General features: G+C 49.0%; 49 protein-coding genes, 1 tRNA gene and 1 pseudogene (1 of these 51 running past the window's edge). 27 read left to right on the plus strand and 24 right to left on the minus strand.

Annotation, left to right across the window (positions count from 1 at the left end):
* Positions 1 to 194: 194 nt before the first annotated feature.
* The 3 genes from ACKFKH_RS25100 to ACKFKH_RS25110 are packed head-to-tail and all read right to left on the minus strand — an operon-like array spanning position 195 to position 3717.
* On the minus strand, positions 195 to 2273 hold the full coding sequence (locus tag ACKFKH_RS25100; protein WP_446861077.1) for a hybrid sensor histidine kinase/response regulator: 2079 nt from the start codon (positions 2271 to 2273) through the stop codon (positions 195 to 197).
* 20 nt (positions 2274 to 2293) lie between these two features.
* The gene (locus ACKFKH_RS25105) at positions 2294 to 2869 is read right to left on the minus strand and encodes a chemotaxis protein CheB (RefSeq protein ID WP_446861078.1); all 576 of its coding nucleotides are present in this window, start codon (positions 2867 to 2869) and stop codon (positions 2294 to 2296) included.
* Positions 2869 to 3717 carry a CheR family methyltransferase gene (locus ACKFKH_RS25110; protein ID WP_446861079.1) on the minus strand — a complete coding sequence of 283 codons (849 nt, stop codon included), beginning with the start codon at positions 3715 to 3717 and terminating at the stop codon, positions 2869 to 2871. The genes ACKFKH_RS25105 and ACKFKH_RS25110 overlap by 1 nt, the downstream gene beginning before the upstream one ends.
* Before the next feature lie 392 nt (positions 3718 to 4109).
* Here ACKFKH_RS25110 and ACKFKH_RS25115 point away from each other — a divergent pair, with 392 nt between their 5' ends.
* Positions 4110 to 4490 (plus strand): hypothetical protein, encoded by a 381-nt coding sequence (locus ACKFKH_RS25115; RefSeq protein WP_446861080.1) that lies wholly within the window; start codon positions 4110 to 4112, stop codon positions 4488 to 4490.
* A gap of 146 nt (positions 4491 to 4636) precedes the next feature.
* Here the strand turns inward: ACKFKH_RS25115 and ACKFKH_RS25120 are convergent, their stop codons facing one another.
* The 3 genes from ACKFKH_RS25120 to ACKFKH_RS25130 form a co-directional block, all read right to left on the minus strand.
* Positions 4637 to 8263, minus strand: a complete 3627-nt coding sequence (locus ACKFKH_RS25120) for a response regulator (protein WP_446861081.1) — start codon at positions 8261 to 8263, stop codon at positions 4637 to 4639.
* A gap of 353 nt (positions 8264 to 8616) precedes the next feature.
* Complete coding sequence (locus tag ACKFKH_RS25125) at positions 8617 to 11448, minus strand: GAF domain-containing protein (protein ID WP_446861082.1); 2832 nt, start codon at positions 11446 to 11448, stop codon at positions 8617 to 8619.
* Between the two features lie 514 nt (positions 11449 to 11962).
* Positions 11963 to 12036 (minus strand) — tRNA-Arg (locus tag ACKFKH_RS25130).
* A 41-nt stretch (positions 12037 to 12077) separates the two neighbouring features.
* Between ACKFKH_RS25130 and moaC the strand changes: the two genes are divergently transcribed.
* From moaC to ACKFKH_RS25145, 3 genes are all read left to right on the plus strand, one after another.
* Entirely contained in the window at positions 12078 to 12596 is a 519-nt protein-coding gene (gene moaC / locus ACKFKH_RS25135) for a cyclic pyranopterin monophosphate synthase MoaC (protein ID WP_446861083.1), read from the plus strand.
* Complete coding sequence (locus tag ACKFKH_RS25140; protein WP_446861084.1) at positions 12589 to 13506, plus strand: branched-chain amino acid ABC transporter permease; 918 nt, start codon at positions 12589 to 12591, stop codon at positions 13504 to 13506. The genes moaC and ACKFKH_RS25140 overlap by 8 nt, the downstream gene beginning before the upstream one ends.
* Before the next feature lie 77 nt (positions 13507 to 13583).
* Entirely contained in the window at positions 13584 to 14882 is a 1299-nt protein-coding gene (locus ACKFKH_RS25145; protein ID WP_446861085.1) for a hypothetical protein, read from the plus strand.
* 295 nt (positions 14883 to 15177) lie between these two features.
* On the opposite strand, the gene ACKFKH_RS25150 is transcribed toward ACKFKH_RS25145, so the two are convergent.
* From ACKFKH_RS25150 to ACKFKH_RS25160, 3 genes and pseudogenes are all read right to left on the minus strand, one after another.
* Positions 15178 to 15681 carry a hypothetical protein gene (locus ACKFKH_RS25150; RefSeq protein WP_446861086.1) on the minus strand — a complete coding sequence of 168 codons (504 nt, stop codon included), beginning with the start codon at positions 15679 to 15681 and terminating at the stop codon, positions 15178 to 15180.
* A gap of 460 nt (positions 15682 to 16141) precedes the next feature.
* A complete protein-coding gene (locus ACKFKH_RS25155; protein WP_446861126.1) occupies positions 16142 to 16513 on the minus strand; it encodes a sensor histidine kinase in 372 nt (123 codons plus the stop codon).
* An 18-nt stretch (positions 16514 to 16531) separates the two neighbouring features.
* Positions 16532 to 16669, minus strand: a pseudogene (locus ACKFKH_RS25160) (hypothetical protein); the annotation flags it as partial.
* Between the two features lie 346 nt (positions 16670 to 17015).
* Between ACKFKH_RS25160 and ACKFKH_RS25165 the strand changes: the two are divergent.
* The 7 genes from ACKFKH_RS25165 to ACKFKH_RS25195 all read left to right on the plus strand — a co-directional run bounded on the left by ACKFKH_RS25165 (position 17016) and on the right by ACKFKH_RS25195 (position 25539).
* The gene (locus ACKFKH_RS25165) at positions 17016 to 18155 is read left to right on the plus strand and encodes an anhydro-N-acetylmuramic acid kinase (protein ID WP_446861087.1); all 1140 of its coding nucleotides are present in this window, start codon (positions 17016 to 17018) and stop codon (positions 18153 to 18155) included.
* A gap of 172 nt (positions 18156 to 18327) precedes the next feature.
* A complete protein-coding gene (locus ACKFKH_RS25170) occupies positions 18328 to 18774 on the plus strand; it encodes a hypothetical protein (protein WP_446861088.1) in 447 nt (148 codons plus the stop codon).
* Between the two features lie 350 nt (positions 18775 to 19124).
* Positions 19125 to 20651 carry a serine/threonine protein kinase gene (locus ACKFKH_RS25175; RefSeq protein WP_446861089.1) on the plus strand — a complete coding sequence of 509 codons (1527 nt, stop codon included), beginning with the start codon at positions 19125 to 19127 and terminating at the stop codon, positions 20649 to 20651.
* 4 nt (positions 20652 to 20655) lie between these two features.
* Positions 20656 to 21270: a 2OG-Fe(II) oxygenase gene (locus tag ACKFKH_RS25180; RefSeq protein WP_446861090.1), complete on the plus strand. Its 615-nt coding sequence runs from the start codon at positions 20656 to 20658 to the stop codon at positions 21268 to 21270.
* Positions 21271 to 21302: 32 nt separating this feature from the next.
* A complete protein-coding gene (gene grxC, locus ACKFKH_RS25185) occupies positions 21303 to 21563 on the plus strand; it encodes a glutaredoxin 3 (RefSeq protein ID WP_446861091.1) in 261 nt (86 codons plus the stop codon).
* Between the two features lie 383 nt (positions 21564 to 21946).
* Positions 21947 to 22921 carry a glutathione synthase gene (gene gshB / locus ACKFKH_RS25190; protein WP_446861092.1) on the plus strand — a complete coding sequence of 325 codons (975 nt, stop codon included), beginning with the start codon at positions 21947 to 21949 and terminating at the stop codon, positions 22919 to 22921.
* 434 nt (positions 22922 to 23355) lie between these two features.
* Positions 23356 to 25539, plus strand: a complete 2184-nt coding sequence (locus tag ACKFKH_RS25195) for a CHASE2 domain-containing protein (RefSeq protein WP_446861093.1) — start codon at positions 23356 to 23358, stop codon at positions 25537 to 25539.
* A gap of 312 nt (positions 25540 to 25851) precedes the next feature.
* On the opposite strand, the gene ACKFKH_RS25200 is transcribed toward ACKFKH_RS25195, so the two are convergent.
* A complete protein-coding gene (locus ACKFKH_RS25200) occupies positions 25852 to 26697 on the minus strand; it encodes a universal stress protein (protein WP_446861094.1) in 846 nt (281 codons plus the stop codon).
* Between the two features lie 129 nt (positions 26698 to 26826).
* Here ACKFKH_RS25200 and ACKFKH_RS25205 point away from each other — a divergent pair, with 129 nt between their 5' ends.
* Complete coding sequence (locus ACKFKH_RS25205; protein ID WP_446861095.1) at positions 26827 to 27306, plus strand: acyl-CoA thioesterase; 480 nt, start codon at positions 26827 to 26829, stop codon at positions 27304 to 27306.
* A gap of 38 nt (positions 27307 to 27344) precedes the next feature.
* On the opposite strand, the gene ACKFKH_RS25210 is transcribed toward ACKFKH_RS25205, so the two are convergent.
* Both ACKFKH_RS25210 and ACKFKH_RS25215 read right to left on the minus strand, forming a co-directional pair.
* A complete protein-coding gene (locus tag ACKFKH_RS25210) occupies positions 27345 to 27560 on the minus strand; it encodes a hypothetical protein (protein ID WP_446861096.1) in 216 nt (71 codons plus the stop codon).
* Between the two features lie 6 nt (positions 27561 to 27566).
* Positions 27567 to 28427, minus strand: a complete 861-nt coding sequence (locus tag ACKFKH_RS25215) for a pentapeptide repeat-containing protein (RefSeq protein ID WP_446861097.1) — start codon at positions 28425 to 28427, stop codon at positions 27567 to 27569.
* Between ACKFKH_RS25215 and ACKFKH_RS25220 the strand changes: the two genes are divergently transcribed.
* Positions 28399 to 29367, plus strand: coding sequence for a phosphodiester glycosidase family protein (locus ACKFKH_RS25220; RefSeq protein ID WP_446861098.1), 969 nt, complete (start codon positions 28399 to 28401; stop codon positions 29365 to 29367). The two genes, ACKFKH_RS25215 and ACKFKH_RS25220, sit on opposite strands and share 29 nt — an antisense overlap.
* 382 nt (positions 29368 to 29749) lie before the next feature.
* Here ACKFKH_RS25220 and ACKFKH_RS25225 read toward each other — a convergent pair whose 3' ends face one another.
* From ACKFKH_RS25225 to ACKFKH_RS25235, 3 genes are all read right to left on the minus strand, one after another.
* Positions 29750 to 30532 carry an Rpn family recombination-promoting nuclease/putative transposase gene (locus tag ACKFKH_RS25225; RefSeq protein WP_446861099.1) on the minus strand — a complete coding sequence of 261 codons (783 nt, stop codon included), beginning with the start codon at positions 30530 to 30532 and terminating at the stop codon, positions 29750 to 29752.
* A gap of 84 nt (positions 30533 to 30616) precedes the next feature.
* A complete protein-coding gene (locus ACKFKH_RS25230; RefSeq protein ID WP_446861100.1) occupies positions 30617 to 31285 on the minus strand; it encodes a TPR end-of-group domain-containing protein in 669 nt (222 codons plus the stop codon).
* Between the two features lie 17 nt (positions 31286 to 31302).
* Complete coding sequence (locus tag ACKFKH_RS25235) at positions 31303 to 31515, minus strand: hypothetical protein (protein WP_446861101.1); 213 nt, start codon at positions 31513 to 31515, stop codon at positions 31303 to 31305.
* Between the two features lie 292 nt (positions 31516 to 31807).
* Here ACKFKH_RS25235 and ACKFKH_RS25240 point away from each other — a divergent pair, with 292 nt between their 5' ends.
* The 6 genes from ACKFKH_RS25240 (at position 31808) to ACKFKH_RS25265 (ending at position 36961) form a co-directional block, all read left to right on the plus strand.
* Positions 31808 to 31978 (plus strand): hypothetical protein, encoded by a 171-nt coding sequence (locus tag ACKFKH_RS25240; protein ID WP_446861102.1) that lies wholly within the window; start codon positions 31808 to 31810, stop codon positions 31976 to 31978.
* 23 nt (positions 31979 to 32001) lie between these two features.
* On the plus strand, positions 32002 to 32241 hold the full coding sequence (locus ACKFKH_RS25245; protein WP_446861103.1) for a DUF4351 domain-containing protein: 240 nt from the start codon (positions 32002 to 32004) through the stop codon (positions 32239 to 32241).
* A gap of 271 nt (positions 32242 to 32512) precedes the next feature.
* Positions 32513 to 34153 carry an aldehyde dehydrogenase family protein gene (locus tag ACKFKH_RS25250; RefSeq protein WP_446861104.1) on the plus strand — a complete coding sequence of 547 codons (1641 nt, stop codon included), beginning with the start codon at positions 32513 to 32515 and terminating at the stop codon, positions 34151 to 34153.
* An 80-nt stretch (positions 34154 to 34233) separates the two neighbouring features.
* Positions 34234 to 35466, plus strand: coding sequence for an alpha/beta hydrolase fold domain-containing protein (locus ACKFKH_RS25255; RefSeq protein ID WP_446861105.1), 1233 nt, complete (start codon positions 34234 to 34236; stop codon positions 35464 to 35466).
* Between the two features lie 221 nt (positions 35467 to 35687).
* Positions 35688 to 36116, plus strand: coding sequence for a BlaI/MecI/CopY family transcriptional regulator (locus ACKFKH_RS25260; protein WP_446861106.1), 429 nt, complete (start codon positions 35688 to 35690; stop codon positions 36114 to 36116).
* Complete coding sequence (locus tag ACKFKH_RS25265; protein ID WP_446861107.1) at positions 36107 to 36961, plus strand: M56 family metallopeptidase; 855 nt, start codon at positions 36107 to 36109, stop codon at positions 36959 to 36961. The genes ACKFKH_RS25260 and ACKFKH_RS25265 overlap by 10 nt, the downstream gene beginning before the upstream one ends.
* A gap of 264 nt (positions 36962 to 37225) precedes the next feature.
* Here the strand turns inward: ACKFKH_RS25265 and ACKFKH_RS25270 are convergent, their stop codons facing one another.
* The 4 genes from ACKFKH_RS25270 to ACKFKH_RS25285 form a co-directional block, all read right to left on the minus strand.
* Positions 37226 to 37852, minus strand: coding sequence for a DUF4142 domain-containing protein (locus tag ACKFKH_RS25270; RefSeq protein ID WP_446861108.1), 627 nt, complete (start codon positions 37850 to 37852; stop codon positions 37226 to 37228).
* 340 nt (positions 37853 to 38192) lie between these two features.
* Positions 38193 to 39302 (minus strand): HhoA/HhoB/HtrA family serine endopeptidase, encoded by a 1110-nt coding sequence (locus tag ACKFKH_RS25275; RefSeq protein ID WP_446861109.1) that lies wholly within the window; start codon positions 39300 to 39302, stop codon positions 38193 to 38195.
* 564 nt (positions 39303 to 39866) lie between these two features.
* Entirely contained in the window at positions 39867 to 41168 is a 1302-nt protein-coding gene (locus tag ACKFKH_RS25280; protein WP_446861110.1) for a sensor histidine kinase, read from the minus strand.
* Positions 41169 to 41327: 159 nt separating this feature from the next.
* Positions 41328 to 41999: a response regulator transcription factor gene (locus ACKFKH_RS25285; protein ID WP_446861111.1), complete on the minus strand. Its 672-nt coding sequence runs from the start codon at positions 41997 to 41999 to the stop codon at positions 41328 to 41330.
* A gap of 71 nt (positions 42000 to 42070) precedes the next feature.
* Between ACKFKH_RS25285 and ACKFKH_RS25290 the strand changes: the two genes are divergently transcribed.
* Positions 42071 to 42457, plus strand: coding sequence for a hypothetical protein (locus tag ACKFKH_RS25290; protein ID WP_446861112.1), 387 nt, complete (start codon positions 42071 to 42073; stop codon positions 42455 to 42457).
* A gap of 522 nt (positions 42458 to 42979) precedes the next feature.
* Positions 42980 to 44365, plus strand: a complete 1386-nt coding sequence (locus tag ACKFKH_RS25295) for a LuxR C-terminal-related transcriptional regulator (RefSeq protein WP_446861113.1) — start codon at positions 42980 to 42982, stop codon at positions 44363 to 44365.
* Positions 44366 to 44562: 197 nt separating this feature from the next.
* Here the strand turns inward: ACKFKH_RS25295 and ACKFKH_RS25300 are convergent, their stop codons facing one another.
* On the minus strand, positions 44563 to 45306 hold the full coding sequence (locus tag ACKFKH_RS25300; protein WP_446861114.1) for a DUF561 domain-containing protein: 744 nt from the start codon (positions 45304 to 45306) through the stop codon (positions 44563 to 44565).
* Between the two features lie 352 nt (positions 45307 to 45658).
* Between ACKFKH_RS25300 and ACKFKH_RS25305 the strand changes: the two genes are divergently transcribed.
* From ACKFKH_RS25305 to ACKFKH_RS25315, 3 genes are all read left to right on the plus strand, one after another.
* On the plus strand, positions 45659 to 46741 hold the full coding sequence (locus ACKFKH_RS25305; RefSeq protein WP_446861115.1) for a class I SAM-dependent methyltransferase: 1083 nt from the start codon (positions 45659 to 45661) through the stop codon (positions 46739 to 46741).
* Between the two features lie 384 nt (positions 46742 to 47125).
* Positions 47126 to 47812 carry a DUF924 family protein gene (locus ACKFKH_RS25310; protein WP_446861116.1) on the plus strand — a complete coding sequence of 229 codons (687 nt, stop codon included), beginning with the start codon at positions 47126 to 47128 and terminating at the stop codon, positions 47810 to 47812.
* A gap of 163 nt (positions 47813 to 47975) precedes the next feature.
* Entirely contained in the window at positions 47976 to 49790 is a 1815-nt protein-coding gene (locus ACKFKH_RS25315; RefSeq protein WP_446861117.1) for a protein kinase domain-containing protein, read from the plus strand.
* Between the two features lie 317 nt (positions 49791 to 50107).
* On the opposite strand, the gene ACKFKH_RS25320 is transcribed toward ACKFKH_RS25315, so the two are convergent.
* Positions 50108 to 50275, minus strand: a complete 168-nt coding sequence (locus ACKFKH_RS25320) for a hypothetical protein (RefSeq protein ID WP_446861118.1) — start codon at positions 50273 to 50275, stop codon at positions 50108 to 50110.
* A 15-nt stretch (positions 50276 to 50290) separates the two neighbouring features.
* Positions 50291 to 50689 carry a hypothetical protein gene (locus ACKFKH_RS25325; protein ID WP_446861119.1) on the minus strand — a complete coding sequence of 133 codons (399 nt, stop codon included), beginning with the start codon at positions 50687 to 50689 and terminating at the stop codon, positions 50291 to 50293.
* A 146-nt stretch (positions 50690 to 50835) separates the two neighbouring features.
* Here ACKFKH_RS25325 and hpnA point away from each other — a divergent pair, with 146 nt between their 5' ends.
* The 3 genes from hpnA (at position 50836) to ACKFKH_RS25340 (ending at position 54809) form a co-directional block, all read left to right on the plus strand.
* On the plus strand, positions 50836 to 51825 hold the full coding sequence (hpnA, locus tag ACKFKH_RS25330; RefSeq protein ID WP_446861120.1) for a hopanoid-associated sugar epimerase: 990 nt from the start codon (positions 50836 to 50838) through the stop codon (positions 51823 to 51825).
* A gap of 120 nt (positions 51826 to 51945) precedes the next feature.
* The gene (hpnH, locus tag ACKFKH_RS25335) at positions 51946 to 52962 is read left to right on the plus strand and encodes an adenosyl-hopene transferase HpnH (RefSeq protein WP_446861121.1); all 1017 of its coding nucleotides are present in this window, start codon (positions 51946 to 51948) and stop codon (positions 52960 to 52962) included.
* A 221-nt stretch (positions 52963 to 53183) separates the two neighbouring features.
* Positions 53184 to 54809, plus strand: a complete 1626-nt coding sequence (locus tag ACKFKH_RS25340; RefSeq protein WP_446861122.1) for a glycosyltransferase family 39 protein — start codon at positions 53184 to 53186, stop codon at positions 54807 to 54809.
* A gap of 60 nt (positions 54810 to 54869) precedes the next feature.
* Here the strand turns inward: ACKFKH_RS25340 and ACKFKH_RS25345 are convergent, their stop codons facing one another.
* Positions 54870 to 56099, minus strand: coding sequence for a hybrid sensor histidine kinase/response regulator (locus tag ACKFKH_RS25345; protein WP_446861123.1), 1230 nt, complete (start codon positions 56097 to 56099; stop codon positions 54870 to 54872).
* Between the two features lie 268 nt (positions 56100 to 56367).
* A protein-coding gene (locus tag ACKFKH_RS25350; RefSeq protein ID WP_446861124.1) for an AAA family ATPase crosses the window boundary here: on the minus strand, positions 56368 to 57671 show its 3' portion. Its footprint extends 961 nt past the window's final position; 1304 of the gene's 2265 nt are visible here — the last part of the coding sequence; its start codon lies beyond the right edge, outside the window; its stop codon occupies positions 56368 to 56370.

The raw sequence follows: 57671 nt of genomic DNA on the forward strand, positions 1-57671 counted from the left end.
TTTAGGGGGCTGCCTGGAGTGATCGCCACAGCGAGGGATTTCATCGAATTCACGTAATTTTAGAATTTCACGAAAAAAAACAAAATGCTGGCTGCATCAAAATTTCACCAACTCCATCCTCAAATTTTCCCGCAACTTTTAAGGGCACACGCACTCACCCGGAAAAGCAGACCCGCAAGCCAGCGCGTCATCCCTCATCCCTCATCCCTCATCCCTACAGAAACGATCGCTTCTACCCATCGGACAATTCCAGCGACTAGCGTTTCCAGTTCAACGGGTTTGGCAAGATGTTGCTGAAAACCTGCCGCCAGAATTTTATGTTGATTTGATTCGCCCGCGTAGGCGGTCAGCGCGATCGCCGGAATCGATCCGCCTTGTTCGGGGGGCAAGCTTCTGACGTGATGAATGAGGGCATAGCCGTCCATGTCTGGCATTCCAATATCACTGAGCAGCAAATCTGGCTTTTCTTGAGACAAAACCTCGATCGCCTGCTGGGCCGTGGGAACCGAAGTCACGATCGCGCCCTGCTGTTGGAGCATAAACCCAACCAATTCTCGATTGTCTGCCTCGTCATCCACTAATAGAATGCGTAAGCCTTTGAGCCGCGCCGGGACAGATAGACAGGAAATAGAGTCGTGATTTTGCAGGTCGTTCTGCCCATCTTTTGAATCATCGACATCTCTCTGAATCGTCTGTCTCGCACCCTCTTGATGAATGGGAAGCCTGACCGTAAATGTCGCACCCAGCCCCTCACCCGGACTGTCTACTTGAATGGTGCCACCGTGCAACTCGACCAGATGACGCACGATCGCCAGTCCCAATCCCAAGCCACTATGCGATCGCGTCGTTGTACTGTCTGCCTGCCTGAAGCGATCGAACACTCTGGGTAAAAAGTCGGGATGAATTCCAATCCCTGTATCGGTTACTTTAATTTGGGCAAAAGGAGTGTGAGATGAGTTCTGCTCAGTCGCTAACTCAACCGTGACTCGGCCAGCCTGGGGCGTAAACTTAATGGCATTGGTTAGAAGGTTACAAATAATTTGTTGGAGACGAGTCGGATCACCCCAAACTTGAACGATCGCACCCTCCAAACCCGGTGACACGATCTGAATCGATTTGGCTTCGGCTTGTGGCCGCACAGAGTCTAAAGCAGCGTCAACAATCGCAGTTAAGTTGATGGCATAGCAGTTGAGCTTTAACTTGCCGCGAATGATTTGAGAAACATCGAGAATATCTTCGATCAGTTGTGATTGCGATTCGGCATTGCGTTCGATCGTCTCCAGAGCGCGAGCCGTTGTTTTTTCGTCAAACTTTTTAGACCGCAGCAGACGCGCCCACCCCAACATCGAATTCAACGGCGTGCGGAGTTCGTGAGAGAGGACGGCTAGAAACTCATCTTTCATTCGATTAGCGGTTTCGGCTTCTTGACGGGCCACCTGTTCGCGAAAGACTTGCTCCTGGATGGCTTCGGCTTGTTTGCGCTCGGTGATGTCCTCGATCGTGCCCACATAGCCCAACAATTCTCCGTGAGCCGAAAGCATCGGTGACGATCGTATCTGTGTCCAGCGAGTGCCTTCCAAGGTTTGAAAGCGCAACTCCTGAGAATATTCTCGACCCTGACGAGTGTAGATTGACCAGCTAGAAAGTGCTTTCTCGCGATCGTCGGGATGAATAGACGCGAACCAACCCTTAGCCAAACTTTCTTCGGCTGACAAGCCACAAATCGCCTGAAATCGAGGATTGGCGTAGCTACATTGACCAGAGGGATCGATCACAAAAATGCCCGACGGAGAACAGGCGCTCAAAGACTGAAACCGTTCTTCACTTTGGCGGAGTTCTGCATTCATCGCCACCAGTTGCGCCGTCTGCCGCTTGACCGCTTCGGTCTTTTTGAACAGATCCACAAACACCGTCACCTTGGAGGTGAGTACAGAAGCCTCGATCGGCTTAAACAAATAATCGACCGCTCCCAGCGAATAGCCCTTAAACATCAGGTGATCGCTGGTGCTAAAGGCGGTGAGAAAGATAATCGGCGTTTGGCGCGATCGCGGTCGATTGCGAATCAAGGTAGCCGTCTCAAAGCCATCCATTCCCGGCATCTGCACATCCAGCAAAATCATCGCAAAGTCTTGATGCAGCAGACACCTCAAGGCTTCTTCTCCTGATGAGGCTCTGACCAGATTTTCACCCAGGCCTTCTAGAATCGCTTCTAGGGCAAGGAGATTTTCGGGTTGGTCGTCCACCATCAGGATGTTGACTGGCTCGGCTGACATAGGCTTTTTCTCAAACAGCATCACAAACAAAGGTTCACCAAAAAAGCAGCGATTTGAGAAAGCGGTAACACCTGATCGATCGAGGTGGCCGCGATCGCCGATTCTGGCATGGTCGGACTTTCAGCAGTTTTGGGGTCTTGTACGATCGTAACCCCTCCCTGCGCTTTGATGGTAGCTAATCCCTTTGCGCCGTCGTGATTTGCCCCGGTTAACAACATTCCAATCACTTGATGTCGATAGACCTCGGCGGCTGACTCAAACAAGACATCGATCGAGGGTCGCGCAAACGAAACGGGATCATCAACAGACAGGGCAAAGTTTCCCGGCTCGATCAGCAAGTGATAGTCAGGTGGGGCAATGTAGATGTGCCCCGGTAAAATCTCTTCTTTATCTTCAACGTCGCAAATCGGCAAAGCACTATACCGCTGTAGCAGTTGACTCAGGGAACGGTCAGAGTCTGGGTGTCGATGTTGAACGATCGCGATCGGCACTGTAAAACTCTCTGGTATCTCTGGTATCACTTTTTTGAGAGCGGACAATCCCCCCAGAGACGTACCGATCACCACCAGAGCAAAGGGAGATTCAATAGAAGCCATTAGCAGAGACGACGATAGAGTTTTTCGGTGCGCGAAAGTTCTTCGTATTGGGGTGCGTGCGACGTAAAGCGAATTGTTTCCTGCTTGCCCAAGCCGAGAATACCAAAGGTACAAAGGCTATTGTAAAAAAGTTCGTGAACGTGCTGTTGAAGGGTGCGATCGAAGTAAATTAATACATTTCGACAGCAGATGAGATTGAATTCATTAAAAGAGCTATCGGTCGCCAGATTATGTTGTGAGAAGAGAATGTTGTCTCGCAAAGATGACCGAAAAATGGCGTGGTCGTAGGCGGCGGTATAGTACTCAGAAAACGATCGCCGTCCGCCTGCCTTGAGATAAAGCTGGGTGTAGCTCTGCATCAATGACAATGGAAAGATGCCACTTTTTGCTTTTTGTAACACCTGCTCGTTGGTGTCGGTGGCATAGATGCGGCAGCGGTGATATAGCCCTTCTTCTTGGAGCAAAATCGCCATTGAGTAAACTTCTTCGCCCGTCGAGCAGCCTGCGTGCCAGATCCGGATAAAGGGATAGGTTCGCAGCAATGGGATCACCTGATTTCTAAAGGCAAGAAAGAAACTGGGATCACGAAACATGGCCGTCACATTCACGGTCAGACTGCTGAGAAAGCGATCGAGACAGGAGCGATCGTGCAAAATTTGAGCCTGAAGTGCAGAAACTGTAGGAATCTGCTCAGTGGCTAAAAATTTACGAATCCGACGCTTGAGAGACGAGGGGGCATAGTTGCGAAAGTCATAGCCGTAGAAGCGATACATTCCCTCTAACAGCAAATGGATTTCGATGTCCTCCAGCGTGCAGAGGGCTTGGAATGGCGGTGACGAGAGAGACATAACTCATCAGTTCACAGTTGAGAACACTATCAAGGATTTATAAAAGAATTTGTAGAAGAGTTTATAGATTGAGGATTGATAGAATTCAGCGCTTTGCGATCGAGTTTAAATAGACTTGCACAATTGAAATAACTTTTTCTATAACCCAACAGTTTCTAAAGAGTACGCAAATTGAGCGAGATGGGCTACCCTCTGGCGATCGAACATTTTGTATAAAGACTATTCCCCCTTGCAGAGAGTGTGCCTGTCTGGAGTCGAGGAGTCTGATTGCCACTCCGAACAGGGAAAGTCAGGGATTGAAGACAATTCGGTAGCGTTTGTTACAGAAATATTTTAGAATATTAGAGTCAAAGAAAATTCAGTTTAATCATTGAAACTGTCGTTTGTGAATCATGAATACTACTGTTCAAGGTAATTCTTCTAAAATTGCCGCTCAACATCAAGCCGCGATCCTCGCTTCACTGTCTCACCGGATCGCCGTTGCCAAAGCGTCTCAAAATGTTGAACTCGTTTTCCTCTTAGAGCAAGAACGCCGCCAATTAGCTCAAGTAGATCGTCACGGAGTGCAAGCGGTCACCAACCACCTCAAACAAGCCTGGAACAATTGGATGAGAGCGATCGATGAGTCTTCTCGGCTCTCGGTTGAGCGAATTGTAGGTGATTCGGGTGTGATTTTGTGGCGGGCTTACGACCCGATGACGGGCAAAACACTCTACGCCGAATCGACCTCAGAAGTTGTGCAATGGATCGAAGACAACCGTCTGGGTGAATAGAGACGTTAGGAGATTTCCTTTAATAAATTTACCCGGCTGTCTCCATTGAGAGTTCTGAAAGTCAAAGTCCCCCAGAATTGGGGGATTTAGGGGGCTTCCCAAGGTTGGTAACTTCTTTGCTAGAAATCTCCTAATGTCCAAACTCCTCATCGATACAGCCAGACTCGCAGCAAAGAGATCAACTGTTCGGTATCGACGGGTTTTGTGATGTAGTCTGAGGCTCCCACTTCGATACACTTTTCTCGATCGCCCTGCATGGCCTTGGCTGTGAGTGCGACGATCGGAAGGGTGCGGTACTGCTCCTGTTGGCGAATGGCGCGAGTCGTTTCGTAGCCGTCCATTTCAGGCATCATTACATCCATCAAAATCGCGTCAGTGTCGGGATTGGCTTGCAGCACTTCGATGCCATCTCGACCATTTTCGGCGTAGATCACTTCCATTTCGTATTGTTCTAATAGGCTGGTCAGGGCAAAGATATTTCGCATATCGTCGTCAATGACCAGCACTTTTTTGTGAGCTAAAACCGGATCACTTTGTCGAAGTTCTTCTAAGATTTCACGCTTGGGTTGCGGCAAGTTAGCCTGAACGCGATGTAAGAAAAGGGCTGTTTCGTCGAGAAGTCGTTCGGGCGATCGTACGTCTTTGATGATGATCGTTTCGGCGAGTCGTTTTAGCCGAGTTTCTTCGGGGCGGGTCAGTTCTTTACCTGTGTAGACGATGATCGGTAAGCTGGCAAGTTCAGATTCTTGCTTGATCTGCTCAATTAGATCAAAGCCGCTCATGTCGGGCAGTCCCAGATCCATGACAACACAATCAAAGCGCTGCGATCGTAGTCTAGAAAGTGCTTCTGCTCCCGTTCCGATGGTTGTACTCTGAACGTCACCATTGCCAATCAGTTCAGCAATACTGTTAGCTTGTACAGCGTCATCTTCGATGATCAAAAGTGATTTCACCGGACGATCAATAAAGCCTTTGATGTTGGTAAAAATCTGATTGAGGGTTTCGGATGAGACGGGCTTTTGTAGATATGCGATCGCGCCCAAACTTAATCCTCGCTGCTGTTGGTCATCACTCGACAAAATGTGAATCGGAATGTGACGAGTTTCGGGGTTGTGTTTGAGGCGATCGAGTACCGTCCAGCCGTCCATATCGGGCAGGTGAATATCTAACATAATTGCATTGGGCTTGAAGTGCTGCGCCAGCGACAAACCGGGCTGACTTCTCAATGCCACGATTACTTTAAACCCTTGCTGACGAGCCATCTCAAGCAAAATGCGGGCAAAATTAATGTCGTCTTCGATGATCAAAAGCACGCGATCTCTTCGAGATACCCGCAAGGGGTCGTTGGGCTGAATCTGATCGCGATCGTCGGCGATTTCGGAAGCTGGCAGCGAAGGAACAGGGACAATCAATTCGGGGACGGACGATGGCAGGGGTTGCAGAGCCGTCGCAGGTAAGGAGGGCTTTTCTGTCGCCTTGAGCACTTGCGGTAGATAAAGGGTAAACGTGCTGCCCTGTCCGGGTTGGCTGACGAGTTGAATGCTGCCTCCTAGCAATTGAGCGAGTTCGCGACTGATCGACAATCCCAACCCGGTGCCTCCATATTTGCGGCTGGTCGTACCGTCGGCTTGCTGAAACGCTTCAAAAATAATCTTCTGCTTTTCTGGGAGAATCCCAATTCCGGTATCACTGACGGCAAAGGCGATCGTCGGTTCATCACGTTGAGTCTGAACAGAAGCAATACTTAGCGTCACGCCGCCCTGATCAGTAAATTTGAACGCATTGGACAATAGATTTTTGAGAACCTGTTGGAGACGTTTGATATCGGTGGTGATGGTGGGTGGAAGATCGGGGGAGAGGGCGATCGTAAAGCTGAGTCCCTTACTTTGGGCTACTTGATTAAAGGTTCGCTCTAGATAGAGCCGCAACTCGTTCAGATGTAACGTCTCAAGCTCAAGTGAAATGGTGCCCGATTCAATTTTTGCCAGGTCTAAAATATCGTTAATTAACTCCAGCAGATCGTTGCCAGAAGAATAGATTGTCCGGCTGTACTCGGTCTGTTTTTCGGTCAAATTGCCATCATTGTTGTCTGCCAAAAGTCGCGCCAAAATTAACAAACTATTGAGGGGCGTTCTCAACTCATGAGACATATTCGCCAAAAACTCAGACTTGTATTTAGAAGATAGGGTCAACTGTGCAGCTTTCTCTTCGAGTTCTACTCGCGCTTGTTCGATCGCTTGATTTTTCTGTTCGACTTCGCGTTTTTGAATCGCTAACAATTCTGCTTTTTCTTCGAGTTCCTGGTTTAGCTGCTGCAATTCTTCGTTGGTCTGTTTCAGTTCTTCTTGCTGTTCTTTTAATAAAAATTCTGATTCCTCCAGAGCTTTGGTTTGTTGGTGTAGTCGCTGATTACTTTCCTCAAGTTCTTCCTGTTGGACTTGCAGTTCTTCGGTGAGAGTTTGAGATTCTTCGAGTAGTTGTTGGGTTCGCATATCGGCAGCGATCGTATTCAACGCCACCCCGATCGCTTCAGCAAGCTCGTCTAATAACGTTAGGTGCAAATCACGAAATCGCTGAAAAGATGCTAACTCCAGCACGCCTGTTACCTGATTCTCAAACAAAATTGGCAACACTAAAATATTTAACGGCAACGCTGACCCCAACCCAGAGTGAATCCGAATGTAATCATTGGGGACATCAGTTAACAGAATTCTTTGTTTTTCTAAAGCACACTGCCCAACTAACCCTTCACCCAGCCGAAACTCATTTGATAAATGCCTGCGTTCTTGATAGGCGTAGCTACTCAGCATTTTTAGCACGGGCTGATCTTCAACCGACCTCATCACATAAAAAACGCCCTGCTGTGCGCCTACCAGAGGAGCCAAATTCGACAAAATCAGACGAGAAACGGCTTCTAAATCGCGCTGTCCTTGAAGCTGTTGACCGACTTCTGCCAGGTTTGTTTTGAGCCAGGTTTGCTGATCATTTCGCTCGGTCGTCTCCCGCAAATTGACCATCATCTGATTGAAACTGCGCGTGAGAATGCCGACTTCATCTTGACGATCGCTCTCCAGCAGTTTGGTCGATAAATCACCGCTAGCGATGCGTGCTGTCGCATCAGAAACTTCTTTGAGCGGTTTAGAAATCGTGCGCGACAGCAGATAACCAATCAACGCCAAAATCAAAAAAGTCAGGGGAATGCCATAGGTGACGCTGCTCAAGGTGTTGGCGGCGGCGGACTCTGCGGCTCCGGCGCGCAATCGCAGCAACTCTTGCTCTTCGGCTTTCATACGATCGCTAATGCGCCGAATATTATCCATCGTCTCCTTCCCGCGACCACTACGGATAAATTTGATGGCGGCTTCCGCTTGTTGGGACTGTCTCAACTGCACACTTTCTTGAAGCTGATCGAGCCGGGTCGTAATTTGCGGCTCCAGGCGATCAAGATTGCTTTGCTGGCTGGGGTTATCTGCGGTCAGTCGGCGCAAATCCTGAATTTTCTGATCAATGTTTTTGACGGCAGCGTTGTATGGCTCTAGATAACGCGGTTCTCCGGTGAGCAAAAAGCCTCGCTGTCCGGTTTCTGCATCTTTAATCAGAGAAAGAATTTCTTGGAGCGTTGCCAAAACCTGGTAAGTGTGGGTTTCTTGACGCGCTGTGGTCACCAGTTGGTTTGTTCCATGATGGGAGATGGTGCCGATCGTGGCGAGAATTGCTAACCCAACTGCAAAACTTGCGCCAATTTTAGTGCCGATTTTCAGACGATTCAACATTGAGGATAAAGAAAGGCAGTCTCTAAATAATTGCGTTTCTTTTCTGAGCTTACCGTTTAACACTCCTTAAGAATACGGATTTAAGCAATTGGGCAACTCCTCGCTGTTAACTCAACGCGATCGCGTTACTGTCACGAATTATTCGCCACGTCTCAAAGAATAAAAAACAGCATTTCAGAGCCTCTACCAGATAGGAGTTTCAAAAATCTTCCAATTATTCTTCGACCGATGGCGAAAAATTAAAGACACTTATTAAATTTGCCCCCATACCATCCAAAGGCAATTATCTTACCCACTTGTCTTCCCGTGTTGACTCTGGACAAAAAGTATACATGAACCAAGGCGTTCGTGACTCACAAATATTGTGTCAGCAGGGACTTGAGTTGATCGGTTTGAATCGGCTTACTGAGGTAATCAGTGGCCCCCACTGCTAGACAGCGTTCTCGATCGCCCCGCATCGCCATCGCCGTAATCATCACAACTGGGAGATGTTGCCATTTGGGATTTTGTCGCAGGGTAGCCAATAAATCTAGTCCCGTCACCCCGTTGGGTAACTGCACATCCAATAAAATTAAGTCGGGATTTACAGCTTGAATGTCTTCTAAGAAGCGAGTGCTATCGGTTGAATGCATCACCTGGTAACCAAGCGCACTCAAAAAGTCTTGGAGGAGCAAAGCGCTGTTTTGATCATCCTCAACAACTAGAATTCGCCCTTGATCTTGAGCAGGATGCGTTGGTCTCACAGAACTGTCTGCCTCAGTAGATCGCACTGAAACATCTGACGGCATAGCAGGCTGAAACTGAAGTAAACCGGGTGGCTCATCGGGTAAGTAGAACGTGAACTGACTTCCCTTTCCGGCGATCGACTTCACCGTGATATCGCCTCCATGCAGTTTTGCTAAATTGCGCGCTAAAACCAATCCTAGTCCAGTCCCTTCATAGCGTCGGTTAAGTTGACTATCTACTTGACTAAACGGCTGAAACAATAGCGGCAGCTTCTTTTCAGCGATGCCAATCCCCGTATCTGCGATGGTAAAAGTGATGCCATGAGGCTGTTTTTGAACGATGAGCGAAACTTTGCCGCTGGGCGTAAATTTAATGGCGTTTGACAAAAGATTCAATAAGATTTGTTTGAGACGACGCACATCCGCCATACAGAAATTTGCGTTTGGATCAAGGTGAGTGGTTAGCTGCAAGCCACGATCGTAGGCTCGCTCTCGTACCAAACTGAGACAGCTATTACACACTTCTTGCACACAGAGAGAGGTGAAAGAGAGTTCTTCTTTTCCTGCTTCGACTTTTGCTAGATCGAGAATGTCGTTGATTAGCGATAGTAGATGTTCACCACTGCTATGAATACAAGTGACATATTCTTGTTGTTTGTCGTTGAGCGGCCCAAAAAACTCCTGCTGCAATAGTTGTGAGAGTCCCATAATGGAGTTAAGCGGCGTTCGCAGTTCGTGGCTCATGTTGGCCAAAAATTCGCTTTTGGCTCGATTGGCAGATTCAGAAATCAGTTTCTCTTGTTCTAATGCTTGGGTACGTTTTTGGACTAATTGTTCTAGTCGTTTGTAGCTTTGGGCGTTGTAGAGGGCGATCGCTGCCTGGTCAGCAATTCTCTCTAATAAATCTATCTCTTCGACGGTAAAGGTTCTGCAACTCGTCGTCATGTGTAGACACAACCCTCCAGCCAGCTTGTTGTGAACGAAGATCGGCACGCTCAACACCGATAAGGTTTTGGAAGACAGACTGGCGAAGTTGGGCACGTGAAAGACTTGTCGATCGCCAAAGGCAACAATAGAATTTAACAAGTCAGGGCATTGAGACGCGATCGTTCTAGCTCCTTTAACAGACTGAGCTTGACTCTGAGCGTGCCACTCACTGAGAACCTGGACTTCTTGGGCGGCAATGGCAAAAATCAGAGCGCGATCGACACTAAAGCACTGTCCCGTGTGGTTCACAATCTGCTGTAACACATAGGCTAGATCAAGACTGGAATTCAACGTGCGGCTGATTTGATTGAGCAGTTGTTCTCGTTGGGCCTGTTGTTTGACTTGCTGAAAGAGTTGCGCCTGTTGAATCGCGATCGCCATCTGCGTTCCCAATTGTCGCAGCAAATCAATCTCAAACGGTTGCCAGTCTCGCGGCTCACTACACTGATGGGCACAGAGTAACCCCCACAACTGGTTGTTGAAGACGATCGGCACCAACAACATCGCTCGAAGCTGTAACGGGGCTAACAATTCGAGATAACAGGGACTTAAGTTGGCCTGGTAAATATCCGCGATCGCAGAGATCCGTCCCTGCTGATACTGAGTGGCATAGTCTACATCAAAGCAAGGGTCATGAAGTGGATGGCCCAAAATAGACAAACAGTGCGGAGCAACTGACTCAACGACAAACTTACCGCCGCGATCGACTTCAATCTGATAGAGGACAGTTCGTTCGACTTGCAAAAAGTTACGCACTTCGGCAACGGCCGTTTCTAAAATTTCGTCGAGATCTAGCGACTGGCGAATCCGGGCTGCAATTGCACCGAGTAAGCGATCGCGCTCTGCCTGTTTTCGCAACGTTTGATTAGATTGTAAGAGTTGCTCAGTTCGGTCTTTGACCTGAATTTCTAAATCAGCACGAGCCAGTTGTAGCGCCTGTTCGGACTGTTGAAGACGAGCCACCATTTGAGACGATGCTGACAAGTGACGACGCAGTTCTAATTGAGTGATGACCTGGCTGGCTAAAACGCGCAAAAATCGGCTTTGTTCGGCTGTCAGTTGACGAGGAATGCGATCGATGACGCACAAGGTTCCGATCGGGTATCCCTGGGGCGTGATCAGGGGCATTCCTGCGTAGAAGCGGATTTTGGGGTCAGAGGTCACCAGCGGATTATTTGCAAAGCGGCTATCTTGAAGGGCATCCTCAACGACAAATAGATCGGACTGCAAAATAGTGTGAGCGCAAAAGGCGACTTGTCGCGCAGTTTCTGACACCTCTAGCCCCACTTTGGATTTGAACCATTGGCGATCGCGATCCACTAGACAGATCAGCGCGATCGGGGTGTCACAAAAGTGGGCTGCTAGTTCAGTGATTTCGTCAAAGTCTGATTCTGAGGGAGTATCAAGAACATTGTAGTGATGCAAAGCGTCGAGTCTTGCGGTTTCATCACGGGGCAAAGGAGATGGCATCATGGAGCGATCGCGATCCGGAGGTGAACTTGACGTTATCGGCTGGGAGGCGGTAGACAGAAAAGATTTTAACCAGGAAGCTTTGGTAAATTGAAGCAGGATCGAGGGCCATGCAGACCTAGACTGGCTCAATTTACAATCTTGTGACAGTTGCTTCTATGTGAACTAATGATACATTTCTTAATCTTAATGAGATCAGAGGTCAACTAAGAATCAGTCTTAGGGTAGAAGCATGAGATTTAGGCTGTATCAAACCAGTTAAGTAGGGGAATCGATGCGGTTTTCGTCGGTCAGAGTCACCCGAACTTGGGGTTTGTTGAAATGGCAGTTTTTGGGCCGCTCCTATGAGAATTGTGAATTAAACAAAATCATGATCTATGAGGTGTGAAGCCCTACGCGAAACGTAAGACCTCAAGGAGTCGCCGATGGGTTGACGTGGATAAAGAATGTTTTAACAAAAAATAAGACTAAACCTGGAGATTTCTTCCAAACTTAGCCTTATCTTGTGATATTTGAACGGGCTAGGAGGGATTCGAACCCCCGACACCGTGGTCCGTAGCCACGTGCTCTAGTCCACTGAGCTACAAGCCCTTGCTCACTGATAGGATCATCATACTATTAGAAAGGGCCAAATGACAAAAGATTCTTCGATTTCTTCTAAAAATTCAGAATCCGATGCTTTACTCAGCCATTTAGATGCCCAGGGACAGGCGCAAATGGTGGACGTTTCGGCGAAATCGATGACGGTGAGACAGGCGATCGCGCTGGGTCGAGTCAAAATGTTGCCCAAGACGATGGCGGCGATCGAGGCAGGCAACGCACCCAAAGGTGATGTGTTGGGGACGGCGAGACTTGCGGGGATTATGGCAGCCAAGCAAACCGCAAATTTGATTCCGCTTTGTCATCCGCTGCCCTTACAAAAAGTGGAGGTCACGATCGAGCCTGATCCCACTTTACCGGGCTATCAGATTCGGGCGGAGGTGAGAATCAAGGCGGAGACAGGGGTAGAAATGGAGGCCTTGACGGCGGTTTCGGTGGCGGCTCTGACGCTTTATGATATGGCCAAGGCGCTCGAAAAATCGATTCAAATCGAGCAAATCTATCTGTTGAGCAAAACGGGCGGAAAATCGGGAGACTATCAGCGTGAGTGATTTTTTGTCTACTTATGGATTTTTGATGGTCTCGATGGTGTTGGGGGCGCTGTTGGGGTTGTCGTTATATTTGCCGCTGATGGCGGGGCAGTTGTCGCTGGCAAGTCCTGGGTTTTATGCGTTGGGCGGTTATGTTGCGGCGATTCTTTCGACTCAAGTATTTAAAGTTGAAGGGGCGTATCCGATCGTTCTCCTCTTATTTGAAATGCTAACTGCGGGCGTGATTTGTGGACTGTTAGGAATTGTAGTGGGCGTTCCGGCGTTGCGATTGAGGGGAATTTATTTAGCGATCGCGACGATCGCCTTTGTGGAAATTTTGCGCGTGCTCTCGCTCAATCTAGAAATCACCGGGGGAGCCGTTGGCATCTTTGGCATTCCGCAACCGTTTGGGAGTGCGATCGAGTATCTGTGGATTGCGCTGCCGCTATTGTTAGTCAGTATGGGATTTGTGTATCGGCTTGAGAAAATTCGAGTGGGTCGGGCGTTAATTGCGATTCGAGAAGATGAGTTAGCAGCCGATGCGATGGGAATCAATCCCACGTATTACAAAGTGCTTGCGTTCGTGTTGGGGGCGATGCTAGCGGGTGTGGTCGGTGCGATTAGTGCTCATTTTCTTAATACATGGAATGCTCGACAAGGAACCTTTGATGCCAGCATTATTTATTTAACGTTTGTGTTGATTGGCGGCTCTAGAACATTCATCGGGCCAGTATTGGGCGGAATGGTCTTTACAGCGTTGCCAGAGATTTTGCGGGCCGTTGCAGATGTTCCGGGTTTACCGATGTGGTTAGCGCAATTTTTACGAGACGGACGGTTGATTGTTTTTGGATTTTTGATTGTAATCGGGACGATCTTTTTCCCTCAAGGGTGGATCACGCCTGATTTGTTGAAGCGGCGGCGTTCTCAATAGTGTGACTCTTCCGATCGGACGATCCACTCGTCTAAAAAGCAAGCTATAACAGCAGTGATCTGGCGAGGAATTCTGTGTTGAGCAGACTGCAAAAAGGAATGATTTTGGTCGCGATCGGGATAGGATTGGCGATCGTGTTGCAGCTTCCCTATCAATTAATTGCGCCGTTTAATCCTGGTTCTGCTGCGGTGCAGATGACGCGGGCGACTCCTGCCAATCGTTTGCTTGAGACAATGGGCGTAGCGGTCAAAGTTCACTATGCGTCTGACAAAGACTACGCTGTGATCAAATCAAAGTTAGGTGGACTGGGCATTCGCTATCTCAGAGATGGCGGGTCGGGAGAATCTTACTACCGTCGAGTCCGAGAATTGTCGCAAGTTGGTGGCTTTAAGTGGACGATGGTGATGGACCCTCGCGATGGGTTTACGGGCGAAAACGTTCCTGAGAAAGGCATTGTTCCAATCTTGCCCCATGTGATCGCGGTTGAGGGGCCCAATGAATGGGATGTACAGTCTAATCTGAAGTACAACGATCAATCGTTTCCGATCGCCACGCGCACCTTTCAGTCGGAGATGTATCGAGCGATCAAAAACTATCGTCATCCCAATGCGGCGATTCAGTCACAGGTGAGAGCGATTCGAGTGTTGACTCCTTCTCTCGCGTTTCACCAAAATGCAGGAAGACAGGGCGTTGTAGACGCTGACATGGGAAATTTGCACTCCTATCCAGGGGGCACTTCGGCACTGCCCGATCGAGGGTTAGATGACAATGTGCGATCGATGCGACGGTTATTAAGACTGCCTCGATCGCCACTCGTCGCCACTGAGACAGGATATTGCAATGACCTGAATCGGCAGGGCTGTACGAATCAAGGCGGCGTGACGGAGCGATCGTCGGCAAAATATGCCACTCGGATGTATTTAGAGTATTTTCTACGCGGTATTTATCGCACTCATTTGTATAACTTTTCGCTGGATGAGTGGAGTCTATTTTTGCGGCGAGATGGATCGGTTAAGCCTGCTTATAGTGCGGTGCGTGATTTCATTCAAGTGCTCAAAGATTCGGGAGGGGCTTTTTCTCCAAAGTCGCTATGCTACAGTCTTTCTGGCAATACTCAGGATGTAAAATCAGTGTTGTTACAAAAACGCAACGGTGCATTCTATTTAGTGTTGTGGCTTAATGTTCTCAGTGTGAAGTCAGACTTTAAAGATGTGGAGACTGCACGATCGCTGACTCTTAATTTGGGAGATCGCATATCTCAAGCAAATTTATACCTGCCCACATTCAACGGAACGACTCCTCAAAAAACTTATCGCAATCCTCGCAGCATTTCTTTAAGTGTTCCTGATCATTCTTTGATTGTGGAACTTAGATAGCCTTTGTTGAATCACACTAGCTTTTGTCGCCCTAGTTCTAAAGTAATCCCAATACATTGAGATGCGGCTACAATTTTTGTTTTTTAATTTGGTCAGCAGCATTCAACAAGGTATCTGTTTGACCAGTTTTTTTAGTCTACTTTAAAGCACTTCTGCCCCCCAAGCTGCCAATTCTGGGGGACTTTTGGACAAGATTTCTGGTTCAAAGTCCCTCACAGGTGGATGATTTGGGGAGCAACCCGGATCGGCTCAACTTAATTGATTATGGAGTCGATCGTAAAGTCCCTTATCTCCTCTAATCCGTTCCTCCCCAAGTCCAATTTGGGTTTCCATTCTTCACTGATTTGTTGAGGATCACCGTTGTCGAATCGTTGGCATCGCTCATTCCAGTCATGTCAAGAATCAAGTAAGCTTTACCGCCCACAAAGCGCATCCGTAGATAAGAATGTCCCTGATAGGCTGCGCCACTCACTTTTGCCATGCTGGCCGTCGCTCTACATTTACTGTATTGTGGCTTGAGCTTGCCCACCCAGGTAACACTAAAATCATCTGTGGCTGCGATCGCAACCTTTTCAACAATGGCGCTCAAATTTGCCGACCCGTCAATCGTATACCCTCCCTCACGATAAGGGCGCGAAGCTTCCGTCAAAACCACTTTCTCAGGGCAGCGACCATTAGAACCTTGAGCGTCGATCGCGTCTAATACTCGCATCTCAATACTGGCAGCACTCGCTGAAACGGCTGGAAGCACCGACAAGATAGCTACGCCCACACTCAATAAAGCAGCATTCCATTGCATAAAACTAACTCGGAACTGTGTATTATTTCTATTTAGTCAAATACACGAAGGATGAATAAGTTTCCTGAAACCGAGGTTACATAGAAGAGGTTACATAGAAAGCGTTTAATCGATATGAACTTAGTGTAGTTTTTGTTCTAATCATAGATTTGAGAGAGTCAACTTGACAGTGCGAAGTTCTTCTCTTGAATAGAGAGTAGCAGACAGAAAAGGACATTCCAGTCCGAAAGCGGGCGGAATGTCAGAACCTGGCTGAATGGCTATCCGACCGAGCAGATTGTGCGCCTGACACTTCAGCATCAACAGCCAATGATTTTTTCGAGAAGTAGAGTGCGTCTACTTCTGCCTCAATTGATCGCCCATAAAACTGGGTGATCTACATCACTGAATTTGCTTGAGTTAACGGATTGATGCAACTGTCGAGGGGCATCAATAACTTCGCACTGTCCAGTTAGGTGAGTCATTTAGGAATTGTAATAACAAGCCGTGCTCCCTGTCCGGGCTGGGTTTCTAGATTAACCGTGCCCTTAAGAAGTTCAATCCGCTCTGAGATCCCCTGTAGTCCAAATCCGAGGTGCTGCTGAGTGCGATCGAATCCTTGCCCATCGTCACAAATTTCGACCACAATATCATCTGATAAAACATAGCCTCGTAGCGTAACATGGAGCGCCTGAGCATGTTTTTGAATGTTTATTAACCCTTCTTTGGCCACATAGTACAGTTGGTGACTAATGGAAAGCGACATCGGCGGAAGCTGTAAGTCAATGTCACAGACAATCCCTTGCTGATGAAGTTGTTCGGTGAGATGGGTTAGCGCCACATTTAGATCCATCGCTGACCCACGAATTGTAGACACTGTTTGGCGCACATCTTGCAAACACTGTCCTGTCAGAACTGCTGCTTTATCGATCGCTTGAAAAGCCCGATCAAGGTTGTGCGATCGCATTTTCTGTGCAACTTCTAGCTGTATGGCAGCCGATGTGAGCGTGTGTCCAAGTGAGCAGCATCGCCATCAGTAAGACTAATGCAGATCCACAAATTCAAATTAATGATCTCAAATTAATGAAGTCAAATCAATAAATTCAAACTGACTCATCTCTTGTCTTTTAGAGCAGACTCGCACAGCTTGTCATAGACAAACTAACAAACTAATAGAGACTTAATTCATTATCCTACCGAAACCTTGCTGAGTCTCACCCTGCTAAAAGTCACGGCTTTTCTGACAAAAGGCTGCACATTTCTGCGGTCTCCTTCAATTTTTGGTCACTTGAAGAGTCAAGAAAGCTATTCTGAAAGTAGGATCAATCGTCCCAATCACCCCTTGCTTCCCTACTATGCGCGTAATTGGACTGATGAGCGGCACCTCGATCGACGGCATCGATGCGGCTCTCGTAGAGATTTCAGGTCAGCGTCACGACCTCCAAATTGAGCTAATCGCGGGGCAAACTTTTCCATATCCCAAAGACTTGCGCCATCAGATTCTCAATGTCTGTAGTGGAGACAGTCTAACGATCGCTCAACTCGCTGATTTAGATGACGCGATCGCCCAACAGTTTGCCCAAGCCGCTCTCTCAATCCAAACTGGACATCCGACGGCTGACTTGATAGGCTCCCACGGTCAAACCGTCTACCACCGCCCACCCGCTCATTCACAGCATTCACTCGGCTATAGTCTGCAACTCGGACGCGGAGCAACGATCGCTCACCTTGCCCAAATCCCCACAATTAGCAACTTTCGAGCCGCCGATATCGCCGCAGGTGGTCAGGGTGCCCCGCTCGTCCCCCCCGTCGATCAAGCACTGCTGTCTCACCCCACTTACACCCGCTGCATTCAAAACCTCGGTGGCATTGGTAACCTGGCTTATCTTCCCAAGAAACAAGAACTCGCAGGCAAAATTCTGGGCTGGGACACCGGGCCGGGAAACATGCTGCTTGATCTGGCCGTTCACCACCTTTCAGAGGGCAATCAGACGTTTGATTGTCATGGAGCCTGGGCCGCAACCGGAACCCCTGACCAAGCGCTGGTCGATCGCTGGCTTGAGCAGGACTATTTTCAGCTACCGCCACCCAAATCCACTGGACGAGAACAGTTTGGCGCTGACTACCTGCAAGCCTGTCTGACCGATGCTCAAGCATACAATCTCAACGCGGCTGACCTCTTAGCCACCCTCACTGACTTTACCGCCGCCGCGATCGCCCACAGCTATCAAACCTTTTTGCCCCAACTGCCCGATCAAGTTCTCCTCTGTGGAGGGGGTAGTCGGAATTTATACTTAAGAGAGAGAATACAGGCTAGACTCAGTAATATCCCCGTGTTCACAACGGACAACTTTGGACTCAGCGCAGACTTTAAGGAAGCGATCGCCTTTGCTGTTTTAGCTTACTGGCGACGACACAAAATTCCTGGTAATCTTCCCGATGTCACAGGTGCCCGCCTTGCCGTTCCGCTAGGGGAAATCTACCAAGCCTCCTAAAACCGTTGCGTGATAGCATGGGATGCCATCGGAGCGGGTAATCTAGGGAGTGGGTGAGAGACAGCGCTTGACATCAACCAACAAGCCTGACCCAAACGATGGAACTCTCCTTTCCTCGTGCCTCTCGATAACCCCAATCTCCCAAGTCTGATTTGAGGCAAGGAATGCCACTGTGACCCATACCTTTTTAATGGAACCCGGCCGCTGGACGCTTCAAGGAAGCTGGCTAGAGCGCCACGGAATGCCCATCACCGTCAAAGGCAAAATTCTTGTCGCCTGGAGCCGTGACGACTGGTTTACGATGGTGACAAAGCTGATATTTCCGGGTGCCGATCGCGAAGAAATCAGCTTTCAATATCGAGGACGGCTCGATTCGGGCGATCGTCGCTATACCTTTGTGCTTCAACATAGCCTACTGGGTCGCGTCGAAGGAGAAGGCTGGATTGCCCCCGAATCAATCGTACAGCGCTATTGGGTACTGGGCGATCGTCAGCGACGCAGCGGGTTTGAAACCATGTACCGCATCGCCGATGGCAAATATTACCTTTCTAGCGGCATTTTGTCAGGGCACTACCTCACCAGTGCAATGGAAGCGACTTTAGAGCGATCGGACGGGTAAAGCCTGAAATCGCTACCATTAAATGAAAATAGATTAAAAGCAGACGATCCTTTGACTAGATTCATTCTTTATGACTTGGCGATCGCCCGTTTCTTCGTTACTTTTCTTTCGTTACTTTAGCAAGTGAGATGTCAATACTGGGTGCAATGTGCCTCTGACAAGATTACGCCGCAAGTCTTGACGCTTTATGCATCTCCTTACCTCTACTCTGTCTGCGTCTGTTTGAGTAAACTTGTTCAAAATTGCTGAAGGATCAGTCCAGTCGGCGAATCATTCAAAATTTAGAATGAGATCAGGCCCCTTTCCATCCATTTCCCCCATTACTCCCTGTGTCCACCCGTTCATCCACAATGACAGACCCCCGAATCGGACAACTCCTGGCCAACCGTTACCAACTACAAGAACTCATCGGTCGCGGCGCAATGGGGCAGGTTTATCGTGCTGAAGATGTACTGTTGGGCGGTGTAGTGGTCGCCGTCAAGTTTTTGGCTCAGACGCTATTGACTCGCAAGATGCGCGATCGCTTTCGTAGTGAGGCTCGCACCTGTGCCCTCCTGAGCACTAAGAGTATGCACATTGTCCGCGTCATGGACTACGGCGTGGATGATCAGGATGTACCTTTTTATGTGATGGAGTATCTGCAAGGGCACAGTCTGAGCGAAGTGATTACGACTCAAAATTTGCCACTGCCGCGATTTCTCACGATCGCTCGTCAGATCTGTCAGGGGTTGCAGTGCGCTCACCAGGGCATTTCGGTAGACAATTCGCTTTATCCGATCATTCACCGAGACATCAAACCCAGCAACATTCTAGTCAGTCAAGACCCTAGTTGGGGAGAGTTGGTCAAGATTCTCGACTTTGGCATCGCCAAGATTCTACAGGCCGATGTCAGTCAGACCAGTTCTTTTATGGGCACGCTGGCCTACTCCTCCCCCGAACAGATGGAAGGCCGCGAACTTGATCCTCGCTCAGACACCTATAGTTTGGGCGTGATGATGTTTGAGATGCTGACTGGCAGAATGCCTCTTCAGGTAGACACACACGCCTTTGGCAGTTGGTACAAAGCTCACCACTTTCAGCCGCCGCGCACCTTTGAAGAGATCAATCCCGCCCTCAAGCTGCCCAAGGTTCTCGAAAATCTGGTGATGAGTTGTCTGTCAAAGACTCCCCAAGATCGCCCCAAGAGCGTTGGCGAAATTCTCAAAGCGCTGGAGCCACTCGAACAACGCTACAACGCCACTCGCCAGATCAGTCATCGGATTGGGGAAGCGCTGCTCAAACGTCCGGTAATCACGCCGACCAGAGATCCCGATGCCATTTCGCCCGACGAAGCCTGTCAGCTTACGACCTGGCCGCAAAGCAAGCCGGTCGCTCAGATTGTCTTTCCTCATGTGCTAAAGACCAAGCGAGAAGAGGTCGCAACGGTTTGGGTGATGCTTTCTCAGCAAGAGATTGAGAATATCCAACTCGGCAAGCTCTACAACAAGCTCTACAAAAACTTTTTGTGTTGTCTGTCGCCCCATCCGATGCTGCTCTGGGTGACGGCACTGTTTAACCCGCATCAACACAAGGAAACTGGCCCGCGTTGGCTGCGCTGCTATCTGGATATGAAGTCGCCGCAAGGACAAACGATCGCTCGCCTGCTGTGTGAACGAGAACAATACTATGTGCTATTTTTTGCGTTAGAAGATCCTCACCACTGCGCTTATGTGATGCCTGTTGCCATCAATCCGTCTCAAAAATCGCAGATTCAAGAATGGCTGCTGGCGAGTCACCCGATGGTGTCGATCGGCAAGCCAGGAATCAGTAAAGAAATCTTGCAGGAAGAATTTGACAAGCTGAAGCCCAAAATTTCGGGAGAGTTAGCGCGACACTAAACTCATGACTCAACTTCAAACCGCGCCCTTTGTGCAACTCGATCGCTTTCTCAAGGAGCCAGCCCGATCGCGGATACTAGAAGCTGCGCTGAGTCGAGAAAGCGAATTTGTAGCGACGACGACTTCGACGGGGGAAACAGACTATCGGCGATCGCGGATTCTCTATCAGTTTCCAGACTTTAATTGGATGGTGAAACAGGTCGAGCTTGCCCTTCCCCAGGTGATGCTTCAGTTGGGATTGAACTTTGCGATCGCCGAAATTGAGATTCAATTAACCGCTCACAACGATGGGCACTACTACAAAATTCACAATGACAGTGGGAGTCCTGACGCAGCCACTAGACTGCTGTCCTATGTCTACTACTTTCATCGTCAACCCAAAGCGTTCTCAGGCGGCGAGCTGAGGCTCTATGACTCGACGATGGAGTATGGCGATCAGTCGTCAGATTTTTGCACCATTGAACCGCAGGACGATCGCATCATTTTCTTTCCAAGCGATTGTCTGCATGAGGTGATGCCCGTAGTTTGTCCTTCTAGAGCCTTTGCTGACGGGCGATTTACGCTAAACGGCTGGGTGAGAAGTGGCAGCGGACTATCTGAATCCACAGCAGCGTTCTAAAATTAACAAGTGTTGCTAACGTCAGAGAAATTATGCCGCCCAAAGTTGAGATTTATATCTGGACGACCTGCCCGTTTTGTATCCGTGCCAAAGCGCTATTAGACCGCAAGGGTGTTGAGTATACGGAATACAACCTGGACGGGGACGAACCGGGACGATCGCAGATGGCCAAACGCGCCAATGGTCGCAAATCGGTTCCCCAAATTTTTATCAACGATCAGCATATTGGGGGCTGTGATGATATTCATGCGCTCGATCGTCAGGGAAGACTTGATCCCTTACTACAAGCGTAGGCGTAGAGAAAATTCCTCGATCGTCGTCCAAACTCTTCAGGTTAGTCAGTTCAGTCAGGCTTTTTCGCTCCCTTGTAAAGCGCTTCTGCCCCCCAAGCTGCCGATTCTGAGTGACTTTAGAGCAAGACTTTGGATTGGCGAAAGAACCATACGGTTTCTCAGAAGTTCGATAAAGTTTTCTCGCTTTGGTGTCCAATAGTCTGCCTTCCCCAATTCTGGCGGACTTTCAAGCAAGCGTTCTGGCTCAAATTCCATTTGGGGGGTTTAGAGGATGTTCTCGAATGGGCCATTGCAGCAAAGCCTTTTATCGAATTCACGCTTTTTAGAAACGACTCAAAATTCACCCGTCCCACCCTCAGACCTTACCAACCAGGACATTCCCCGTGAAACTCGCCTTTATCATCGACCCAATTGACCATCTCGACCCGACTCATGACACCAGCGTTGCCTTAATGGAAGCGGCCCAGCAACTAGGACATGAAGTTTGGGTGACTCAAGCAAATCGGCTGAGTGTCATCGGAGGCAGAGCCTGGGGACAGTTAGCGCAAGTGCATCTCACCCCCGTCAAACTGGTCGAGGGTCGCTGGGTGGCGATCGCGTCCTGGTTCACGCTAGAAGCGCCGATCTTCTGTCTTCTCGAAGAGATGGATGCCGTCTTTATGCGGATTGATCCTCCTGTGGATACGGCTTATTTGTACGCGACTTACATTCTTGATTATGTCGATCCGAGTAAAACTCTGGTGCTCAATTCGCCTGATGGCATCCGAGCTGCCAACGAGAAAATGTATGCGCTGCAATTTACCGACGCGATTCCAGAAACGATCGTCAGTCAAGACAAACAGGTGATTCGCAAGTTTTTAGAGCAACAGGGAGCCGCCGTTCTCAAACCGCTGGGAGGCAAAGCGGGAGAAGGCATTCTGTTTTTGCAACCCGACGATCGCAACTTTAACTCGATCGTTGAAATCAGTACGCTACAGGGCAAGCTTCCGGTCATGGTGCAGACTTATCTGCCTCAAGCCAAAGAGGGCGACAAGCGGATCATTCTATTAAACGGGGAGCCGATCGGGGCGGTTAATCGGATTCCGACAGGCAGCGATTTTCGAGGCAACATGGCGGTTGGGGGGCGCGTCGCTCAGGTAGAGATCACCGATCGCGAATATCAAATTTGTACTCAGTTAGCCCCAACGCTCCAGCGAGACGGCTTGATTTTTGTCGGAATTGACATCATTGGCGGCTACCTGACTGAGGTGAATGTCACCAGCCCAACCGGGATTCGAGAAGTCGATCGGCTCAACAGCGCTCAACTTGGCTTTGAGGTCATTCGTTGGGTCACTGAAAACACTAGAAGCAAGCAGTAGATCAGCCCTGGGCACGCTCAAACCCATATGCTAGAATGCTCCGAACTGAGACAAGTGAGCAAAATTTGGTGTGCAAATTGCATATAGCCGCCACCAGACTGACTCTCAGCGCAACCCTCGTTTTAGATACTTTAGAAAGGAACAGACAGCGACAAGCCCCCTTGTACTGCCTGCCCTTTGTAGGAAGCTCTGTAGCTCTCCTGAATAGAAACTAACCTACTGGGTGGTCAGTTCAGGCAAAGCAGTGATGAAGAAATGGCGGTCAAATGCTAAGTTTGTTGACTTAATGCCTGCCTACGCGGTTTGCTCGACAAATTGTGAACTGACCGCTTCTTTAAAGCTTTGAGTAGAAGTAGACACGATAATCCTACGGATTCGATCAAAAAGGTTTGCTTTTCTTAGCAGGAGTTTCAACGCTTTTTTAGTGGCGGATCATGATGCAGTCGATCAGACGGCAGAAGCATATCTGGACAAAGCTTGTCACCTCTGTCTGGAAGAGGCGACGAGGGTGGATCACAGCGTCTGGGGTCGCAACCTGCGTGCTGGTGATTCGGTTGACGGGGCTGCTGCAATCGTGGGAGTTGTCTACGCTGGATCAGTTTTTTCGCTTTCGACCGCTGGAGCCGATCGACGAGCGCATTGTGATTATTGGCGCAAATGAAGCCGACCTACAGCGACTGGGGTTTCCGATTCCAGATTGGGCGCTGGCAGAGTTGTTGCGAAAGATACAAGCAGCCCAACCACGGGCGATCGGGCTTGATTTTTATCGAGATCTCCCAGTGGGGACGGGTTATGAGCAGTTGATCAAAGCCTATGAAGAGATTCCCAATCTGATTGGTATTGAGCAACTCAAGGATCGAGAAGGATCTGGGGTCGCGCCGCCGCCTGTCTTGAGCAAATTGGGTCAGGTGGGCTTTAACAATGTGGTGTATGATGCCGATCGCAAGATTCGACGAACTCTGCTCTATTGGCAGGTAGACACTCAAATTCGTCAAAGTTTTTCTCTGAAGTTGGCGTTGATCTACCTCAAACAAAAGGGCATCCAGGAAGAAGCGTCTCCTGCCAACCCTCGCTATTTGCGGCTTGGTCGCGCTGTTTTTCCGCAGTTTGAGTCCAATGATGGGGTGTATGTGCGGGCGGATGCAGGTGCGTATCAAATTTTGGCAAACTATCGCGGCCCGTCCGGGTTTTTTAAGACGGTTTCGATTCGAGATTTGATGGAGGGGCGAGCTTCACCGGAGATTTTGCGCGATCGCATTGTCCTCATCGGTTCGACTGCCACTAGCGTCAAAGATTTTTCAGCAACGCCCTACAGCAGCAGTTGGACAGGGGTGCCAAAACTCATGGCTGGAGTCGAACTGCAAGCTAATTTTATCAGCCAAATTCTCAGCACGACCCTGGACGATCGCCCACTGCTCAAAGTCTGGCTAGAACCCGTTGAATGGCTGTGGATCTGGGTTTGGGCAGTTGTGGGCACCAGATTAAGCTGGCGGCTGCGATCTCCTCGGCGATCGGGACTGGCGATCGGGCTGGGCAGTTTGGCGCTCATGCTCATGGGCTATGGGGGATTTTTGGCGGGTTGGATTGTGCCCGTCGTGCCGCCGCTGTTGGCGCTGGCAAGTTCTGCGATCGTGATTATCAGCCACATTGCTCACTCAGAAGTAGAACTGAAGCGGTCTAAAGAATTTTTACATCGCATCATTAATACCATTCCTGACCCGATCTTTGTTAAGGATAAAAACCACCGTTGGATTGTATTAAATGAAGCTTTTTCCAGATTTTTAGGAAAGCCAATCAACGAGTTAGTAGAAAAGTCAGATTATGACCTATTTCCCACACACGAAGCAGATGTTTTTTGGCAACAAGATGATCTCGTTTTTAGATATGAGCATGAGTTAGAACACGAAGAAGAATTTACCAGTCTGGACGGCACCACTCATCAAATTGCTACAAAGCGATCGCTGCACAAAGACGCTGCCGGAAATTTGTTTCTTGTCGGGGTGATCCGCGATATTACTCAGCGCAAAACGATCGAAGAAGAACTACGAAGAACGACCGCAGAACTGTCGCGATCGAACGCCGAACTCAGGGTTTCGCAGGATCGTTTGAGCTATCTAGCCAATCATGATGCGCTAACAGGTCTGCCTAATCGAAATCTCTTCTATGAGCGACTTAACCAGTGTCTCACTTGGGCAAAAACCAACGAACAAATGATTGCCTTATTGTTTTTAGATTTGGATGGTTTTAAGCAGATCAATGATACGTTGGGGCATGGAGTTGGAGACATCTTATTACAAGCGGTTGCCAAAAGATTGAATGGATGTCTACGCACCAGTGACACGGTAGCTCGATTGGGCGGTGATGAGTTTGTGATTATTCTCCCAGCGATTCCAGATGCGTCAGATGTGGAGAAAGTCGCCGAAAAAATTCTTTCTACATTGGCGCAATCGTTTGCAATTTCAGGTCATACAATTTCTGTTACGACTAGCGTTGGAATTAGCGTTTACCCAAACAATGGCGAAGAGATAGAGGCTCTGATTCAGCAGGCGGATGATGCGATGTATCAAGCAAAAGAGAGCGGGAAAAATCAGTTTAGGGTTGCACCTGGCGCTTTTTGAATTAGCATCAATTCGAGAAATTTCTTAGCTTTGTTATTGAGCGCTTTTGCTCCCCAACCCCTTGATTCTAGGAGCATTTTAGATAAGAATTCCAATTTAGGATTACGTCGGTTCGGTAAAGTTTTTCCGCTTTGTTCTCTAAATCTTTCGCGTCTCAACCTCTCCATTTGGGGACTTTTAGACAAGATTCGCAGTGCAAAATTCACTCAATCCATCAGTCTGTCAAACTGCGAGGAGAGATGCTGAAAGAGAGACTAAGTTAATTTTTTTCTCCCTCATCCCTCCTCGCAAAATTGATCTCTTTCTAACCGTCTAGCCCGTCGTGCGGGTCAACAACACAGGGCAATTGGCATACACTCGCACATAATCTGATAGCGATTTGCCCAACAAGCGATCGAGATCCGGCAGTCCTTTGGCGATCGAGGGACGGCGATCGGGCGAACCCAAGATCAACAGGTCAGTTTTCGTCTCTTCGGCCAGGCGACAGATGGTTTCTCCACGGTTGCCACCCGAAACTAGACACCGATAAGCAACGCCCAGTTTTTTGGCTTCGGCGATCGCAAAGGAGAACGAGGGATCTTTTTCGGCTTCGGCACCTGCTTTGTCGGCAGACTTGGGATTGGAGTCTACATGAACCAGAATCAACTGTCCCCCTTTGATGTCACGCAGCAGAGAGAGCGCCAGTTGTAGACATTCTTTAGCGGACTCTGACTGATCGATCGCCACCATGACGCGATTAATCTTACGCACAAAAATATCGTCTTTGACCAGCAGCATCGGGCGATCGGATAGCTGAAACACATACTGGCTAACAGAATTTTCTAAAATCGACACCAGACGCTTCAAGCCGCGCGATCCCATGATGATCAGGTCAGCGTTGATTTCTTCGGCAACTTTGCACACGACATCTTTGGGATCACCCTGACGCAACATTGCCGCTGCATGATTGGGATCAAGATTCAACGACTGAATCGCCTTTGCCAGCGTTTTGCCGCCTTCTTCCCATTTTTCAGTCATCGCATCGGCGGACACTTGAGGCGGAACGACGTGTAAAACCGTGACAAACGCCCGTTGGATAAAAGGGATCTCTAAAAGCGCCTTGAGCATTTCCTCAGATTGTCCGGTTCCGGAGTCGGCTAACAAAATCTTTTCTATCATCGAATTGCCTCGTCTTTTAATCGTGATTACGATCGTGCCTTAGACGCTGTACCTTTGTTGCCAAAACGTTGCAATGGTTAACAGTGAAAGGTTACGAGGCTTAACATAAAGTGATCTCTAGGATGGGTTATGAACGTATCAGAACAACCTCAGCTACCAACGACCAACATTATTCAACCTCAGCTACTCGCAGCCTCAACGGAGTGGTTTGAGTATCCCGTCAAGGCCTACCCTCACCAAACTGACTATGTAGGCAGCGTTTGGCATGGCACTTATATCACCTGGCTCGAAGAAGCTCGAATCGAATGGCTGCGATCGATTGGCGTTGAGTTTGCCGATCTGGTGGCAGTGGGCTGCAATATGCCTGTCGTAGAGTTATCCATTCGCTATCATCTGCCGATCAGCATGGGGACGGAAGCCGTGATCAAAACTCGCATGGCTGAGATGAAGGGGGTGCGGTTAAATCTGGAACATGAGGTGCGGTCGCCCGATGAGACTATTCTGTATTCGACCGCGCAGGTCACGCTGGTCACGGTTGATTTGGAGAAGGGCAAGGTCATGCGCCAGTTGCCCCCCGTGATGAAGGATGCACTAGAGAAAGTGAGGTAAGCCGCTGAAGGGTGAATGGGCTTTTTAAGCGTCTCCGTTCATCCTTTACCAAAAACAGTTTGCCAAAGATATTGAATTAGCTGGATTACTTGTTCGAGAATTTTTTCGGCTCCGATGCCAAAGACAAATTGCAGAATCAGGACGATCGCTGCAATCACCAGAGCCGTCGTCACCGTTGCTTTGACAACTTTAATCAGCCAGGTAAATACGAGAACCGAAATCGCGATCGCCGCCGCTATAAGAATCAAGTTCATATGAATTTACGGGTCTTGGGTGGTGGATTTATCTTCCCTGAAATCGTCGATCGCTCCTGAAAAGTCTGTGTGGGGTAGCGATTTGTCAAACAAAGCATGAGTCAAATTGGCGTTTTTAAAAGAGGTGCCAGCCGCTAGTTTTACCAGCCAGATGACCTGTTTGAGCGAGATCAACGTCAGCCAAATATACAGTAAAGATGTCACCGTAAAGAAGATTCCCCAGGCAACGTGACGAGTGCTGAGAAAAGTGCTGGCAGTGGCACTGAGCAGAAAAGCAGCTCCATACGTGTTGATAAAGCCTGCGGTCGCGATCGCAATTCTCATTTCAACCCGACGCACGAATCGGCAGATCAAAAGGCTCAAAATAGCAGTGACGATCCCGCCAATTGTTGCCAATTTAGCATTATTGTCTGTCAAACTTCCAGCATAAAAAAAGCCAATCAGTCCGCCGGTGAGGGTAGCGGATAGACACTCGGACAGTCTGATGAAGCGATCGACCTTTAAAGATTTTCGCCAGCTTGCACCGCACACAGAAACCACCCCTGCCACACCCAAAAACCCATGCAAAAATACAACATAAGACCAGGCTCGACTATTCGGAATCTGACCTAAAGAGCCAAACGCCAATCGAGCTACGACATTGCCAACCAGCAGCATTATGCAAGCCGCGATCGCTCCCCCCAATATTAATTTGATTGGAGACAGACCCGCTCTAACGCCCACAAAATTTGCCCCTACTAGTTGAGCATTGCTAAAATCGCAGCCGCGAATATCTGAGTTGTGAAAGTCGGCTCCATTTAGATTTTGAAATTTGAACGAGCGATTTTGCAGGTTGCGATTGGCTCGCTGGGGTGAAGAATCCGGCATAGAGGTTAATGTAGGACTGCTGTTATTGTGGTTGTCTGTGCAAGCGTTTCACTATTATCTCAAAAAGATTTGGGGGGTCATCGGTGTGATCTGTTTGCTGGTTCCCCTGATCTGGTTTAACGTTTCTTATTTCTCACGTCCGCCTCAAGTGAATGAACAGCGATCGCTCTTTCCAGGAATTGTCTATCGGCGTGAAGTGCGATCGCTGCCTCGTCCGATGGTGATTCATCTCGCTGAGATTGATTTAACTGCACCAGGAATTGGCGTTTTTGTTACGCCTGCGGTGGAGAAAACACCCGAAACAACTGCTCGAACGGTTTCGCAATTTGTGACTCAATTCAATTTACAGTTGGCCATCAATGCAAACTTTTTCTATCCCTTTTATGAAGAAACTCCGTGGGATTATTTTCCACAGGTCGGCGATCGGGTTGAAAGTTTGGGGCAGGTGATTTCTAATGGCAATGCCTATTCGCCAGGTGACGCAGCGTGGGATGTGATCTGTTTTGCGGCAGACAATCGGGCCCAGATTATCAAAGGTGGCTTTTGTCCAACAGGAACAATACAAGCCGTTGCGGGCAATCAGTTATTGGTTGAAAATGGGCAGCTTGCCCAAAATCTCAATGATCCGCAAGACAAACCTTATCCGCGTGTGGTGGTCGCAATCGATCGCACGGGTCAAAAGCTTTGGGTGATTTTGGTCGATGGCAAACAGCGTCTTTATAGTGAAGGCATGACGATCGCAGAACTAGCTAAATTTGTGCAACAGTTGGGAGTCGATCGAGCCTTAAATCTGGACGGGGGCGGATCAACGACGCTGGTCATGGGGACGCGATTAGGTGCCAAAGTTCTCAATGCTCCGATTCATACCAAAGTGCCAATGCGAGAACGTCCCGTTGCCAATCAATTGGGCTTTTATGCGCTTCCCGATCGTTCGTTGTGAGGTCAAAATTCTGTAAGATGAGACTTCCGCAGACTTTCCTTTTTCTGTCTATGCGTAATTACAATTGTGGTAGCTAAATCTGGCACTGATCAAGACTCGCCCTGGAAGCGAATTTTGCAGCAGTACTTTCAGGAAGCAAGACCTTAGCAACGCAAACGGGAATGACGAATGAGTGGTTGGAACAGCAGGGATTGTTATCAATTCGCCAACTCTGGATGAAAGTACAGGGTTATGCTTAGGTTATCAGTGTCTTGTTTGCGCGTCTTCATGAACCGCCCATTGCGAACCTGCATAATGGGTGGTGTGGGAGGGACGGGTTAAACGCCCTTCTCGACCCGATTATGCCGTTTGTTACGATCAACTCTCAGTACAGCGATCGACTTCAGCTTTGTGCGGGGCCATTAAGTTGCTGCTGAAGTTGTTGTACTTCTTCGATCGATAGCCCCGTCCCAAGAGCAACCACCTCGACCGCTAAACCATTGCGTAGGAAGTTAGTGGCAATTTCTCGTTGCTTTCTGATTTCTGCTCTTGCCTCTGCTTCTTCCTGAATTGAGCGGTAAATGACAGATTCTTGCATAATGTCCCTCCGTACTAAACTGTAAATCACGTCTTGCTCTAATCTTAACCCAGCTAAAATTGCCGAGGCTGCCATCAGATTTGCCTGTGTTGCGGGGTCTTCAATCTGATCCACGATTTCAGTCGCTTGGCGTAAGGTCTCTGCGGGAGTTGCGGTTTGTCCCAGTGCCGCAAACGGCAGTAGACCCGGATATTGCAAAAAGACTGAGGTGGGTTGCTCCCACAGCCGAATCACATCAAATTCGTGACGAGTGCGTTCCATCTCATAGGCTGTTTCATAGACAAGTGGAGAGGTGGTCGGCTTCAGATAGATCACCACCTGCCGCATCGTTTTGTTTTTGTAGCGTCGCTTCCCTCGAACCCGATAATCCAACATCCGAAATGGAATTTCTTCCTTTGGCAACGTCTGGAACTCAATGTGAAGAATCGAGTCCTCGGATTGAAGCAGAATCATGGCATCGGCTCGAATCGGGTCGAGCGAAAGCTCTGACGGTTTGAGTTCTGTCATCATGACCGTTTCTCCCATCAGCCAACTGGCGAAGTCGGCGGAGAAGTGTTCGGCAAGAAATCGGCAGGTATCATCGTACATAGAAAATAAGAGATTGTACGATCTAAAACGCCAAATTGCTTTTAGCTGAACCTAAATTTTGATTAGGCCCTGTCATATTCCGACTCAAGATGTTAACTCTTCAAGTAATTTTTTGAATTCTTCCCTTTCCCTAATTAATTCAAAGTCTGAATCCTTCCGTGCTAGCTGCCTAGCTTTTGATGGAGCAAGATTTATTGCTTGATTCAGGTTTCTTACAGCTTCCTCAGAGTTGCCTAGAAAAGCATAGTAACAGGCTTGATTGTACCAAGTAGGATAATTAGGCGCGATTAATGTTGCTTGTTCAAAGCACTCAATCCCTTTGCTAGTTCCTTCTTGCTCATTGTTGTACCACCTTCTGTATGCAAGACCTTTATTGACCAATGCTATGAAGGGAAGTTGCTCAAGCTGAATGGCGCGATCGTAGCAGTCGATAGATTTCTTATATTCCCCTACCATTCTTCGCGCATTTCCCAAACCAAGATAAGCATAATAAGTTTCTTTGATCTCAAGCGCTTGTTCATATTTCAGTACTGCTTCTTCATACTGTGAAATAATCTCCTTGTCTTCGTCTACATAGCTTGCCGAACCAATTCTTCTGAACCAAGCGTTAATTGATTGATATTTTGATAGCACTTGATAATTTGCTAGGTAAAACAAGCCATCTCCCCATTTTGTATAATCCTGAAACGTCAAACGCAATCGAGGATTTTCGGCTTTAAGAGATTGAAGTTTAGCTATCAATTCTCTCAACATTTCTTGAATTTCAGGTTTTATTTATTCTTGAAAAATAAATTTGCTGATGGGAAACAATCTGAAATTTCTTGAATGATTTCATCCTTCTGCGTTTGAGCGACTAGAGCGCTTCTCAGATTGTCGAGCTCTTTTTCAAAATCGTTCTCAATTTCCCCTTTTAAGTTTTTGAGTTCTTTCTTAAATTCTTCTTCAACTTCTTCTTTGAATTGTTTCCTTAGCTCAATTTGCAAACTATTAATTACGCTTTGTCTTAAAACCCAAACAGAGATGCCTATTAGAAATACTGCAAAATTGAACTGAGTGAAAAATCTGGTGTATGAGCGATCAACCTATTTCTCAATATTATCTCTTACGCTTGCTTGTGTAGCTCCTCTAGGATTAAGCATTAGATACGAACTAATCCCAAACGTCGTCGCCATCATTAATAGGTAAAGAGTAGCCGAAATCGACAACAAGAGTGTAGGTAAGTTATTCTGCTTGCTCTGTGGCTTTTTATTTTGCATATAGCGGGCGCACTTAAAAATGCAGGAAACTAAAAAGGACACCCTCAGTCGCAAAGTCTGGAAAATGCGGCTAATTCGGCAGCTTCATGAGGCGGGATATAATCAAGAGCAAGTGGTGAACCTATTCAGTTTTTTGGATTGGATCTTGGTGTTACCCAAACGTCTAGAAGATGGTTTTGGATGGAGCTAAAAGCCTACGAGGAGGAACGTCAGATGCGCTACATTACGAGTGTTGAACGAATTGGCTACGATCGAGGAAAACAAGAAGGCCGACAAGAGGAGCGGCAATCACTAATTTTTCTACTGTTAGAGCAGAAAGTAGGGCAGTTACCCAAGTCTCTCAGCGATCGCATCTTGACCCTATCCACTCAACAACTAGAAGCGCTGGCGATCGCTCTGCTCAACTTTACGTCGATCGCTGACCTCACTGCTTGGCTAGATAAGATGGGCTGATTGTATAGAAAGCGATCGTTCCATTGGATGTACTTCAGCTACCAGTGAGCAATTTAGTTTGATTAGGCTATTAATCTTGTTGTCTAGATAACCAATAACTTAATTTATATGTAATTTCAAAATCTTCTTCAATACAAAGGCCATAAATAAATGTCATAAATCTCATCAGCACTATTATTTGACAGCCCGTGTAGCTCACAGCATGAAGATCAAATGCTTGGTATCAATGTGAAGATAATAAGATATTGGAGACCTGTGCTGATATGAATTTATGCAGGATAAATCAAACTTATCTTTTCTTGAAACTTCAACTCACGAGGCAGATCGAGCGATCGACCAACTCAGCGATCGTAAGCAAGTCTGGATCACGACAGATACTTCAAGACGCATCGAATATTTACACCGCTGTATCAAAAGTGTGATTGCTGTCGCAGAAGAGTGGTCAAACGCTGCTTGCATCGCGAAAGGGATTGATCCGACTTCACAACTGGCAGGCGAAGAATGGATGGCTGGAGCCGTAGCGACGTTGCTAAATATACGCCAGTTGATCACCTCGCTTCAAGCAAACGGGCAGCCTCGCTCGGTAAAAATTCACACCCGATCGAACGATCAGATCGTCGCTCAAGTCTTTCCAAGAAGCTTTGTCGATCGCTTGCTGTGGCTGGGTTTTAGAGGCGAAATCTGGATCGAACCTGGCAAACCCGCCACTCAAGGACTCATCTACCACAACAAGCCCGCGAATGGAAAAGTTGCACTTGTGTTGGGCGCTGGAAACATCTCCTCGATCGCGCCAATGGATACGCTCTACAAACTCTTTGTTGAAGATCAAGTCGTACTGCTCAAGATGAATCCAGTCAACGACTACATGGGAGCCATTTTAGAACAAGCGCTACAGCCTTTGATCGCCGATGGATTTGTGCAGATCGTTTACGGTGGGGCCGATTTGGGACGCTATCTCTGTCAGCATTCTCAAATTGACACCATTCACATGACAGGATCGGCTCAAACGCATGATGCGATCGTCTGGGGCAATTCACAAACACCCCTCCAGAAGCCCATCACGTCAGAATTGGGCTGTGTCACCCCGATTTTGGTCGTTCCTGGCGACTGGTCAGCCTCAGGTCTGGCGTTTCAAGCACGTCACGTCGCTTCGATGGTGGTACACAATGCCAGTTTTAACTGTGCCGCTGCCCAGGTCTTAGTCACGTCAGAAAGTTGGCCACAGCGTGAAGCCTTTCTCACCCAACTTAAACAAGAACTTGCAAAAATCCCGGCGCGTCAGGCGTACTATCCAGGAGCAGAAGAACGGTATCAGGCGTTTCTCGATCGCTATCCCCAGGCAGAAATTGTGGGCGAAAAAGTAGCTGGATCGGTGCCGTGGACAGTGATTTCAAAAGTGGACGAGTATGCGCTGACGACAGAAGCGTTTTGTGGCATTGTGGCAGAAGTTCAGTTAGAAGAGGCGGAGGTTAAAAGCTTTTTAAGCGCAGCGGTTGAGTTTGCCAATACAAAAATCTGGGGCAACTTGTCCTGTATGGTGTTGATTGATTCTGTCACTCAAAAGCACTGTGCAAGGGAATTAGAACATGCGATCGCTCACCTGCAATATGGCGCGATCGGAATCAACGTTTGGACGGGCATCATTTATTTCCTCAGTTCGCTCACCTGGGGCGCTTTTCCAGGCAATTCGCTCAAAAATATTCAGTCAGGGTGCGGCATCGTTCACAATACTGACCTGTTCGAACATCCCCAAAAATCAGTGCTGCGTGCCCCCTTTCGGATTCGTCCGACTCCTAGCTGGTTTGCGGGTCACAAGACAATATTGCCCCTCGCTCAAGCCTTTGCAACCCTACAGGCGGCGCCCAATTGGAGACAGTTTATTAAGGTCGCCTGGTTAGGACTGTGGGGATGAGTGCTTAACGGGCAAAGGGGGTTGAATCAGGGAAGCAGAAAAGACCGATCGAGAACCGTTTTCCGTCCACTAGGAGGTCAATGAACAGAAAGCGAAGGTCAAATCAAAGCACGATCGCGGGGTGTGTGGCGCTGTTATTTTCACTGCTGATTCCTTCTTTGTTGAGTTTAGTTGGGCTGTTTCTCTCGCTGTGGATTGTTACGCCTGCGCCTACTTTTTTACTGTTACCGCTGGCCGTTGGTGCCCCAGAAGTGAGTCCCTGGCTAATCGCGCTCAATCTTTTTGCGGTTCTTTTGATGCTGAGAGGCCTTCATCACGGTTGGATCTATCGAATCGCATTTGCGTGTAGTGTTGTAGCTTTTGTGTTGAGCTTGATTCCTCTGATGCAGTTTCCGATCGCCCATCAACGAGCCTCTACAGCAATGCGTCAAGCGTTGGGAGAAGCCTATCTATCAGAGATTCCTCAAGAAAAACAGGCGCAGTTTCGACCGTCTCCCTTCGCGTTGCTAGATTCGTTTCGTGGCATTCCGCTTGGTGAAATTCGCTATACCCCTGGTATTCAATTTGCGAATCCTGACAGTGCAGCTTTAAAGTTAAATTTATATCAACCGTCGCAGTCTGGAAAGTATCCCGCGATCGTGATCATTTATGGAGGCGCATGGCGATCGGGCACGCCCAGCAGCAATGAGGCGTTTAGTCGATATATGGCGGCGAGGGGCTATGTCGTGGTGGCTGTAGATTATCGTCACGCCCCTGAGTTTCGATTTCCGGCACAAGTTGAAGACATCAAAACGGCGCTCAATTTCATTCGTCAAAGTGCAGATGACTATGAAATTGATCTCGATCGCGTGGCCGTCATGGGACGTTCAGCAGGTGCCCATTTAGCGATGCTGGTGGCCTATCCCCCCAATTCTTTTCCCTTTCGCGCTGTCGTCAACTACTATGGCCCAGTTGATCTGACGGTTGGCTATCGCGATCCGCCTGACCCTGACCCGATCGATTCTCGCACTGTTCTCAAAGCCTTTTTGGGTGGCACTCCTGACGAATTGCCCGAAGCTTATCAGTTCGCTTCTCCGTTGAGCTATGTGACGCGCCCATTGCCGCCCTCGCTGCTCATCTACGGCAAAAACGATCATTTGGTGCAGTCAAAATTTGGACGAGCCTTGTTTGAGCAACTTAAACTTGTCAACAGTCAGGCAGTTTTTATCGAGATTCCCTGGGCAGAACATGCCTTTGACGCTGTATTTAACGGAGTCAGCAATCAGTTAGCGTTATATTACACCGAGCGGTTTTTGGCATCTGTGCTTCGTTAATCTGGCCGTTAATCTGAGTTCGACAAAATTTTTTCGCTGCCATGTTTGACAGAATTTGGATAGCACCCTTCCACAGAGGCGTGATTCTGGCATGAGCGATCGTATCAATCCGTCAATCCGTCAAACAGTCAAATTAAACGACCTTCAGAATTGGTCAGCTTAGATAACTCGACTAAGAACTGCTATAAAATAAACCGAGAACGCCGCACATTTGGAGTGAAATGGTTTCTTTACCCAACCATCGTCCCAAGCAGCTTTCGCTGGGCCCCTTAGAGGCAGAAATTCTGCAAATCATCTGGGAATTGGGCAGCGTCACTGTCAAAGAGGTTCACGATCGCATTCTCACTGACCCCGATCGCGAGTTAGCTTACACCTCTGTCACCACGGTACTCAATCGGCTGACCAAAAAGGGTTGGCTGGCTTGTGATAAACAAAATCGCAGCTTTTCGTGGCGACCGCTCATTTCACAAGGTGAGGCGAATGCGCTGCAAGCTTATGAACAGTTAAACCAGTTTTTGGCGGTCGGAAACCCTGATGTGGTCGCTGCGTTTGCCGATAGTCTCGATCAAGCCAGCGTCGAACAGCTAGAAGCGATCGCCCAAAAACTACAAGCCGCTCGTCGAGCCAGGGAGGGAAAATCATGCACTTGATCTTGCTGTTGTCTGCGCTGAGTGCGGCGTTTGGCGTTCGTTATATCAGCTTAAATGCTCAACCGACGACTCGCTGGAATCGCATCCTGGGACTATTTCTCTTTTCGCCACTGCTGCTCTTGACGACGGCGATCGCCATTCTCTGTATGGGGCCACGCGGTCAGATGGTGCGCTGGTGGGAAGGCTGGGGCAGTTATGGATTGGCGATCGGTTTTTTGAGTTTGGCGATCATTCTGGGCATCCGTTTGCTGATTGAAGGGCGGCGATCGCTTCAAAAAATTCGTCAGTGTCCCCTGGTCGAAGTGTCTGGGAGAACGGCTCGATTGATCGACAACCCTACGCCCTTTGTCGCTCAAGTTGGATTTTGGCAACCAGAGTTAGTCGTAAGCAACGGATTACTAACTTCGCTGGATAATGAGCATTTAGCAGTCGTCTTTGTCCATGAGCAGGGGCATTTTTACTACCGCGATACCTTCTGGTTTTTTTGGCTCGGTTGGCTACGTCGGCTCACAACCTGGCTGCCCCAAACCGAAGCGCTCTGGCAAGAACTTCTGATCTTACGCGAACTGAGAGCCGATCGCTGGGCCGCCCAAACCGTGGATAATCTGCTGTTGGCGGAGGCGTTACTTTCTGTAGTCAGCGCGCCTCAGATTCAGCCCGAAGATTTGTGTGCTTCTTTTAGCAGTGCTGTGGTGAGAAATCGACTTGAGGAACGAATTGATGCTTTGTTAGACGAGTCAGACTGGTCGATCGAAGGGCAATCCTTTGCGGGTCACTTCAAGAAATCGTGGCTATGGCTGCTTTTGGTTTTGCTTCCTCTCGTGGTTGTCCCCTTCCACACTTGAGACGAGAACAGGCGAGGACAAGCAAATAATCGAAAGGGGCGTGTGACAGGGCATCATTTCGCCCCCTCTTTTTATCTAAATTAACGACAATTCGACAACGGTTTTTCGCTGCGTTACTTAGTGCTTCTGCCCCAACCCCCCAATTCTGGGAGACTTTAAGAGAGGATTTTCGGTTCAAAGTCCCTCACTCGTAGGGGATTTAGGGGGCTGCCCAAATGACAACCGCAGCGAGAGATTTCATCGAATTCGCATTATTCAAGATGGCTACTGCGCCGTTGCGGGTTGTTGGGGTACAGAGGCACCGGGACGACTGGAATCGTTGTAGCGTCGGGGCACCTGAGCAAATCTGTAATTGGTCAAACTGCTGGCAGTTGTGAAGTGCTGATTGATCAGGGGCAAGCCTTTGTTAGCTAATCCAATCAGATCGGGATTTTGACCAAAAGCAGCCTCACGTTGAAAAATCGCAGCATTCTCTAAGTGAGCATTCACGCCGCCTTCATCCAGATAAGCCCGATCGAACTGCACTCCAGAAAGGGGCTTCATCCGATCCATGATGGCTTGTTGTTTGGGGCCGGGTGCCGTTGGCAGTGAAATTCTCAGTTTGGGGGCGATACGTTGCAGGTCAGCTTTTACTTGAGTTTGCTCGTTGATTTCAGCTTGGGCAAAGTTTCTGACGTTGGGGTTGTTCGATCGCTGCAAGGCCAGTTGTCCCAGCATGATGTTGCCCAATCCAGCTTGACCCGCGTCTAAAACAAATTGGCGATCGAGGGAGTTAGCTTGAGCATTGGGAGCGGGCGTGATACGAGGGGTTTGAGCCACTGCGGAGTAGCCGATCGAGATAAAAAATCCAACAACGATAAACGCGAGGGCGGCTAGAACTTTTCTGTTCATTTCTAATTTTCCTGATCAAGTCCATTTTTTTGATATGAGGTTCCGCAAAAATTCAACGGTTTGAAATACCAGTTGTGGCGATCGCTAGAAGTCTCGACTATCTCTAATGGTGACTTGACGGCTTGAGGTTTCCTCTCTCTCAAGTCAGGTTTAGAAGGGGAGGAGGGAGGAGGGAGGAGGGAGGAGGGAGGAGGGAATTTCGTTAGGCTTGCGATTTAGAATCTGTATTAAATGCGTTCAAGTTTTTAATCGAGTGAAGTTCTTGAGAGCGTTTTTTAGAAATGGAAAATGGATCATTGCTCCTGATGCTGCTCATGATCCATTCCCAATCTCTAATTAATTAACGTTCGCTGATAGGATATGCACCGGGCTTGACTGCAAGCTTTACAGTTTGACCTGACCGATTGACCTCCACCGCCAAATCAGACCCGATCGTACTTCTCTCAACCGCTTGCTGCACCTCGTTAGACGCTTTGACCGATTGACCATTGACGGCCAAAATCACATCTCCTTTTCTGAGTCCGGCTCTGGCAGCAGGAGAGTTTTGGGCGACATCGACGATTAATACTCCGCGATCGACTTGCACTCTGATTCCTAACTCAGGATTGCGGTTTAACTCATCTCGATTAGCAGGGCTGAGATCCGTCATCTGAACGCCCAAATAAGGATGGTCAACGCCACCTTTGGCAATCAGTTGGTTTGCAATTTGTTGAGCGCGATTGATCGGAATGGCAAACCCCAACCCTTGAGCGCCACCGATAATTGCCGTATTCATGCCAATCACTTCACCGCGCTGATTTAACAAGGGGCCGCCTGAGTTGCCCGGATTGATCGCCGCATCGGTCTGAATAAAGCTGACTCGCCGATCGGGAGATCCAATTTCGCTGCTTGATCGCCCCGTCCCACTGATGATGCCAGCCGTCACGGTGTTGTCGAGTCCGAGTGGATTACCGATAGCGATCGCCCATTCTCCTGGTTTGAGTTGATCTGAGTTGCCCAGCCCAACGGTTGGCAGATTGTTTGCTTGGATTTTGACCACGGCCACATCCGTCAGTCGGTCTTCTCCCAAAACGCGCCCCGCAAACTCACGTCCGTCTCTAAGCGTCACCGTTACGCTGGTTGCCCCATCGACTACGTGGGCGTTAGTCATAATCAGTCCATCCGATTTGATGATGAAGCCTGATCCAGTGCCACGAGACTGTCGCCCTTGAGCCGATCGACTGCGCGCCGTGCGCGAAGAATTAATCCGAACGACAGCCGGCCCGGTCTTATCCACCGCATTTGAGATGAAATTGGTGTCATTTCCCGGAATTGCCGGAAGTTGAGCGACTAGTGGCTGAGATTGTCCGGCATTGGTTGGGGCGAGGTGTGACCCCAAAACGGCTGTCATTGCGCCGACTGAAACGAGAGAGAGCGAAACGATCGATTTTTGTAAAAGATTAGCAGCCATTGTTGAGTTCCAGAAAAGAAGGGATGTCGAGCCTGTAAAAAATGTCCTCCTCACCAGCCAAGAAAGCCGTCCACCAACGATTAACTTAATTTCTTGCTTTCTTTAGTGTGGCGAATGAATATGACAAAGAAATGTCACACTGAGTAAACCCTGTAGTAGAGGCCCTGAGACTGGCAGCACCCAAATGAGTTGTTTGAGATGAATGTAAAATTCCGTATGTCTCCAATTCTAAGAGAAGCTGAATTTGATGAAATTGTTCGCCTCGCGTTTTTTAATCCTAAAGCCTCTATCAGGGACGACTCTAAACAAGAACTCTTGACCTTAAGAAAGAGCGATTTAGGATCGTGAATTAAATAAGATCGTTTATTGCCAAGCGACTTCGCCCCCTAAATCCCCCATTCTGGGGGACTTTGAGACCAAAAAAATTCTGGAATTGCAAAACGGGTTCGAGCTTCAAAGTCTCCCAAATTTGGGGGATTTGGGGGGCTGCAACCCATTGAAACGAAGCCAAAATTAGCTGACTAGGCATATTTAGAGAATTTCAGGTTAATAAACTCGCGTTCCTTAAGAAAGATCGATCGCTGGCTTGGCAGTTCTCAAGGGCGATCGTAGCGGCAACTCAATCTGAAAGGTCGAACCTTTGCCCGGAGTGCTAGTAGCGGTGATTTGACCTCGGTGCGCCTGGACGATTTGTTGTGCGATCGCTAACCCCAATCCAAATCCTCCCGTCTGCCGCGATCGCGCCATATCCACTCGATAAAATCGCTCAAACACATGAGGCAAATCTTCAACCGGAATGCCAATGCCGCTGTCTTCAACCTGAACGATCGCCCGACTCGATGGAGCCAAAACTCGTAGCTGAATCGTGCCCCCAGCAGGCGTATATTTGAAGGCATTGTTGAGCAGATTGACGACGGCTTGTTTGAGCAGTTCTGCGTCAGCTTTGAGCAAAATTGGCTGATCAGGAAGCTGTGTTGTGAACGTGAGTTGTTGGGTGTCTGCTTGCGTTGTATAAGTTGGAATCAGCGATCGCACCATTTCAACTAGATCAATTGTCTGTAGCGTTGTCGGATTTAATTGTCCTTCATTGCGCGAGAGAAATAACAAGTTGCCAATCAGCGTACTCATCGATTTCGCAATCTCGACAATATTCTGTAACCTCAAGTGTTGTTCTTGCGAATCTTCGGGCGGCATCAATCCGACTTGAGCATTACTTAACACTGCCGCAACCGGGGCGCGTAATTCATGAGAGGCATCGGCGGTAAAACGCTGTAATTGTTCATACGATCGTCGTGTCGGCTGCATGGCCAATCCACCCAAAAACCAGCCTGTTAACCCAATTACACCCAACGTCATCGGCACGCCCAACATCAAAAAAAATCGCGCCTCATTCAAACTTTGACGCAGCGGAGTCAGCGAGGCGGCTACTTGCAGATACCCGATCGGCTGTTTGTTGCGCCGTACCGGGATCGTAATTTGTCGGAGCCATTCTGGTTTGGTGAATGACCCATTACGATATTTCCACCGTTGCAGCGTTTGATATCCCGCTGTCGTGTCTAGTTGCCCAGTTCCTCGATCGCCCAAAGCTCGTATTAGCCGCCCTGTTGGGTCATAAAATCGAATGTAAAGCAAATCTGGATTGAGCTTGGGTTTGTCTTCCCACAGCGGCATTTCTGGAGGGATTGGGTCTGACGCACCAAGCAGTTGATCCGCGATCGCCTGACTTCTTTTATACAGCGACCCATCAAACGCCTTAAGCTGCTCCTTCACGGCCAGAGAATAGCCCACCCCCGCAAAGACAATCAGAATGCTCCCCATTGAGAAAGCAAACCAATAAGCAAGATTTCGGCGACTGCGATCGAACATCAAAAATGTGTGACTTCAAGTAATTGAGTTGAGAATTGATTTTTTGATCTGACTGCCCCCTTCGTTTTAGCGTAAATTCAACAAAGTCTTTCCGCTGCGTGGTCAAGCGTCTGCCTCCCACCTCTAGGGAACTTTAAGACAAAGCTTATTTCGTTTTAGCTAATCATCACTCAGACGGTAGCCTACCCCATACACCGTTTCTAGCCAATCTTTTGCGCCCACCGCCTGCAATCGTTGCCGAAGTCTGCGGACGAGCGTCGTCACAGCATTACTTTCTGGCTGACTGCCCCATCCCCAAAGCGCCTGCTCGATCTGTTCGTGAGACAACACCTGGCGAGGGTGACGCATTAGATATTCCATAAGCTGAAATTCGCGCCCGGATAGCTGAGTTGTGAGAGCGTGACGCTCGATCGTTAGATTGGTCAAATGAAGCTGCAACTCTCCTAAGCTCAAGGTGTCTCCTTTCCAGAGCGGCGATCGTCGTCCCAGTGCCCGAACTCTGGCTAACAACTCGATCACATCGATCGGCTTCACCAGATAATCATCGGCTCCTGCGTCCAGTCCTGCTACTTTGTCGGAGGTTGTGTCTTTGGCTGTCAACATCAAGACGGGAGCAGTTTTGCCGACTCGACGATAATGGCGACAGAGATCGAGACCACTCACTTTGGGCAACATCCAATCTAATATCAGCAAGTCATAATTGCGGTCAGAAATCAGCCATTGCGCCGTTTCTCCATCTTCGACCGCATCGACCGCGTGACCGACTTTTGACAGGGCCGTGCGGAGGGGTTCCAATTGTGCCGGGTCGTCTTCAGCGAGTAAGATCAACATGCCGCTTGCAGATTTGTTTTTCCCATCCTATAGCACTGCCCCATTATTCATCGGACTTTCGTGGTGATTTCATGCCTCGCTACTCGTGGTTCAAAGTGTTTCGGTCTTTGGGGCTAGAATTTTGGCTCTTGTTGCCTGTGCTGGGTTTGTTGGCCTGGTCAGGAAGTGGATTGATTATGGATTGGGTGGTGAGCCGCTCTTCGGGACTCGACAAGGCTCTGTCAGTTAATTCTCAAGAGGCGAGAATCAAGGTGTTATCGATGCAGGCGACGATCGCTCCCAGTCGAGGCATTTCCAGGGTCAGGGTGCAAACGACTCATTCAAAATTGAAGGTGCTGGAGTATGAATTTTTGACGACGCAGCCTGCCCAAATCGAGAGACAAATTAGCCAAGAAATGGGATTACCACTTGAGAAGGTAAAGAAAGCGATCGAGTATCGGATCGTGCAAGGTGATTAAGATAGTGAATTGAATTAGTAGGCAATGTGCAACTTTCTGATCAACGTCGCTGTTGAAGGGGAATTAAGGGGCATCTCTAGACTGTGCCTCCGAATCCACCAGAAGCGGTAAGTAAAAAATGTTAAGTTGGTGAAGTTTTTTCGCTTCGCTGTTCAATTTTTTTGCCCCTTTCTAAGTAACGTCAGTTCGATGAACGCTTCGCTTCGCTTTTAGATCTAGGAACGCCCCCTAAATCCCCCACGGGTGAGGGACTTTGAACAGAATTCCTCTCTGAAAGTCCCCCAAAATTGGGGGGTTGGGGGGCAAAAGCTGTGAACAACGGAGCGGAAAAACTCTCATCGAATTCACATTAAGAAGCAGGGAGAATGAGAATATGGGTCTTCATGACGACTTGATAGAGAAAGGCTGTCTGTAAATTCTTTTTTAGAAATTGCCAGAATTCTTCTTCTTGTAATGGAGAGTACAACATTAATTCACAAACTGCGCCTGAATACACTATGACGATCCCACAAGACAATCCCCGTGTCTGAGCTAAATTCTGGATTTTTGGATTCGGCCCGGCTTTTGTTTGAGCTACAGCAGGGCAATGAGATTGCTCAAAGTCTGAGTGGCTGTTTGGAACCTGAAACGATCGCTCGTCAAGTCACCGAGGGGCTAGTCGAAAAGTTTGGCTGTGCGTTTGCGCGGATTTGGATTGTGGAACCCGATCGCACCATGCTCAGACTGGTCGCTTCTTCGGGGGTGTATACGCGGCTGGATGGAGCCTTTGCCAGGGTGCCGATGGGGGCCTTCAAAGTGGGCAAAATCGCACAGCACTGCATTCCTTTTTTGAGTAATCAGCTAGCCGAAGAAACCTGGGTCAAGGATCGGGAGTGGGCGATCGCGCACAAAATTCGGGGATTTGCGGGCTATCCGCTGGCGGCAAACGGCAAGGTGGTCGGCGTGTTGGCGGTCTTTAGTCAGCAGATGATGCAGCCCGAATTTCTAGAAGTTTTGCAGGGGCTATGTACGACGGTGACGGTTGCCTTAGAGAATGCGCTTCTGTATCAACAACAAAAACAGCAAATTCCCCAATCCTCTACTGGTGCGCCGCTGTCTGAGCAGTTGTCTGATCTGCTGCAAACGACCCGTCTGATGCTGGTGGGGACTGAGCGATCGCTGACAACCCCGTTGATTAATCTGTTTCTCAGAGCGACTGAGCTTCTCGGACAAAAGCAGTGCATTTATTGTCGGCTGACCTATGGAGACGATCGTATTTCATTAGAGGCGATGATTTCGGGAGAGCGATCGCCAGAAATGGTATTTGCGTTTGACGAACTGCTGTTTGTAGCATCCTGTCTGGGCGGAACTCTCAGCATTCAAACAGTTAGTCAAAAAGCAATTCAAGTTTTGTTGATGCTGCCTTATCCCAACTGTGTGCTGGGTTCACGAATACGAATTCAGTGTCGATCGTCGGTTTTACAATTAGCATTCACTCAGTTGTCTTATTTAGCTGGATTAAGCGTTTCAACTTCTTCTGACTCAGCGATTCCGTTACTAACCGATGATTTAGAACAGATTCATTCCGCCAACTGTGTTTTATGGATTGCTTCTGGTCAACCAACCCCTCAAGATGTGAAAGCAACGCTTGATTTGTCGATCAGTCCGGGGCAGCTACGCGAAGCAATCGAGTCCGTTCTTCAAGGAAAAACCTGGGGAGGCGAGCAGCCAGAAACTCAAGGACTATCCGATCGTGAGCAAGAAATTATGACCAGGTTAGCTCAGGGGATGCGCGATCGAGAGATTGCTCAAGAACTGCACATCAGCGAGAGTACGATCAAATTTCATATGAACAACGTTCTCTCAAAACTAAAGGCAAAGACTCGCTACCAGGCGCTTTATCAAGCAGTTGTCAACCACTGGATTTAGCGTGGATTCGATAAGTTTTTTTGGCTGGGGCGTTTATGGCTTCTGCCCCCCAACCCCCCAACTTGGGAAACTTTCAGACAAAATCTCTTGTTCAAAGTCCCTCACTGGTGGAGAATTTGGGGGCATTTCTGAATCTATGACCGGAGTGATTTCATCAAATTCACGCGATCGACGATCCCAATCTTTCGGACGTATCGCTATCTAACGCTGATTTGGCTGACTGCCAGCGCCTCGACTAGACTACGAACGACAGCAATCATTGCCACTTCGCTATCGAGTTTGTTGACCGCAGATCCGACCCCCACGCCAGCAGCACCCGCAGCGATCGCCAAGGGAGCCGTCACACTCGACAATCCAGATGCACAAAGGACAGGAACCGCCACCGCGCGAGAAATCTCATAGGCAGCGGCCAACGTAGGAGCGGCTTTCTCGATCAGTCCCAATACGCCAGAGTGGGTCGGTTCGCTGCTGGTGCCGCCTTCGGTTTGGATGATGTCGGCTCCGGCTTTGACCAGGGCCTCAGCGAGGTGGACTTGTTGATCGAGCGGCAAACTGTGAGGCACGGTGACCGAAAGGGCGATCGTCGGCAACAATGCACGAGTCTTCTGAGTTAATGCCAACACTTCTTCGGCTTCAAATCGACGACCTTGGGCATAAAAGCTATCAAAGTTACCGATTTCGATCAGGTCGGCTCCCGCATTTACAGCGATGACCAACAAATCAGGATCGACCGCAGAAACGCAGATGGGCAGGTTTGTAAGCTGTTTAGCCATCCGCACCAGATCAGGATCAGCAGCAATATCGACAAACGTAGCACCTCCGCGATCGGCCGCTCTCACAACAGCAGCGACGCGATCGGCATCAAAGTTATTTAAGCCACTGATAATCTTGAGGGCACGACCGAGCGCAAGGGCGTTTTGTAGCGTGGGAGAAATCGTCATAAAGTTTCTCAACTAACGAAAATGAGTACAGACTATTTTGCCACCGTCTGCCCGGAGATTCTAGGGAGTTTTGAGTTGAGTTCACTTTCCTCACGCCCCACCCGCATAAAACACACTCAATGAACGTGTAATCAGAAGCAATGCATAGAGCAGTCTTTAAGTCCATGACTAGAGCCACGAAATTTTTACTCCAATTATCGTCCTGTCACGATCTGTAATGCCTGCTTTCTATTGGTCTGAATACACCTTTCACAGGGTGGGAACCTACAGACTCAGACCTACCAACTTGCTTAGAAAACTCCAGCTTAAAGGAGTGTCTGAAAACAACCCTAACGTCATCAGGATGACAATCATGCAAACTCTCAACTCAGCAGACTTTAATCAAGAAAAATCAGAAGCGTTCGCTGGACGAATGCTAGACATCTTAAATAGTGGTGCGATCGCTATCATGACCTCGATCGGGCACCGTACTGGATTGTTTGATACGTTGGCTAATCTGCCACCTGCCACAAGTCAACAAATTGCCGATGCCGCCGGATTAAACGAGCGATATGTGCGGGAATGGTTAGCTTCGATGGTGACAGGGCGTTTTGTGGACTACGACCCGATCGCAAGCGCTTACTCCTTGCCTGCCGAACACGCTGCATTCTTGACGCGATCTGCCAATCCCAATAACATGGCTGTCGCGGCTCAATTTGTTCCATTGATGGCAACGGTTGAAGATCAGGTAATTGACTGCTTCTACAAGGGCGGGGGCGTTCCCTACTCTGCTTACAAGCGCTTCCATGAAGTGATGGCAGAAGATAGCGGGCAGACCGTAGTTACGGCTTTACAAGAAGCAATTCTCCCGATGGTTCCCGGTTTAACAGCCGCTTTAGAAAAGGGGATTAATGTTCTGGATGTCGGTTGTGGGAGTGGTCGTGCGATCAATGCGATGGCCCAGCAATTTCCGAACAGTCGCTTTGCGGGGTATGACTTTTCTGAAGAAGCGATCGCGATCGCCCAGTCCGAAGCCCATGATCGCGGGTTAATCAATACTCAGTTTCAAGTTAAAGATGCGGCAAACCTGGACGAAGTAGAACGGTACGACTTGATTTGTACCTTTGATGCCGTTCATGATCAGGCACACCCCGATCGCGTGTTGCGTGGCATTCATCAGGCGTTACGCTCTGGCGGAATTTATTTGATGCAGGATATTCGGGCTGCTAGTCAAGTTCATGACAATCTCGATCATCTAGCTGCACCCTGGCTCTATACCATCTCTTGTCTGCACTGCATGACGGTTTCTCTAGCAACAGGTGGCATGGGACTAGGCACAATGTGGGGGAAAGAAAAGGCACTAGAGATGCTCACAGAAGCAGGATTCGCCAAGGTAGAAATTAAGCAACTCGACCATGACTTTATAAATGACTATTACATTGCTCAGAAGCACTAGTGCGTCATGGCAAAAGTTTTGCGCCGTGTAGATGGGTGGCTTGTTCACTGATTCACCATTCACTCATCTACACCTGACTGAACCGTTATTTTCGCCATTCTGCGCCAGGAGGAGACTGACAATGTGCCAAATCTGTACCTTAGCATCATGCTATCAGAGACCAAATAAACAAGACTCACTGCTCTTTGAGACCCGATCTTTTTCAGCATTTATCAACCAGGCTATCACCCAGAAAAAACAAGGAACTACACCTGAACAATCAGAGCTTGGCATTAGCACAGCTTTGGCAAACAAAATACTGCCATTGAATTTGGCGGACGATCGCAATGACTGAAATCAATTTTTGCCCAAATATTCAATCAGGTGACTCAGGGAGGATCATCAATGTCTGACAATACGCTTAACGAAATCCAGAAACACTCACTTGAGCAAGCTCACAGATCACAAGAAGTTTTACAATTCTGGTTTCCCAATGAATTTACTCGCGATCAAGCCTCGATCGTTCGTCAGTGGGCCTGGTGGTTTCGGGGCGGTGGAGATGGCGAGATCATCGAGCGGTTTTCATGTCTCATGCAGCGAGCAACACGAGGCGAATTGGACGATTGGGCGGGTAAACCTCGATCGCGATTGGCGCTGATTCTTATTCTGGATCAGTTCTCACGATCGCTCTATCGGGGAACGGCTCAAGCATTTGCACAAGACTCGAAGGCTTGCAAACTGGCGATCGACGGCATTCATTTAGGGCACTACACAGCACTAGAAACGCCTTGGGAGAAGACTTTTTTCTTTATGCCGCTGGGTCATTCTGAGGATCTCAATCACTTGGAGTGGGCGATCGAGCTTGCAGATGAGCTTGTCAAAGAGGCACCCCCAGACCACCAATCGCTGTTGGAGTTTTCGGCGGCCCAGGCTCGTAGACATCGAGAGGTGCTTGCTCGGTTTGGTCGTCAGCCTCATCGCAATCAACTGCTAGGACGGCGATCGACCCCCGAAGAACTAGAATATCTGGCGTATGGACAGTTTGCTCATAACCATCCGTTCCCGCCCCATTTGATACAACTACTTTCGTAAATCTAGAATGGGTCAATCCCTCTATGGGAACTTTGTACCCCCGATCCAGCATCTATAGACTTGAGGGTATAGTTCGATCGCCAAGTTCCAACGCATCTACCTGATCCCACCGCTCAATGAATAAAGAGTCAAGAAGGCACTCAATAGCAGGATAGATAAGTCTGTGAGCTTCTTTCGTTCCTCCCAATCAGAAACACCTGAACCCCTTTTAGGCGGCCGCTACAAGCTGATTGAGCAGTTGGGCGCAGGCGGCTTTGGTCAGACTTTTATCGCGGCCGATCTTCACCTGCCTGGAAACCCCCATTGTGTCCTCAAGCGCCTCCAGCCTCAGTTTTCTGACGTAGAAAGCCTGCAAACAGCTAAACGATTGTTTGATGCAGAAGCTCAAGCGCTCTATCAGCTTGGAAGTCACGACCAAATTCCTCGTCTGCTGGCACACTTTGAGCATGAACAAGAGTTTTATCTCGCTCAAGAGCTAGTCGTGGGGGAGCCTCTGACAAAAGAGTTGATCGCTGGACAGCCCTGGGCAGAATCTCAGGTCATTGCCCTCTTGCGGGATCTTCTCAGCGTTTTGACCTTTGTGCATCAGCAGAATGTGATTCACCGCGATATCAAACCTGCTAATCTAATGCGCCGCCGTCACGATCGTCGGATCGTCTTAATTGATTTTGGAGCCGTCAAGCAAGTAACGACTCAATTCACTTACTCTAATTCAGGCGCAACCCAGACGATTGCGATCGGCACTCCGGGCTACATGCCCAATGAGCAATTCGCCGGAACTCCCCGCTTTAGTAGCGATGTGTACGCCGTTGGGATGTTGGGAATTCAGGCATTGACGGGCGTTTCACCCAAATCTCTCGTTGATGACCCATACACCAGCGAAATTCAATGGCGAGATCAGGCAACTCAGGTGAGTGAAGCGTTTGCGGCGGTTTTGGACAAAATGATTCGCTATGACTTTCGTACCCGGTACACACAGGCCGCAGAAGCGCTGGTGGCGATCGAGCAGTTGGCGATCCCATCCGCAAATTCTTTGTCCATTCCAATTCCGCCGACTCAAGATTCCACGATCAACTATGAGAAGCAAGCGGCTACTATTCCACATCACCCGCCGTCTCCTCGTCAGCAACCCGTTGGTCAAGAAGTAGAAGTTTCTCATCCCGAACCTTTGCCTTCTGAACCTTTGACAGCCCTTAATACAGTCTGGCTGTCTACGCTGACACAGCTAAAGCGACTGGAGCCTAGAACACGAATGCTATCTCTCGCCGGGTTAGCCGTTCTTGGGGGATTGGTTGTCTTCGTCAAGCCCTCGCCCTCGCCTTCTCCTCAACCCATTAGCCAGTCGTCCTCTAGCGCCCAGGTGTCTCGTGCGGTTGTGTCGCCTTCACCTTCTCCCGATCCGATCGCTCAAGCAGCCACGCTACTAACCCAGGCCAATCAGTTGCGAGAGCGAAAGCAATTTGCACAGGCATTAGACGTTTACAAGCAAGCGATCGCCCTTAACGCAAAGTCTCCAGAAGCACATTGGGGGAGATGCTATAGCTTGAACGTGTTAGAGAAATTTACAGAGGCGATCGCAGCCTGTAATGTGGCACTCAAGTTAAATCCTAATTATGCAGAGGCGTTGTGGAGTAAGGGATATTCTCTTGATCGCCAGGAGCAAGATCAGCAGGCATTGGCGCTCTACGATCGGGCAACGACTCTAAAACCCGATTTAGCAGAAGCCTGGAACAATAAAGGAACTGCGCTATTACAGCTTAATCGTCCGGCTGAGGCGTTGGCTGCGTTTGATCAAGCGACGCGCAGAAAGCCTGATTTGGTCGAAGCCTGGAATAGTCGGGGAGTTGCACTCTGGAATCTGCGTCGATTTGATGAAGCGATCGTCTCGGTTGATAAAGCAGTTCAAATTCAACCCAACTATCAACCTGCTTTAGGTCTACAGCAACAGATGCGGCAGCGATCGGGACGCTCTAATTGAACGTCAGTTCGATAAACTTTTTCGCTTCGTTGCCAGGGGATTCGCCCCCTAAATCCCCCATTCTGAGGGACTTTGAATCAGCATAATTTCTTTGAACTCTGGAACTTTCTCTGGGTCAAAGTCCCCCAATTTTGGGGGATTTAGGGGGCTGAAGCTGATCGCAACGAAGCGAGTCACTCTCATCGAACTGACGTTAATTGAGAGCAATGAGAGAATCTGAGGGTTGTGGATTTAATAAAACCGACCATTGCGTAGGGTGTGTTGAGAGATGTTGGCTCTCCCTCTTGACTTTCAAGACAATCGCTACAAATTGCTACCTATTTAACGTGAATTCGATAGAGTCTTTTCGCTTCGGTATTTAACGCTTCTGCCCCCCAACCCCCCAAATCTGGGGGACTTTCGGACAGGATTTCTGGCTCAAAGTCCCCCAAACTTGGGGGATTTAGGGGGCTGCCTGGAGTGATCGCTACAGCGAGGAATTTCATCGAATTCACGTCTATTTAGGGCGAAGTGATATTGAGGAACCGGACAGATGCGGGCAGCGGGTCGATCGGAAACAAGTTGACGGTCTGCTGAGAGGGCCGCGTGTTGAACCTCTGCTGAAGTTGTGAGGTTGGGTTGGGATCGCGCACGAGTCTTGCACAGGTGTTTGAAGGGGTGGCACTTGCGATCGTTTGACACTGTTTGATTGGGGTTCTGAGCGTTCCTACACTCGTGGGTGCAATGATTTGCCAGCCGACTCCGATCGTTTGTTCTGAGACGGTGAGTTGATTGGCTTTAGAGGATGAACCCAGATCAGAAACGACAGAGGGACGCGCATAAACCCCTTCTGCATGGGCGATCGCGGCACCTATTAGCGTCAACCCAAAAACTGCGAGTTGGTGAGAACGATGTATCATGATCCAGGCTCCTGATGCGTGATGAAGGATAGGTCGGGTGATCTCTCAAACCGAATCTTGAAGCGGGTCTACTTGAATTTTAGAAGCTAAAAAGTGCGACTGCTCCAAACTCGCAGGCTTTGTATGTTGGAGATAGAAATTCACAGATGAAAGCGTTTGTCACGGGTGGAACGGGCTTTGTCGGCGCAAATCTGATCCGACTGCTGTTGGACGAAGGGCATACCGTCCGATCGCTGGTGCGAGATCAGAGTCCATTAAATAATTTGCAGGGTCTTGATGTTGAAATCGTTAAAGGAGATCTCAACGATCCTAACCTGGATGAAAAAATGCGGGGATGCGAATGTGTGTTCCATGTGGCGGCGCACTATTCTCTCTGGCAACGGGATCGCGATCGTCTCATTCAAAACAACGTCTTGGGAACGCGGAATGTGTTGGCGGCGGCTCGTCAGGCAAAAGTTGAACGCACCGTTTATACGAGTTCGGTGGCGGCGATCGGGGTTGGTTCTGATCATCAGCCTGTAGACGAAACGCATCAGTCGCCCGTCGAAAAGCTAGTCGGGTACTACAAAAAATCCAAATATCTGGCCGAACAGGAAGCCATCAAAGCGATTCAAGCCGGACAGGATATTGTAATTGTCAATCCAAGCAGTCCGATCGGAGCGTGGGATCTCAAACCTACGCCGACGGGGGATATTATTCTGCGATTTTTGAGACGACAAATGCCTGCCTACGTCGATACCGGATTGAATTTTATTCACGTCCAGGATGTTGCCAAAGGGCATTTATTAGCCTTGCAAAAAGGGAAGACGGGCGATCGCTACATTCTCGGCAACCAAAATCTCACCCTCAAACAACTGTTAGACGAACTGAGTCAAATTACCGGAATTCCGACCCCGGCTCGATCGATTCCCATCTGGATTCCCCTCAGCGTCGCCTGGATTGATGAACGCCTGCTTGCACCGTTGGGCAAATCGCCCTCAGTCCCGATCGAGGGGGTGAAGATGTCTCAGCATCCGATGTACTACGATCCGAGAAAGGCGATCGTCGAACTGGGACTCCCACAAACCCCCATCCCCGTCGCCTTAAAGGATGCCGTAAACTGGTTTATATCAAGGGGTTACACAGATCAGAAATGAGAAATGAACCAGGCTTAAATCAAAGCTTCATCCCTCATCCCTCTGCGAAGCGTATTACCCCCAAAGGGGGAACAGATCATCGAAGACAACCCCTCATCCCTATCTTGTGAGGAGAACATCATGGCGATTCAATTACAGCAAGCGATCGAGATTGGCAAGTATCTGGTCATGCAACGGCTGAAAGGGAAAAAACACTTTCCGCTGACGCTGATGTTAGAACCCTTGTTTCGCTGCAATCTGGCTTGCTCAGGGTGTGGCAAAATTCAGCATCCGACCGACATTCTCAAGCAAAATCTGACCCCAGAACAGTGCTTTGCGGCGGTCGAAGAATGTGGTGCGCCTGTGGTAGCAATTCCCGGGGGCGAACCGCTGCTGCATCCCCAAATCGATCAGATCGTGCGGGGACTGGTCGATCGCAAAAAATTTGTTTATCTCTGCACCAACGGCATTTTGTTAGAAAAGAGTCTCGATAAGTTTCAGCCCTCTCCCTATCTAACGTTCAGCGTTCACTTAGACGGAATGCGCGAATGGCATGATAAGTGTGTCGATCGCAAGGGCATTTTTGATACGGCGGTGAAAGCGATCAAGGCAGCCAAAGCGAGAGGCTTCCGGGTGACGACGAATACGACCATTTTTGACGGCGCAAAAGTCCAGGAAATGCAGGAGTTTTTCGACTATCTGACGACGCTGGGCATCGACGGCATGATGATTTCTCCCGGTTACAGCTACGAATGGGCCCCCGACCAGGAGCATTTTCTAACTCGTGATCAGACGCGCGCCCTGTTTCGAGAAATTTTAGCTCCCTACACCGCAGGCAAAAAAAACTGGAACTTTAACGCCAACCCGCTGTTTTTAGACTTTCTTACAGGCGAAAAAGACTACGAATGCACACCCTGGGGAATGCCCAGCTACAGCGTTTTAGGCTGGCAAAAGCCCTGTTACTTGTTAAACGAAGGTCACTATTCCAGCTACCGGGAACTCATCGACAAAACCGACTGGAGCCACTACGGTCGAGCCAGCGGCAACCCCAAATGTGCAGACTGCATGGTGCATTGTGGCTACGAACCCACCGCAGCAATGGACTCGATGCAACCGCAAAATATTGGGCGATCGCTCGGTGCCGTCTTTGGGAAGTAAGGAGTGAGGAGTAAGGAGTGAGGTGTGGGGAGTTTTGAGGTAGAGTCATCTGATCAGAGTTTGCGGACACAAGCCCCTGTATGAAACTCTCATTTCCTGCTTCATCCCTCATCCCTCTCGCGAAGCGTGTCGAAGACAACCCCTCATCCCTTCTTCCCTACCTCACCCTCCTCCTCTGGGCGCTGCCTCTCGTTCTATTCCGAAGTGGCCAACAGAGCTTGATGGCTCACGATGAGGGGATTTATGCGACTCAGGCGCGGGCGATTTTGCAGACGGGTGATTGGGTGACGGTGCAGTGGGGTGGCAATCCGGGGTTCGATCGCACCATCGGCATTCAATGGCTGATAGCGGTTTGTTATATGCTGTTTGGCGTGAGTGAAGGGTCGGCTCGATTGCCTAGCGCGATCGCTTATATTCTCAGCGTTTTACTGACTTATCGAATTGGCTGTCACTTGCTGAGTCCCCGTCTCGCCTGGTTGGGAGCGGCCATTTTCAGCGTGATTCCCTTGGTGGTGCAGTACGGACGCTTGGCAACTCAAGATTCAGTCCTGGTTTGTATTGAACTCATCGGTATCTGGGCACTTCTCGAAAGCGAAAGCAGCAGACAATCTACTTCAGAACCTCCTCACGCCTCACGCCTCACCCCTCACGCCTCACTCTCCCCTCCTCACGCCTCACGCCTCACGCCTCACTCTCCTTTGTGGTCACTTCTCGCTGGATCGACCTTCGGCTTAGGATTCCTGATCAAAGGATTTATGATTGTCCCGGCGGCGATCGCGCTTCTCCCTTATCTAATCGGACAACAGCGACGACATCGACATCTGACAAATCCCTGGCTGTATGCGGGACTCGTGTTGGGACTGATTCCAGTAGTTGGCTGGTTGGGGTTGGCGATCGCTCAGTATGGCAGACTGCCGATCGACGAACTGTTTGGCAAACTCTTTCATCTCAAAGGTCAGACTTACCAGGGAGCCGGCCCGTTTTACTACGTCTGGAATATTCCCGCAAATGGCTTTCCCTGGGTGTTTTTTGCTTTAGCAGGATTGATTCTTGCCTTTCGGAATTTAGAATTACGGCGGTTGCTGCAAACCAATCATTCACGCCTGCTGCTGATCGGCTTTCCTGGGCTGCTGTTTGTCGAGTTGACGCTGTTTGGCACCAAGACGCACTATTACCCGCTCCAACTTATGCCGTTTGTAGGATTGTGGGCGGCGATCGCGCTAGATCGGTTGGTTTATCTCTATCGCAAAGGCAAACAGTACCGTTTATTGAATGGGCTGAATCTAATGATTGGCGGATTGGCGATCGTCCTGCTAGGAACGAGTTTTGTCGTCTTAACGCGATTGATCACGATTCCGGGTCTCAAGTCTGACGTTGTGTATTTGGGCGCGATCGTCACCCTTTTTGTCGGATTGGGGTGGCTGAGTTTGCCGATCGTTTGGCTCAGACGACATCAAACGAACTTGTCAAACTCGTCTCGACAATGGCTGGCTGGGTGGCTGTTGGCCTCGTGGCTCGGACTGACAGCCCTGACAGGAACGGGATTGTGGGGAGACTACGCCCATGACCTGAAGCAATTTTTGCAGCGATCGGAGGTTTTGACCGTTCTAAAAAACAATTCGGTTAGCTTTGTCGTGCAGCCAGAAAAGCTCGATCGCGACGGTCGCAAAACTTTTTTGTTACTCAACTTCTACACGCCAAAACTCGGCAAAAATTTCACTCAGCCTGACGCGCTTCAGTCGGACAATTATGCCTGGATCGACCCCAACTTAGCCGCCCAAAAATCTCCCCAACTCAAGACAGTGCGATCGTTCCAGGGCTGGCAATTGGTCAAAAAAGGGAGCTAGAACGAACTTAGGATTGTGGATTTCAACTGTTAAGACTCGACATGATTTAATTCTCATTCCTTAGAATGCTCCTCTGGGCAGTTTCACCTCGACGATCGTGCCTCGTCCCAGTTGGCTTTCGACGACGATGTTACCTTGATGACGCTCGACACACTGCTGCACGATCGCTAGTCCTAATCCAGCACCTGCGATCGTATCGACATTTTGGGCCCGGTGAAAGGACTCAAATAAACGCGGTAAATCTTCGGGAGGAATGCCAATCCCGTGATCTTGCACACGAAACATCACAAACTCAGGCTCAGAAGCGATCAGACAGCAAATCGATAGAGAAATAGGCGTGCGATCAGGTGAATATTTGACCGCATTGCTTAACAAATTGACCAGCATCAGCGTCAACAACGCTTCGTCCCAAAACCCTTCGGTACGATCGCCCAAAATCTCAACGTGAATCGGTGGAGAACTCGTTTCGCTTAATTGCAGATCAGAGATAATTTTTTGACAAAACGATCGCAACTCGATCCACGTCGGATTGAATTCAAGCTTTTCTGACTTGACTTTGCCCAGGGTGAGCATATCGCTCAAAATCCGCGTCATCGATCGCACCGCTTCTCGAATCTTTTGTAGGTAGGTGACTCGACGATCTTCGGGACAAGCGCTTCCCATTCGCTCTAGCAATTCCGCAGAGGTCATCATGATCGACAGCGGCGTGCGAAATTCATGAGAAACCGTGGTAACAAAGCGTGATTTCAAGTCATTGAGTTCTCGTTCTTTGGCGGAGGCTTCTAGCGTTGCAGTTTCGGCGTGTTGGCGATCAGCGACTTTTACTTTTAACTGTTGCCTGACCTGTTTGAGCGCTTGTGTCTGTTGGTGAATGCGCTGTTCTAAGTCGTGGTTGAGCGTTTGAAGTTGTTGGTGAGCTTGATGTTTTTTGAGCGCAATCTCGATCGTGCTGTACAAATTTGCTGGGTCAAAAGGTTTGAGAATGTAGCCGTACGGCTCTGTCTGCTGCGCCTCTTGCAAAATCGTAGTGTCTGTGTAGGCGGTCAGATAAACGATTGGAACGTCGGACTGTTTGCGAATTTTTTCGGCGACGCTCACGCCATTTTGACCGCCCTTAAGTCGGATGTCCATCAAAACTAGATCGGGCTGGGTGGCGATCGCCAGCGTCATGGCAGTCTGATCCGAATCCGCAACGCCCACCACACAGTAATTTGCAGCCTCAAGACGCACTTGAATATTGAGTGCCACCACGCTTTCGTCTTCAACGATCAAAATCTTTTTGCCCGTCATCGTCAAATTGTCCTGTGTGCCTCTGAGTGGAGTTGGGTCAAGATCAGAATCGTTTAATCAGAATCGTTAATGTGATTGAGTTTAACGTGATTGAGCTTAACGTAATTGAGATCAGTATTCTAGTGTGATTTGAGTTTTAGTGTGATTTAAATCAGGGTACTCAATCGACAAAGTTCAACCATTTGGCTTAAATGTTTCCTAGATTAAGCGGATGCACTAAAGTAGTTTATTCTACCAGAGAGCTTGTACTGGCTATTTCTTTACCAATCTACAAATGGGCACGGCTCCACATTAAAGTGCTTTCCCAGGCAACGGTTTGGTGACACAGCCTTTGAGTAAATAAGGTTTTGATTTGAGAAATCTCGGTGGGAGATAGGTAGCGCGAAAGGCGATCGGCGTAGGTTGGCGGAGTTGAATGGGTCGCAAACCAGCGATCGCACAAGTCCGCCGTTAAGTAAATTTCGGTGAGCGATCGGGTCAAATGCATTTCTACCTTAAGTTCTGCTTGCTCAAACCACCTCTGTAAGTCGTCAGTGTCCCAGTTCACCCGTGGGTCAGAGGCCTCTGCGTAAATGGCTTCTTCGGCTTGGGCCAGACGATCAAGCAACTCAGCCTCTAACCAGGTGGGATTCAATAATCGATACAGCCGCTGGGCCTGACGTGGAATCGATTCTGCTAGAACCAGAACGCCTTGAGGCTGCAAAAGTCGGGCAATTTGAGTCAGCACGATCGCTTTGTCAGAGGCGGATTGCAAAGCGTTGCGGCCGAGAATGCGATCGAAACGGGGCGGATTTTGAGGGGCTTCTAAGTCTGAGAGCGATCGCACGATCACCGGACGCGACAACTCATCCAGGGTTTGGGCTTGTTCAACTAGGGCGGTGTAGTCCTTCTCAGTTTGCACACAGGCATAAACGCCGCCTTCGGGCACTTGACGAATGGCTTCCCAGGTGAGCAGTCCACTACCCGCATTCAGATCGAGAATCAAATGATGGCGCTGAGGGGCGGCTAGTTCAAAAATTCGATCGCGCACCCGTGCCAATTTTTCACCAACTTGACCGAGCGTGCGTTGGAGCCAGCGATCGAGACTGGAATTTGTGGGACTCGTCGTTAAGCCTTCAGGCGTGTCAGCGACTTCTACTAAAGCGGCGAGTTGTGCTTCTCGTTGGCGAGTGACTTGGGTGAGAATAGTGGCCTCAAAGCCGCGATCGCTCGGTTGATAAAAGACTTGACCTTGCAAACTTCCGGGCAAATACTGTTGAGCAACCCAGTGTTCTCGATACGAGTGCGGATACAAATAGCCTGCCCCATGCCCAAAGCCTTCTTTGTCGCGGTTGGCATCTCGCAAATGGAGCGGCACTTCAGATTCTCGTTCTCGCTCGACGGCCGCCAACGCATCAAAAAAGCCCATGACGCTATTCGATTTGGGCGCATTTGCCAGATACAAAGCAGCCTGGGCAAGAGGATAGCGACCTTCTGGCATTCCGACGCGATCAAAGGTTTCGGCACAGGCCTGAACAATCACCACCGCGTTAGGGTCGGCCAGTCCCACATCTTCGCTCGCCAAAATCAGCA

The organism is Phormidesmis sp. 146-20 (assembly GCF_052939475.1).

Bases quoted from the DNA above. Each gene is read 5' to 3' on its own strand.
- ACKFKH_RS25210 (WP_446861096.1), bottom strand. From the start codon at position 27,560: ATGAACTTGATTCTTATAGCGGCGGCGATCGCGATTTCGGTTCTCGTA.
- ACKFKH_RS25300 (WP_446861114.1), bottom strand. From the start codon at position 45,306: ATGACGATTTCTCCCACGCTACAAAACGCCCTTGCGCTCGGTCGTGCC.
- ACKFKH_RS25205 (WP_446861095.1), top strand. From the start codon at position 26,827: ATGAACGTATCAGAACAACCTCAGCTACCAACGACCAACATTATTCAA.
- ACKFKH_RS25165 (WP_446861087.1), top strand. From the start codon at position 17,016: ATGCGCGTAATTGGACTGATGAGCGGCACCTCGATCGACGGCATCGAT.
- ACKFKH_RS25285 (WP_446861111.1), bottom strand. From the start codon at position 41,999: ATGTTGATCTTACTCGCTGAAGACGACCCGGCACAATTGGAACCCCTC.
- ACKFKH_RS25240 (WP_446861102.1), top strand. From the start codon at position 31,808: ATGCAGGAAACTAAAAAGGACACCCTCAGTCGCAAAGTCTGGAAAATG.
- ACKFKH_RS25250 (WP_446861104.1), top strand. From the start codon at position 32,513: ATGCAGGATAAATCAAACTTATCTTTTCTTGAAACTTCAACTCACGAG.
- grxC (WP_446861091.1), top strand. From the start codon at position 21,303: ATGCCGCCCAAAGTTGAGATTTATATCTGGACGACCTGCCCGTTTTGT.
- ACKFKH_RS25215 (WP_446861097.1), bottom strand. From the start codon at position 28,427: ATGCCGGATTCTTCACCCCAGCGAGCCAATCGCAACCTGCAAAATCGC.
- ACKFKH_RS25195 (WP_446861093.1), top strand. From the start codon at position 23,356: ATGATGCAGTCGATCAGACGGCAGAAGCATATCTGGACAAAGCTTGTC.
- ACKFKH_RS25290 (WP_446861112.1), top strand. From the start codon at position 42,071: ATGCCTCGCTACTCGTGGTTCAAAGTGTTTCGGTCTTTGGGGCTAGAA.
- ACKFKH_RS25310 (WP_446861116.1), top strand. From the start codon at position 47,126: ATGTCTGACAATACGCTTAACGAAATCCAGAAACACTCACTTGAGCAA.
- hpnH (WP_446861121.1), top strand. From the start codon at position 51,946: ATGGCGATTCAATTACAGCAAGCGATCGAGATTGGCAAGTATCTGGTC.
- ACKFKH_RS25180 (WP_446861090.1), top strand. From the start codon at position 20,656: ATGACTCAACTTCAAACCGCGCCCTTTGTGCAACTCGATCGCTTTCTC.
- ACKFKH_RS25265 (WP_446861107.1), top strand. From the start codon at position 36,107: ATGCACTTGATCTTGCTGTTGTCTGCGCTGAGTGCGGCGTTTGGCGTT.
- ACKFKH_RS25100 (WP_446861077.1), bottom strand. From the start codon at position 2,273: ATGTCAGCCGAGCCAGTCAACATCCTGATGGTGGACGACCAACCCGAA.
- ACKFKH_RS25320 (WP_446861118.1), bottom strand. From the start codon at position 50,275: ATGAAATTCCTCGCTGTAGCGATCACTCCAGGCAGCCCCCTAAATCCC.
- ACKFKH_RS25110 (WP_446861079.1), bottom strand. From the start codon at position 3,717: ATGTCTCTCTCGTCACCGCCATTCCAAGCCCTCTGCACGCTGGAGGAC.
- ACKFKH_RS25150 (WP_446861086.1), bottom strand. From the start codon at position 15,681: ATGCAATGGAATGCTGCTTTATTGAGTGTGGGCGTAGCTATCTTGTCG.
- ACKFKH_RS25305 (WP_446861115.1), top strand. From the start codon at position 45,659: ATGCAAACTCTCAACTCAGCAGACTTTAATCAAGAAAAATCAGAAGCG.
- ACKFKH_RS25105 (WP_446861078.1), bottom strand. From the start codon at position 2,869: ATGGCTTCTATTGAATCTCCCTTTGCTCTGGTGGTGATCGGTACGTCT.
- ACKFKH_RS25115 (WP_446861080.1), top strand. From the start codon at position 4,110: ATGAATACTACTGTTCAAGGTAATTCTTCTAAAATTGCCGCTCAACAT.
- ACKFKH_RS25230 (WP_446861100.1), bottom strand. From the start codon at position 31,285: ATGTTGAGAGAATTGATAGCTAAACTTCAATCTCTTAAAGCCGAAAAT.
- ACKFKH_RS25340 (WP_446861122.1), top strand. From the start codon at position 53,184: ATGGCTCACGATGAGGGGATTTATGCGACTCAGGCGCGGGCGATTTTG.
- ACKFKH_RS25255 (WP_446861105.1), top strand. From the start codon at position 34,234: ATGAACAGAAAGCGAAGGTCAAATCAAAGCACGATCGCGGGGTGTGTG.
- ACKFKH_RS25260 (WP_446861106.1), top strand. From the start codon at position 35,688: ATGGTTTCTTTACCCAACCATCGTCCCAAGCAGCTTTCGCTGGGCCCC.
- ACKFKH_RS25200 (WP_446861094.1), bottom strand. From the start codon at position 26,697: ATGATAGAAAAGATTTTGTTAGCCGACTCCGGAACCGGACAATCTGAG.
- ACKFKH_RS25155 (WP_446861126.1), bottom strand. From the start codon at position 16,513: ATGGATCTAAATGTGGCGCTAACCCATCTCACCGAACAACTTCATCAG.
- ACKFKH_RS25280 (WP_446861110.1), bottom strand. From the start codon at position 41,168: ATGTTCGATCGCAGTCGCCGAAATCTTGCTTATTGGTTTGCTTTCTCA.
- ACKFKH_RS25275 (WP_446861109.1), bottom strand. From the start codon at position 39,302: ATGGCTGCTAATCTTTTACAAAAATCGATCGTTTCGCTCTCTCTCGTT.
- ACKFKH_RS25245 (WP_446861103.1), top strand. From the start codon at position 32,002: ATGCGCTACATTACGAGTGTTGAACGAATTGGCTACGATCGAGGAAAA.
- ACKFKH_RS25120 (WP_446861081.1), bottom strand. From the start codon at position 8,263: ATGTTGAATCGTCTGAAAATCGGCACTAAAATTGGCGCAAGTTTTGCA.
- ACKFKH_RS25225 (WP_446861099.1), bottom strand. From the start codon at position 30,532: ATGTACGATGATACCTGCCGATTTCTTGCCGAACACTTCTCCGCCGAC.
- ACKFKH_RS25345 (WP_446861123.1), bottom strand. From the start codon at position 56,099: ATGACGGGCAAAAAGATTTTGATCGTTGAAGACGAAAGCGTGGTGGCA.
- ACKFKH_RS25175 (WP_446861089.1), top strand. From the start codon at position 19,125: ATGACAGACCCCCGAATCGGACAACTCCTGGCCAACCGTTACCAACTA.
- hpnA (WP_446861120.1), top strand. From the start codon at position 50,836: ATGAAAGCGTTTGTCACGGGTGGAACGGGCTTTGTCGGCGCAAATCTG.
- ACKFKH_RS25270 (WP_446861108.1), bottom strand. From the start codon at position 37,852: ATGAACAGAAAAGTTCTAGCCGCCCTCGCGTTTATCGTTGTTGGATTT.
- moaC (WP_446861083.1), top strand. From the start codon at position 12,078: ATGACAAAAGATTCTTCGATTTCTTCTAAAAATTCAGAATCCGATGCT.
- ACKFKH_RS25325 (WP_446861119.1), bottom strand. From the start codon at position 50,689: ATGATACATCGTTCTCACCAACTCGCAGTTTTTGGGTTGACGCTAATA.
- ACKFKH_RS25125 (WP_446861082.1), bottom strand. From the start codon at position 11,448: ATGATGCCATCTCCTTTGCCCCGTGATGAAACCGCAAGACTCGACGCT.